Below are 56,305 nucleotides of genomic sequence, written 5' to 3' on the forward strand. Positions count from 1 at the left end.
ACGGCCTCCGGCGGCACCGGGCCCTACACCTATGCGGTGACCGCAGGCGCCCTGCCCGACGGCCTGACCCTCGCCTCGAACGGCGCCCTCACCGGAACGCCCACTACGGCGGAGACCGCCAACTTCACCGTCACCGCGACCGATGCCAACAGCGACACCGGCAACGCCGCCTACTCGATCCAGGTCGATGCCGCGCCGGTGGTCATTGCGCTCACGCCGGCAGCCGGAAGCCTCACCAATGGCGAAGTCGGAACCGCCTACAGCCAGACGTTCTCTGCCTCCGGCGGCACGGGCCCCTACACCTATGCGGTGACCTCTGGCGCCCTGCCCGACGGCCTGACCCTCGCCTCGAACGGTGCTCTCACCGGCACGCCGACCACGGCGGAGACGGCCAACTTCACCGTCACCGCGACGGATGCCAACAGCGACACCGGCAATGCGGCCTATTCCATCCAGGTCGATGCCGCGCCGGTGGTCATTGCGCTCACACCGGCCGGAGGTGCGCTGCCGCAAGCAACTGCCGGCGAGGACTACACCACCTCGATCACCGCCAGCGGCGGCACGGCGCCGTATATCTACAGCGTCGCCTCGGGAAGTCTTCCCGATGGCCTGGTGCTCAACATCTCGACCGGCCAGCTGAACGGCCCGCTGGATCCCGATACCGAGGGCAATTACAGCTTCACGATCCAGGCGCGCGATGCCAACAACGTCATGGGTTCTGCAGCCTACACCTTGACCGTCGACGAACAGACCGTGACGGTGAGCGACAAGGACGTGACCGTGCCGCCGGGCTCGACGCCGCCGAACGTCAACCTGACGAGCGGCGCGACGGGTGGACCGTTCCAATCCGCGGCCATCGTCTCGGTCGAGCCGGCCAATGGCGGCACGGCCCAGATCGTCTATGGCGAGTTCGCACAGCTCGACAGCGCCCCCGCTCCGGTCGGCTTCTATCTGAAGTTCACGCCGAACCCGACCTATTCGGGCCAGGTGCGGGTGCGTTTCACCCTCACCAGTTCGCTCGGCACGTCCAATGTGGGCACGGTGGTCTACTCCCTGGGCTACGATCCGCAGGCCGTTGCCAACGAAGTCCACGGGCTGGTCCATGACTTCGTCCAGACGCGCCAGAACCTGCTGAGCTCCACGATCAAGATCCCGGGTCTGCGCGAGCGGCGGCAGATGAAATCGGCGCGCGATGTCATCAACATGCGGATGATGCCCTCCTCGCAGGGAGTGACGCTCGGGTTCGCGACCAGCCTGGCGCAGATGTCCGCGGCGAGCGACGCGATCGAACGCAGCCTCGGTGTCGATACCTCCGCCTTCAACGTGTGGGTCGATGGCACCTTCGCCGTTCACAATCGCAATGCGAACGACAGCCGCTGGGGCACCTTCGCGCTGTTCTCGGCCGGTGCGGACTATCTGCTGTCTGAGCGCGCCCTCATCGGCGTCTCCTTCCACTTCGACCGGATGAGCGATCCGACCCGCGACGATGCGCGGCTGACGGGCAACGGCTGGTTCGTCGGCCCCTATGCCTCGTTCGAACTCGGCCGCGGCGTGTTCTGGGATACCAGTCTGCTCTACGGCGGATCGTCGAACGATGTCGACACGCGGTTCTGGGACGGCAGGTTCGACACCAGCCGGTGGATGTTCGATACATCGCTGTCCGGCGTGTGGCAGCTCGACGAAGCGACGACGCTGGCGCCCAAGCTGCGGGCGGTCTACCTGTCGGAGAAGATCGACGACTACAGCGTCAGGAACGCGGCCGGCAACGTCGTGGGAATGGACGGCTTCACGGTCGAACAGCTGCGCGTCAGCCTGGGCGCCGAGCTTGCCCGGCAGTTTATCCTCGAAGACGGCATGGTCGTGACCCCGAGCGTCGCGCTGACGGGCGGCTTCGCAGGGCTCGGCGGATCCGGGGCCTTCGGCTCGCTCGGCGCCGGCGTGGAACTCACCAATGGCGGCATGTGGAGCCTCGATGGCGCACTGCTCTTCAACATCGAGGGAGATGGCCAGGCCTCGGCCGGCGGCAGAATGGGCCTTGCCGTCCGGTTCTGATCCGGCAGGCTCTATTTCCTGAAAAGGATGCGCAGGACGTCGTCGTCCGAATTCAGGAAGTCGCAATCCACGCGGAAGACCTCGCGGAGCAGATCGGGGGTAAGCACGTCGGCGGGCACGCCGCTGGCGACAACCTGTCCCCGGTGCAGCACCAGCAGCCGATCGCAGAACATCGCCGCATGGTTGAGATCGTGCAGCGCGACGATCGTCGTCAGCCCCAGCTGCGCGACGAGACGCAGCAGGTCGAGCTGGTGCTGGATGTCGAGGTGATTGGTCGGCTCGTCGAGGAACAGCTCGCGCGGTTGCTGGGCCAGTGCGCGGGCGATGTGGACACGCTGGCGCTCGCCGCCCGACAGGCTCTGCCAGGCCTCGCGGCGAAACCCGGTCATACCGACCTGTTCCAGAGCGGTGTCCACGGCCTCGGTATCGGCCGGCTTCCAGGCCGCAAGCGGGCCGCGATGCGGCGTGCGGCCAAGGCGCACCACATCCTCCACCGTCACGTTCACATCGGTCGCGGCGTGCTGCTGAACCAGCGCCACGCGCCGCGCCAGCTCCCGGCGGCCGGTGCGCGCGATATCCGTTTCGTCGAGCAGCACGCGCCCGGACGCCGGGCGCCGCAGCCCGGCGAGCAGGCGCAGCAGCGACGACTTTCCCGAGCCGTTCGGCCCCAGCAACCCGAGCACCTTGCCAGGCTCGACATCGAACGACACGTCGTCGACGATCGTCTTGCGCCCGACGCGCCACACCAGATTTTCGGCACGCACGCTCATGTCGCAGGCCTCGCGCGGTACAGGATCAGCGCAAAACACGGCACGCCCACCAGCGCCGTGACGATGCCGATGGGCAGGGTCTGCTGCTCCATGATGCTCCGCGAGACGATATCGGCCAGCACCATGAACACGGCGCCGACCAGCAGGCAGGCCGGCAGCAGGCGCATGTGACCGGGCCCGATGAGGAAGCGCACCGCATGCGGGACGACGAGGCCGATGAAGCCGATGGACCCGACCATGCTGACGATGGTCGCCGTCATCACCGCGGTGACAGTGAAGAGGATAATGCGGACCCGCTCCACGGGTATGCCCATGGAGGCGGCGGCATCATCGCCGAATGTGAAGGCATCGAGCGCGCGTGCATACCAGATGCACATGCCAAGACCGAGCGCGATCACCACGGCAAGCAACTGGAACTCCGGCCAGCGCACGCCGCCGAGGCTCCCCAGCAGCCAGAACATCACGTCGCGCGCCTGCTGCGCATTGCCCGAGGTGGTGACGACATAGGCGGTGAGCGCATTGAAAAGCTGGGCGGCCGCGACGCCGGACAGGATGGTACGGTCGGCCCCGCCCCGCCCGCCGCCGGACAGGACCGCCACGAAGACGAAGGCCGCCAGCGCCCCGGCAAAGGCGCCCATCGAGAGCGTGACCGCGCCGGCGCCGACACCGAGGATAATGACCGCGACGGCCCCCGTGGAGGCGCCGGCCGAGATGCCGAGCACATAGGGCTCGGCCAGCGCATTGCGCAGCAACGACTGGAGGATAGCACCGCACATAGCCAGGCCCGCGCCGCAAAGGGCGGCGACGAGCGCACGGCTGAGCCGCAGGTCCCAGATGACGCTGGCCTGGATGCGGCTGATCTCCGCGGAGGTCCAGCCGAACTGGTTGGTCACGGCGAGCACGACGGTTCGCAGCGGGATATGCATCTCGCCTATCCCCACGGCCGTGGCGATCGCCAGCATCAGGATTGCCAGCGACCCCACGAGCAATACCGCGAACCGCAGGCTCGCCCTGGACGGGGATATCCTCACTTCAGCAGCCCGAGCGCCTCGAGCTGGACCGCGATTTCCTCCGCGCCATCGATGGTACGGATGGTCGGGTTCATCGCCGCCCCGTTCATGGTGACGATATAGCCGTTCTTCACGGCCTCCATCTGGCTGACCGTCGGATCGCTCTTCAGGAAGGCGATCTTGTTTTCCACCTTGTCGAGATCCCAGCGATCACGGTCGAGGGAGGCAGCAACGATCACCGTCGGATTGGCGGCGATGATGCCTTCCCAGCCCACGGTGGGCCATTCGGTCTCGGTGGTGATGGCGTTGCGACCGCCCAGCACATCGGCGATGAAGCCGGAGGCGCCGTTCTTGCCGCCGAGATAGGCATTGTCAGCCACCGACGGGCTGGAGAACCAGAACAGGAAGGTCAGGTCCGGGTTGTTCCCGAAACGGGCACGCAGGTCCGCCTCGCGCTTCTTGAACTCGGCGATCAGCTGCTCGCCGCGGTCGGCAACGTCGAAGATCCGCGCAAGCTCTTCGATCTCCTGGTACAGGAGGTCCATGTTCCAAAGCTGCTGGCGGCTGCCATAGAAGTCGCCGGTGTCCTTGCGCGTGTTGCAGATGCCCGGAGCCAGGTAACTCGGGATCCCGAGCGTATCGAAATCCTCGCGCTTGGACACCTTGCTGTCGGGCCCGAGCAGCAACGGCAGCTGGGCGGCAATGAAGTCCGGCTCCTGTGCCAGGATCGACTCCAGCGTCGGCAGTTCCACGGTGAGCAGCTTCACCTTCTCGTTCGCCTCGGCGAGCTCCGGCAGCACCTTGGTCGGCCAGAAGGCGGAGGCAACGAGACGGTCTTGAAGTCCCAGCAGCAGCAGGATTTCCGCGCTGTTCTGGCCGAGTGCAACCGCCCGCTGCGGCGCCTTCTCGATCGTGACCTCCACACCGCAATTGGTGATCGTCAGCGGATAGCTGGTCGGCCCGGCCTGGGCCGGCGAGAGGGCGAGAGAGGCCAGAGCGAGCGTGGCGGCGGCAAGGGGAAGTCTGAAAGACATGAGGATTAGTCCGCGCATCTGAGGGGGATGCGCGAGAGCTACTCCGACGGGAGAGCTAATTCAAGAGTATTTCACTCATGTTTTTATCCCCTTCCCCAACTGGCCTTCAGGCCAGATGGATATAGCTGCCGGGAGCCGGTTCGAGCGGGGGTAACCCCTTGTCCGGCGCGCCGATGGCCGGAGGTATCCCCTCTCCGCTGCTGCGGGCAAGAAGCCAGGAAGACCATTCCGGCCACCAGGAGCCGGGACGCGGCCGGTGCTGCTCCTGCCAGCCGTCGGGGCCGGAATAATGGGCGCCGGCCGGGCGATGCGACAGGCGATAGTGCCGGCGGGGATGGCCCGGCTCGCTCAGTATGCCGCCATTGTGCCCGCCCTTTGTCAGCACGAAGGTCAGGTCGTTGTTGGTGAAAAGCTGGGTCTTGTAGACGGATTTCCACGGGGCGATGTGATCGGTCTCGGTGGCGACGACGAACATCGGCGCCGAGATGTCCTTCAGGGCGATGACGCGTCCCTCGACAGCAAAACGGCCGGCGGTGAGCCGGTTTTCAAGGAACAGACCGCGCAGATACTGCGAGTGCATGCGCGCCGGCATCCGCGTCGTATCCCCGTTCCAGACGCCGATGTCGGTGGGAAGATCGTCCTGGCCAAGCAGATAGCGCCGCACGGCGCGGGTATAGATCAGGTCCTCGGCGCGGATCGCGGCGAAGGTGCGCGCCATTTGCGGGCGGTCCAGGTAACCCTGGTCCCACATCATATCCTCCAGGAACGCCACCTGGCTCTCGTCGAGAAAGAGCAGTAATTCCCCGGCTTCGACGAAATCCACCTGCGCGGCCATCAGCGTGATCGAGGCAAGGCGCTCGTCGCAGTCGCGCGCCATCGTGGCCGCGGCAATCGCCAGCATCGTGCCGCCGAGACAATAGCCGACGGCATGGATGCGGCGCTCCGGAACGATGGTCGAAATGGCGTCCAGCGCGGCCATGACGCCGCGCGTGCGGTAGTCCTCCAGCGACAGGTCCGCCTGTTCGGCGGTGGGGTTCACCCAGGAGATCATGAAGACCGTGAAGCCCTGCTCGACGAGGTATTTCACCATTGAGCTGCGCGGCGACAGGTCGAGGATGTAGTACTTCATGATCCAGGCCGGAACGATCAGGATCGGCTCGGCCTGCACCGTCCCGGTCGCCGGCGCATACTGGATAAGCTCAATGATATCATTGCGGTAAACGACCGTTCCGGGCGTGCACGCAAGGTCGGTGCCCAGTCTGTAGCCCTCGGGCGGCGGGTCGTGGCGCTGGGTCAGCGTCTTGACCATGTCCTGCGAGAAATGCGTCGCCCCTTCCACGAAATTGCGCCCGCCCTGCCGGACGGTCGTCTCGATGATCTCCGGATTGGTCAAGGGGAAGTTGGAGGGCGAGACGAGGTCGAGCATCTGCCGCGCCATGAAGCGGGTGCGGTTGGCATCCTGCTCCTCCAGCCCGCGCAGGCGGTCGGTCGCGTGGTCCCACCAGTCCTGAACCGCAAGAAAGCCCTGTTTCCAGACGCGGAACGGCATCTGCTCCCAGCCGGGATGCTCGAAACGGTGGTCGAAATCCTTCGGGACAAAGGGCGCGCTCGCCTCGCCCTCGGCACCCGGCATGCAGGCCGCCGCCAGTTTCAGCGCGTTTTCCTGTGCTCGTTCAAGCAGCTCCAGCTGGCGCCCGGGCGCCCGGCTCATGTGCAGCGCCCAGTCGCTCCAGGCCTCCATGAAGGCGTGCGGCGAAAGCCCGCCGGTCACCCGCGCAACGGCGGCGCGCACGCTGCGATCCATCGTTTCGTGCAGATGGCGGGCAGGCTCCTGCGGGCCCCGCACCGCCGCCGGCGGCACGGTCGGCGGAGTGCCGACCGCGGCAAGGGCGGTCCCGGCAAGGAGTTCCGTTTTCTTTTGCGCAGGCTTGGTCACGGCGGCCTCGAAAAACGCTGGGCGTGGGACGGTGCGGTCCGCAGACCGAAGCTTGATCCTGACAGATGCCGGGCGGCGCGCCTTGATCTGTGTCAGCCCCGCCTGGAGAAAGCGCTATGCTCCCCGCCAGTCACCCGGAGCTCAGGTGCTGGGCATCTTACGACATTCTCGAACGAAATTCAGATTCAAGAATACCCGGCAAGATCATGTTTCCATTTCGATTTTCGAACCTGCCCCCGCTCCGGACGCACGGCGCGTGCGAGGCGTCTTTCACCTTCAACAAGTTAGCGGCAATAGGGCGAACGACGCGGCTTGGTGTCGAGATGGAAGTGATCGTTGTGATAGGCGTCCGAGCCGGGCCCGAGCACGGTGGTGAAGGGTCCGCATGCCGCAGCACGCAGCGCTTTCTGGAGCTTCGTCGCAGCGCGCGCATCGCCGCCGGTCTGGCGCGGGGCGACGGCGAACTCCCGCCCGTCCTCCAGAATGAGCCCGCGGATATCGATGGCCCGGCCGAAGGAATGCTCGCTCAGCCGCGCTCCGGCGATGCGGTTGCGCCCCCGGCAATGATAGGAGGCCGCGACGCGGATCTGGGCCACGTCCGAACCGAGGGTGGAGCTGGCCAGCGGGGCGATGACCTGCGCGGCGAAACGTGCGGCAACGGCCGCCGTTTCGCAGGAGAGCACGGCTTCGGGAACCAGCGCCATGCCTCCGACCGCCGAGACGGAGACCGCATCCTCGATGCCGCAGGCGCCCGCCCCCGGGACGGGCGGCACCCGCTCGAAGGTGGCGCCGACGCGGCGCAGGGCCTCGATGCACCCGGTGACGGCCTCGCTGTCCGGCGCAGGCTTGTCCCCGCCCGTGGGTGCGGAGGCGAAGTGGCTGTTCCCGGCATCGCCCGCCGGGCCGGCGGACGCAAAACCGGGGACAAGCGGCTTGGGGCGCGGCAGGGCCGCGCTGTCTGCGGCACCGGCGACTGTCGGTTTGTGCGCCGGGATATCCTCTGCCTGTCCCCGCCCGTCCTGCGCGGGGACGGCCTGGTAGGGTCTTGGCTGCGGCAACGGCGCCTTGGCGCCGGCCCCGGAGGCCGTCATGGCGAGCAGCAGAGCGGCGGCAAATGCAATCCCCCCTCGCCTCGCCCTGCAACAAGCGTATAGGCTTGCGGGCAACGAGGTCGGCGCCGCCTGCCCGAAAAACGGATGATCCACGGGAGACGTCGTGTTCAAGAGCCTTTCCCTGCTTCGGTTGCAGCGCATGGTTAGGGGCTTCCTTTTCGTGCCGGCCGTCCTGGCATTATGCGGCCTGCTGCTGGCCGGTCTTGCGGTCTCCATCGACCGCACGGATATCGTCGATCCCGTCTTCGAGGCGCTGCCCTTCCTCAACATCTCCGCGAGCGGCGCCCGGTCCGTCCTGGGCACCATCGCCGGGGCGATGATGACGGTGATCAGTCTGGTCTATTCCCTCACCCTGGTCGTTTTCACGCTGGCGGCAGGTAATATCGGACCACGGCTGCTGGAAACCTTTACCGCCAATCGTGTCAATCAATCGACCATCGGCCTGCTCGGCGCCACTTTCCTCTATTCCCTCTTTGTCCTCTATGTGGTGGGCGACGAGGAAGTGCCTCGCCTGTCCGTCGCGATCGCCATCGCCCTCGCCACCACCAGCTTCTTCTGGGTCGTGTATTTCGTGCATGACACGGCCCGCCGGGTGATGGTGGATAACGAGATCGCCCGCACCCAGCGCTCGCTGCGCTCGGCCATCGACCGGCTGCTCGCCGACGAGCCGAAGGAGGAACCGGACGACCGCAACGCCATTCCGCAAGGCGAGGGAGAGCCGGTCCTGGCGCGCTCGTCCGGCTATGTCACCGCCGTTCAGGCGGAGGCCCTGTTGCGGCATGCGGTGGAGGAAGACGGCTTCGTGCAGGTGGTGGCGCGGCCCGGCCATTTCATCATTGCCGGCACGCCGATTGCGATCCTCCACCGGGTCGACGGCAAGGAAAAGGCGCTGGCGGAGGCGGTGCACCGCTCGGTGCTGCTGGCCGATGCCCGCTCCGCCGACGGGGACATCCTCTTCAACGTCCACCTCAATGTCGAGATCGCGCTGCGGGCGCTGTCGCCGGGCATCAACGATTCCTATACGGCAATCAGTGCCTTGGACCAGCTGTCTGCCTCGCTGGCGATCATCCTGCAACGCGGCGCGCCGTCCTCGCTGATCTGCGACAAGGAGGGCAAGCCGCGGGTGTGGTTGGAGCTGATCGAGGTGAAGGAGATCGTCGGCACGGCGCTGCATCCGATGCGGCGCGCCTCCAGCGGCAATGTCATGGTGGCGCTGCGCCTCATCCAGGCCATCGGCCGCATGGCCCAGGTCTCGCGCGGCGACCACGCCGCAATCCTGCGCACGCATCTGCGCCTCATCGCAGCCGACACCAACATGGCGGTGCGCAACCGCGACGACCGGGCGGAAGTGGCGCACGAGCTCTACAAGGCGCATCGCAACCTGACGGCCGCGGACGGGCGGTACTGACATCGCCCCGCCCGCACCGACGAGACGGGGACAAGCCCTTCAAAAGCGAATGCCCGGACGGTGGTCCCGCCCGGGCATATCCGGCCTGAAATGCCTTGAGACGAATTTTGCGAAATTCCGTATCGAAATCGCCGAATTTCGAGAATGGCGTCTCAAGATCACTCGTATTCGATCGGCACCGTAAAGGCCCAGCTCTTGCGGCGAGCCTCCGGCGGGATGTTGGGGAACGGCTGAGCCCGCTGCACCGTCTTCAACGCCGCCTTGTCGATGATCTCGTTGCCCGAACTCTGTATCAGGCGCACGCCGGCGAGCCCGCCATTGCTGGCAACGACGAAAGATACCACCGCTTTTCCACGCATCCGGCCGACCCTGCCACGACGCCTTGCACGCTCGATCCGGCTGTGTATCGCATCCTGATACCTGGAGGCATCGGCGTTGCCGAACTCCTTCGACTTGCCGATACGCTGTGCGCCGCCCTTGTTGGCCGTAGCGCTCGAGTTGCCGCCATGGCCGCTGGTGGTCTTCTTCGAGCGGACGCTTGCGGCCTTCTCCTTCTGACGCTTGACGGTATCGGCCTTGCGGGCCGGCGCTTCGCGTCGGACCTCGGCGATCTTCAGGTCCTTCGGCCGGGCCTGCGGCATGGGCACGGCGGCGGCCGCCTCGAGCCGCTCGGTCGAGGGCGCGGGCTGCGCCTCGACCGGCGAGACGCTCGCCTGGACGGGGGCGGCCTCGGGAACCTCGGTCGCGGTCTCGACGGCGGTGGGCACGGCCGTTGCGACAATGCCGGGAGCAAGGGCCGCCATCTCCATCGGCTTCGCCTCGGCGGTTTCGCTCACCTGCGGCGTGGGCTCGGCCTGCGGCTGGACCGCCTCGACCACCTCTTCCGGCGGCACGGCCTCGCTGTGCGGGACCTCCGGCGCGGTCGCCTCCTCGCTCAAGGATTCCTCCAGCGCCGTGGCGTGCTCCACCGGCTTTTCGCCTTCCGGCGCGTCGATGGGGGTCACCACCTCCGAGGTCTCGCTGTTGACCTCGGTGTGCTCGCCGTCGGCGCCGGCCTGCAGCGCGTCGACGAAGGCATCGCCGAGTTCGGCCGACAGGACGGTGCCGCCGCCCTCGATCTGGACCCCGGAACTCTCGTGCATGATGACGGCGACCGCCGAAGCGTGAACCGCCGTCGAGATCATGAGAGCCGCTGCCACATGATGCGGTCTCAGCTTCATCACTCAGCTCCCCTGGTTACGAGCGATACCTTGCCGGCGCCGGCCCGGTACAACTGGTCTGCGATCTCCAGCATGCGCGCGGCATCGAGATCGCGGTCGACGGCCAGCAGCACGTTGGGGCCGCCATTGCCGGCATCCTCGCCGGGCGCAGTCACGCCCTCGGCCGTGAGGGGCGCTTGCGCCTCCCCCATGGCCCCAAGCGCCGCGAGATAAGCGGGGATATCGACCGGCTGACCGCGATGGGACAGGCGCCCCTCGCTGTCGGCGAACAACGCATCGGGCGGGGCCAGCGGCGGCGCCTCACTCGTCTCGACAAGCGTCACGTCCGGGTCGACCGGCGGGGCGAGCTGGCCGGCGATGAGGAAGAAGATCAGCATCAGGAAGACGATGTTGATCAGCGAGATGGTGCTTTCCGCCTGGCGCTTGGGCGGCTTCTGGCGAACCTTGATCATTTCGGCCTCGCCACGATCACCTTGAGCTCGCCGCCGCCGCGCAGCAGCTCGAGCGCGCTCACCAGATCCTGGGCGCGGGCGCCCTCGCGCGGGACGAGAAGCGCGGTCTTCGCCCCCGCCTCAACCAGCGAGGAGACGGCCGTGCCCGGTGCTTCAGGATCGACAAGGGTGCCGTTCACGGTGAGGCCGTTCGCATCGACGGTCGCGAAGATGTCCGGCCGGGTGACGGCCCCGCCCGTACCGCCGCCGGGAGCCGCCAGATCGACCTGCGCGAAGCGCGTGAAGGTCGAGGACAGCATGAAGAACAGCAGCAAGAGGAAGATCACGTCGATCAGCGATGTCAGCGACAGCCGGCGCCGGCGCGGACTGGCGAAGTCAATGCGCATTGGCCACCTGTTCGTAGCCCCCCGCCTCGACCTCCTCGAACGTCGCACGGGCACCGCCGCGCGCCTGCTCCAGCAGCACGGCGGAGGCAAGCGTCTCGATGGCGACCTTCTCGTTCTCGATCTGGCCTTCCAGATAGGTGACGACGAGCGAGACCGGCATGGCGACGGCAAGGCCGACGGCGGTGGTCAGCAGAGCCACCCAGATGCCGCCGGCAAGCAGCGACGGATCGACCGCATTGCCCGCCGACTGGAGCTTCTGGAACGCCTCGATCATGCCGAGCACGGTGCCGAACAGGCCGAGCAGCGGCGCGATCTGGGCGATGGCGTCGAGCGCCTTCATGCCGGCATTGTAGCGGTGCAGGCGGCGGGTCGCGGCGCGGGCGATGTCTTCCTCCACCAGCGCCTTGTCGACGGCAGCGCCGCCCTCGCCCGACTGCATGGCGATGGCGACGGCCTCCTCCGAGGCGCTGCGGATGTCGCCGAGCGCCTGCCATGCCTCGCGGCGGCGACCATGGCCCCACAGGCGCACGGCCGCCTCGGCCCGGCCGGGACGGCCGACCCGCTGCGTCCAGAACTGCACGAGCTTCAGAATCACCACAGTCAGGGCGATCACGGACAGGCCGGCGAGCACGGCGACGACGGGGCCGCCGAGCTCCAGGAAGCCCGAGATCGAGGCGAGAATGTCGGCGAAAGACATGGGTGCGTTCCTAACAGCTCATGAAGTTCCGGGGCCGTTCGGCCCGTGTAGTTCTCTTGGCCTGAGGCCGATCGGGTTTCAGCCTAGCGGCCGAGAGGTATTTCGGCCCGGCTGGCGAGCGACAGCTGCGCCTGGCAATGGGCAGCAGCACCGCCCTCGCCGCACTGGGCCGGACCGTTGACGAGGATGCGGCCAAGCTTGCCGCAGGCGACGCCCGCCAGATCGAACTGGCGAACCGAGGTCTTTTCCGGCGCGAGCGCACCGAAGTCAAAGGTGGTCAGCCGGTCGACGAGCCCGTCGCTGTCGAAGAGCACAAACTCGAATCGCGGCTGCGGCACCTCGCCGCCCGTCGCATTGCGCACAACGAAGGTCAGGCGGCACCCGCCGCCGCCATTGTCCGCAACCCGGTTCAGCTCGATGTGAAGGCCGGACACGGAAGCCGCCTCGGGCGAAGCCTCCTCCGCCGCCCGCGCCTGACCGGCCCACAGGGCCGCGGCGGTCAAAGCCGCCGCAGCCACGATTTCAAGTCTGCGTCCCATTCGTTTCTCCCATGCGCCTTACCATCCAAGGGTCTTGGCCAGAGTCAACTTGAACGTGCGTCCCTTACCGTCATCGCCGGCGAGGTTGTTGCGATACTGCTTGTCGAAAAGGTTCTCCACGGCACCGCGGACCTCGAAACCGGCCATCATGCCCTCGTCCGGCTTCCAGTCGGCGAACAGGTCATGCACCGCATAGCCGCCGAAGCCGCCCGCCCGCGCAGTGGCGCCGGTGCCGATGGAGCCGGCGAACAGGCCGCGCCAGCCGAAGGACAGGTCGTAATCCGGCAGGCGACCGCCGAGCGTCACGGCCAGCGTATCGGCCGGAATGGTGGTCAGCGTGGCGCCGGTCGACTTGTCCTCGCCGTGGATGTGGCTGAAGGCCAGGCTGCCGAAGAAGAACTCGGAGTCGTACGAGGCCTCGACCTCGACGCCCATGATCTCGGCGGCGTTGATGTTGACGTAGTACGAGACCGGGGTCGCCTGGCCGCGTGCCGGGTTCGGCGCGATCATGTCCTTCAGATCGTTGTAGAAACCGGTGGTCTTGACCTGCAGGCCGTCGCCGGAGGTGAACAGGTCGAACGCCTGCATGGTGAAGCCGATCTCGACCGCGTTCGAGCTTTCCTTGGTCAGGTTCGGGCTGACCGTCCGTCCGCCCGGATAGCTGGTGTCCGGCACGTTGGTCGAATAGAGCTCGTCCAGCGTCGGCACGCGCTCGGTATGGGCGAGCGAGCCGAACAGCGAGAACGTGTCGTTCAGCTTGTACATGACCGCGAGCTTGGGCGAGAACGCCGTCTCGTGCCGCTGGCTGCCGCCGATGACGCTGCTGGAAGGATCCAGATTGACGAAGTCGACGCGCACGCCCGGAATGAGGGTCAGCCGGTCGTTCCAGATGAACTCGTTCTGCGCGAAGAAGCCGGCCTTGGTGTCCGTGCCCTCGGGGTGGAACGAGACCTTGCCGAACACGGTGTCGCCGACACGCTCCTGGTAGCTGAGCTGCGTGCCGAAGGTGAAGTAGTTGCGGATGTTCTCGCCTTCGTAGTCGAAGGTGTTCTCCAGCCGGCCCGACCAGGTGCGGTAGCCGTATTCGCTGTCGAAGAACAACGGCGAGGGAATCGGCGCCGAGGCGTTGCTCTGGTTCACCTTGGTGTCCGAGAAGGACAGGTTCAGCTTGAGATCGAGCCAGGGATTGTCGCTGGCCGGGTTCTCGTAGGCGAAGACGACGGTCTGGTCGAGGATCTCGCGGTCGATGGTGCCGAAGGGCAGCGTGCCGGTCTGCGAGTAGGCCGTGTCGTCCGCATCGCTCTGCCAGCGCTCGTAGGACAGGCGGACCGACTGCTCGTTGTTGTCGCCGAAGCGGTGGACGATCTTGGCAAGGCCGGAGAAGGACTCGAAGTCCGAGCCGGGGATCGGCTGGCCGAGGCCGTTCTCGTACTCGCCGGAGCGGCGGAAGTTGCCGTTGAGCAGCATCGAGGTCTGTTCGGAGAAGGCATAGGCCGCGGTGACGGACGCCATGGCGCCGTCCTTGTTGGAATCGTACATCGTCTTGAGACGTACGGCGGCGGTCTGGCCCGGCTTGATGAAGTCTTCCGGATCCTTGGTCTGGAAGTTGATCACGCCGCCGATGGCGCCTGCCCCGTAGAGCGTCGAGGACGCCGGGCCGCGCAGCACTTCGACCTGCTTGTAGAGCTCGGGATCGGAGAAGAACGAGCCCATGCGGTACTGCTCGTAGAACTTCACCGCGCCGTCGACCGCGACGATGATCTTCGATTCGTCCGACGAGCCGAGATCGCCAATGCCGCGGATGTTGAAGGACTGGCCGCCGATACGGTCACTGCCGACGATGGTGACGCCCGGCACCTGGCGGAACAGCTCGCCGATGGTCGTCGCCTGCTCGGCGTCGATGCTTTCCTGATCGAGGACGGTCACCGCCTGCGGCGTGTCGATCGCCACCTTCTCGGCGCCGGCGCCGACGACGACGCGCTGCAGCATGGTCGCGCGACCGGTGTCGCCCTCCGCCGCAACGTCCTGCGCCAAGGCGCCCGAAACACCGCTCAGCGCGCAAAATGCCACGCCGCTCATCAGGACAGCGGCCCTGCCCGCCACCGTCCTTTCAGTCCTGTACGAGCCTGCCAGCCCCATTTGACATCTCCAATCGTGCTCGATCGCTCGCTGGCATGCGCTTGCTTGCTCGTCGAATGTTGATAAAACTTGAGAAACTTGCTCAGGTATTGATGTCGTTACAAAACATGAGTAATTGAGTCAAGTATGAGATCGGCAATCCGATCACAGGCAACCCGTTCGGCACCTTAGCCAGCACAGCCTTTCCACCGGAAAACCGCGGTGGCGCGCAGAGCCGCGCCGGACCCGGAGCCTTCCGGGAAAGGTGCAAGCCCAGGTCGAACACGACCGGCCCGTATGGGCGCGAGACCGCCAGGCGCGGATCGCGGCACGGCCGCTTGCAACAAGGTGACCCCATGACTCGCGAAACTACCGACTTCGAACACGTCCGCCGCATGCGCGCCGAGAACCCCAAGATGCGCGAGCGCGACCTCGCCCGCATGCTGGAGCTGAGCGAGGCGGAATTCGTCTCCGCCTTCTGCGGGCTGGGCGTCAGCCGCATCGAGATCCGCTTCGACGAGATCTTCAAGGGTCTGGGCGGCGTCGGCGAAGTCATGGCGCTGACCCGCAACGAGAGCGCGGTGCACGAGAAGATCGGCGTCTACGACCGCTTCGTGCCCGGCAAGCGCGCGGCGATGATGCTGGGCGCGGACATCGACACGCGCATGTTCCCGACCGTGTGGGTGCACGGCTTTGCCGTCGCCAAGACCGGCGAGGACGGCGTGGAGCGGCACAGCCTGCAGTTCTTCGACGCCCATGGCGATGCGGTGCACAAGGTGCATACGCGCCCTGGCACCGACATGGCGGCCTGGAACGCGCTGGTGGAGAGCCTGCTGGCCGACGATCAGGAGCCGGGTCTTCTGACCGAGGTGACACCGGCCGAGATCTCCGCGCGGCCCGCGCTGGAGCGCGACAAGGAAGACGCGCTGCGCGAGCGCTGGCAGGCGCTGACCGACACGCACCAGTTCCACGGAATGCTGCGCGACCTCGACCTGCACCGGCTGAACGCGCTGAATCTTGCCGGCGACGACTATGCCTGGCCGCTGGCCGAGGGCGCGGTGCCGGAAATGATGCAGGCGGCGGCCGACAGCGGCCAGCCGATCATGTGCTTCGTCGGCAATCGCGGCTGCATCCAGATCCATTCCGGACCCATCGCCAAGATCGCGCCGATGGGGCCCTGGATCAACGTGATGGATCCCGGTTTCCACCTGCACCTGCGCACCGACCACATCAGCGAGGCCTGGGCCGTGCGCAAGCCGACCAGCGACGGCCATGTGACCTCCATCGAGGCCTATGACGCCGACGGCACGCTGATCATCCAGTTCTTCGGCGTGCGCAAGGAAGGCAAGGTCGAGCGCACCGACTGGCGCGAGCTGGTCGAGGGGCTGGCGCGCCCTGAGACCGTCGCCGCCGAGTGAAACACGACAAGCCTGGACGGATCATGACCCTTCTTTCCCAACGGCCGCTCGGCCGCGCGCTTCGCCGCATCGCGCTTGCGGCGGTGCTCACCCTGCCCGCCTCCCCGGCCTTTGCCGAAGAGGCCGCGGACATCTCGGGCGCGCAGCGCATCGTCTCCATCGGCGGCTCGGTCACCGAGATCGTCTATGCGCTCGGCGAGGAAGGCCGGTTGGTGGCGCGCGATTCCACCAGCGGCTTCCCGGACGCGGCCACCGAGCTGCCCGATGTCGGCTACATGCGCGCGCTTTCGCCCGAGGGCGTGCTGTCCGTGCGGCCCGACGCCATCCTGATGCTGGAAGGCAGCGGCCCGCCGGAGGCGCTGGCCGTGCTGCGCGAGGCCGGCGTGCCCTACATCGCAGTGCCCGAGACCTTCGACCGCGCCGGCATCCTCGGCAAGATCGAGAAGGTGGGCGAGGCGATCGGCGCGGGCGACAAGGCGGCGAAACTTGCCGAGCAGGTGGGCGCGGAACTGGACGCGGCGGTGGCTGAAGCGAAGGCGCGCGGGCGCGATGCGCGCGTGCTCTTCATCCTGTCGATGAACGGCGGGCGGATCCTCGCTTCCGGAACGGGCACGGCCGCCAACGGCATCATCGAGATGGCCGGCGCGACCAACGCCATGGGCGTGTTCGAGGGCTACAAGCAGATCAACGATGAAGCGCTGATCGCCGCTGCCCCTGACGTGATCCTGATGATCAGCCGCGGCGAAGGCCACACCGCCTCCGCCGAGCAGGTGTTCGCCAATGCCGCGCTGGCCCAGACGCCGGCCGGGCAGAACAAGCGGCTGATCCAGATGGACGGCCTCTACCTGATCGGTTTCGGCCCGCGCACCGGCGCTGCCGTGCGCGACCTGTCGGCGGAACTGGCCGACATGGGCCTGTAGAAGGAGGCGCCCCCCGTGAGCCTGACCACCTCGTCCCTGTCCGAACGGCTGCTGCCCGAGCGGGTGGCCGCCCGGGCGCGCCTTGGCGACCGCGAGCCGCTGGCACGGCTGGTGATCGCCGGCCTCGCCGTGCTGCTCGTCGCGGTGATGCTGTTCTCGCTGACCACCGGCGCGCTGCAGATCAGCCTGTCGGCCGTCGTCAACGGGCTGTTCGGCCAGGGCGAGGCGGCCAGTCCTTCGGAGCTGCGCGACCGGATCGTGCTTATGGATGTGCGGCTGCCGCGCGTCCTGCTCGGCGCGCTGATCGGCGCGGCGCTGGCGGTTTCGGGCGCGGTGATGCAGGGCTTGTTCCGCAACCCGCTCGCCGATCCCGGTATCGTCGGCGTGTCGGCCGGCGCAGGGCTGGGCGCGGCATCGATGATCGTGCTCGGCACCACGACGCTCGCGCCGGTGGTTGCCGTGCTCGGCATCTACGCGCTGCCGCTGGCGGCCTTTCTCGGCGGTCTCGTCACCACCTTCGTGCTCTACCGGATCGGCACGCGCGGCGGCATGACCTCCATCGCGACGATGCTGCTGGCGGGCATCGCGCTGGCGGCGCTGGCGGGGGCTGCCACGGGCCTTCTGGTCTTCGTCGCCGACGACCAGCAGCTGCGCGATCTCAACTTCTGGGGGCTCGGCTCGCTGGCCGGCGCCAACTGGGAAAAGATCCTGGCGGCGGGGCCGATCATCGCCGTGGTGCTGATCGGCGTGCCGTTCCTGGCAAGCGGGCTCAACGCCCTGGTGCTGGGCGAGGCAGCGGCCGGGCATCTGGGCATTCGCGTGCAGCGGCTGAAGCGGGTCGCCATCGTCGCGGTGGCGGCGGCGACCGGTGCCTCGGTCGCGGTCAGCGGCGGCATCGGCTTCGTCGGCATCGTCGTGCCGCATCTGTTGCGGCTGACCATCGGCCCGGACCACCGCTTCCTGCTGCCGGCCTGCGCCCTGCTCGGCGGCAGCCTCCTGATCCTCGCCGACACGGTGAGCCGCACCATCGTCGCCCCGGCGGAGCTGCCCATCGGCATTCTCACCGCGCTCGCCGGCGCGCCGTTCTTCCTGTGGATCCTGCTGCGGCGGAAAGGGCTGATCACCTCATGACCACGCCTGCGAACGACACTCTCGAGATCGAGGCGCTGCACGTGTCGCTGGGCGGCACGCCCATCGTCCGCGATGTCTCCTTCGCGGCCAAGGCCGGCCAGGTGACGGTGATCGTCGGGCCGAACGGCTCGGGCAAGAGCACGACGCTGAAGGCGGTGACCGGCGAGCTGCCCCATACCGGACGGGTGCGGCTCAACGGCGTTGAGGTCGACGACCTGCCGCCGGAGGCGCTGGCGGGCCTGCGCGCGGTGCTGCCGCAGCATGCCAGCCTGACCTTTCCGCTGACCGTCGCCGAAGTGGTACGGCTCGGCATCCGCCGCGGCGTGCTCCCTGCCGGCTCGCCGCACCGACGCATCGCCGAGGCGCTGGAGCGGGTCGATCTCGACGGTTTCGCCGCGCGCGAGTATCACTCGCTGTCGGGTGGCGAGCAGCAGCGGGTGCAGCTCGCCCGAGTGCTGTGCCAGGTGTGGGAGCCGTGCCCGGACGGGGTGCCGCGCTGGCTGTTCCTCGACGAGCCGATCTCCAGCCTCGATATCCGCCATCAGATCCTGATCATGGATGTTGCGGCCGACTATGCGCGGGCCGGCGGCGGCGTCGTCGCGGTGCTGCACGACCTCAACCTGACGGCGCTCTATGCCGACCATATCCTGGTGATGAAAAGCGGCCGGCTGCTGTCGCAGGGAACGCCGAAGCAAGTGATCACCGACCGGCTGGTGTCGGAGGCGTTCGACCACCCGTTGCGGGTGTCGGCGGTGCCGGCGGGCGAGATTCCCTTCATCCTGCCGCAGGCGGCGGGACCGGCCGCGGCGGTGCGCTGAGGCCCCGCCTCAGGCAGCAGCCAGACAGTCGTGCCTGTCTCAGGCAGCAGCCAGACAGTCTTGCCTGTCTTAGGCAGCAGCCAGACAGGTTGCGCAGGTACCGCGCAGTTCCACCGTCGACTTGCGCACGACGAACCCGTCCTTGCCGGCAAGATCGCGCAGGTGGTGGGCAAGATGCGCGTCGTTGAGCTCGCGGACCTGTCCGCAGGTCTCGCAGATGGCGAAGGCGGCGGTCTCGTGGCCCTCGCAGTCGGGATGGCGGCAGGCGACGAAGGCGTTGAGGCTTTCCAGCCGGTGCACGGCGCCCATTTCCACCAGCTTGTCGAGCGCGCGATAGACCTGCGGCGGAGCGCGGAAGCCCTCCTCGCGCAGCTGGTCGAGAATGGTATAGGCGCTCAAGGGCGCGCCGGCGCGCTCCAGCGCCGACAGGACGAGCGTCTGGTTGCGGGTCAGGCCGGACAGGGTTTCTCCGCTCATCGACTGGTCCTCATCACTTGGCTTCCCCCGGGGGCGAGCCCTTTTCATCCCGGCCGAACAGCTTCGGCAGCTTCTCGGCGAAGGGCGACAGGCTGGCGAGAAACAGCACCAGCGCCGCAACGACGATGGACGGCCCAGACGGCGTATCCCACTCCAGCGAGGCGAACAAGCCGCCGACCACCGCAATAGCCCCGACAAGGGCCGCGATGACGGCCATCTGCTCCGGCCCGCCGGACAGGCGGCGCGCGGTGGCCGCCGGAATGATCAGCATCGCCGTGATCAGCAGAACGCCGACGATCTTCATCGAGATGGCGATGACGGTCGCCAGCAGGATCATGAATATCAGGTTGGCCCGGTCGGGGCGCAAGCCCTCTGCCTCGGCCAGCTCGCGGCTGATCGTCGCCGCAAAGAGCGGCGTCCAGATCGTCACCAGCACGGCCAGCACCGCGGCGCCGCCGACATAGACGGCGAGAATGTCGAACTTCGAAACGGCGAGAATGTCGCCGAAGAGGAAGCCCATCAGGTCGATGCGCACCCAGCTCATGAAGGCGAGCGCGACGAGGCCGAGCGCTAGCGAGGAATGGGCGAGCAGGCCGAGCAACGCATCGGACGACAGCGAAGCCCGCCGCTGCAGGCCGAGCAGCGCCAGCGAGACCATCACCGAAACAGTGAAGACCGACAGCGTGATGTTGACCTGCATCAGGAAGGCGAGCGCCACGCCGAGGAGCGCGGCATGCGAAAGCGTGTCGCCGAAATAGGCGAGCCGCCGCCACACGACGAAGCAGCCGAGCGGCCCGGCAACGAGGGCGACGCCGACGCCGGCGATCAGGGCGCGCAGGAAAAAGTCGTCAAGCATGGCGCCCTCCGGCCGGGAATGCGGCAGCGCCCCCTGCCCCGTGATCATGGTCGTGATCATGATCGTGGTGGTGATGATCGTGGTCGTGGTCGTGATCGTGATGGTGGTGACCGTCGTCCGGATGGCAATGCGTGGTGATGCTGCCGTCGGCATGCAGCACCCGCCCGTCCTCCAGATGGGTGTGGTCGTGATTGTGCTCGTAGACGGCGAGCGTCGCATCGGCGCGAGCGCCGAACAACTGCTTGTAGGCCTCGCTGGAGGCGACCGCCGTCGGCGCGCCCTGGCAGCAGACATGGCCGTTGAGGCAGACGACATGGTCGGTCGCCGCCATCACCACATGCAGGTCGTGCGAGATCAGCAGGATGCCGCAGCCGATGTCGTCGCGGATGCGGCGGATGAGATCGTAAAGGGCGACCTCGCCGGAAAAGTCGACGCCCTGCACCGGCTCGTCGAGGACGAGAAGGTCGGGCTTGCGGGCCATGGCGCGGGCCAGCAGCGCGCGCTGGAATTCTCCGCCGGAGAGATTGCGCATCTCGGCGCGGCCTAGATGCGGAATGCCGGTCGCCTCCAGCACGCGGTCGGTCTCGCGCGAGGAAATGCGGCCGGTGAGCGAGAGGAACCGCTCGACGGTGAGCGGCAGCGTCCAGTCGATGCTGAGCTTCTGCGGCACATAGCCGACGGCAAGGCCGGGGCAGCGCTCCGCCTTGCCCTCGCTCGGCGTGACGATGCCAAGCGCGGTCTTGGCCGTGGTGGATTTGCCCGAGCCGTTCGGCCCGATCAAGGTGACGATCTCGCCCCGGCGCACGGCAAGATCGACGCCGCGCACGAGCCAGCGCCCGTCGCGGTACACGCCGGCACCTGTGAGGCGGACGAGATCCTCGCCGGCGGGCCTCGTTGTGGTCGTCAACATGAAGCTGGATCCTGATTCACGCAGCCATCCTCCAACGCCCCCGCGCGGTGGGCAAGTCCGCCCTGTATCGCAATGCGGGAGATTTTTCGGCAGAGGTCCAACAGGGGGCTTGCCCGCCTGTATCTCACACGTTATAGCGTAACGCAACAATGTAATCTTATAACATGTCAGCCGATACGGAGACGATCATGACGCTTGCCCGCACACTGCTGCTGTCCGCCTCGCTGCTGGTTGCGACGAGTGCCGCAGGGCATGCCGCACCAAAGGTGGTGGCCTCGATCAAGCCGGTCCATTCGCTCGTGGCCTCGGTGATGCAGGGCATCGGCGAACCGCAGCTGATCATCGAGGGCGCCGGATCGCCGCACACCTACAGCCTGCGCCCCTCGCAGGCGCGGGCGCTGCAGGATGCCGACCTGATCTTCTGGATCGGCCACGAGCTGGAAGCCTTCCTGGAAAAGCCGGTCGAGACCATCGGCACCGGCGCGAAGTCGGTCGAGCTAATCGATGCGCACGGCCTCGTCAAGCTCCCCTTCCGCGAGGGCGGCGCGTTCGAGGCGCATGATCATGGGGACCATGGGGGCGAACATGGGCATGCCGACCATGACGAGGACAAGCACGACGACCATGCCGGCCACGATCATGACGAGAAGCACGAGACGGCCGAGGCGCATGGTCACGACCATGGAGACGCTGACGGCCACGGGCACGCGCACGGAGCCTTCGACGCGCATATCTGGCTCGACCCGGAAAACGCCAAGGCCATGGTGAACGAGATCGCCGAGGCCCTGTCGGAAGCCGACCCGGACAACGCCGCCGCCTATGAGGCCAATGCGGCAAAGACCGTCGAGCGCATCGAGACGATGCGCGCCGACATCGACGCCCGCCTGACGCCGCTGCGCGGCAAGGGCTTCATCGTCTTCCACGACGGCTACCAGTATTTCGAGAAGCGTTTCGACGTGACCGCCTCGGGCTCGATCACCGTCAGCCCGGAAGTGATGCCGGGTGCGGAGCGGGTCGCAGAGATCAAGGCCCGCATCGGCGAGCTGGGCGCGACCTGCGTCTTCGCCGAGCCGCAGTTCGAACCGAAGCTGATCCAGGTGGTGACCGAGGGCACCGCTGCCCGCTCGGGCGTTCTCGATCCGCTGGGCGCGGAACTCGCCGACGGGCCGGACCTCTATTTCGGCCTGATCGACGGACTGGCCAGCTCGATGGAACAGTGCCTTGGCGGCAACGGCTGAGGCGGGAGCGCATCGCTATCTTCCACGGCTGTCACGCCTGCGCAGGCAGGCATCCAGTATCCGCCGGGATGGGCAGGTTTGCGCAAGCAGTTCCCCAGCCTCGACGAGGGGCGCTCGCGGCGACGTCACGGCTCGGGCCGCACGTCCTGGGGTTACTGGATCCCGGTCTTCGGCTGCGCCGAAACAGGGACGACAGGCGGGGCGTGGGCGCGCGTCGGCGTGTCCTCGCCGCCGCTCTGGCAACCAACAGGCCCCGGCGCGCGCTTCGCGTGGCCGGGGGAACGGCCGAGAGATTAAATAATCGTGGCGGTTCCGGCCGCCTTTCTTTCGGTCAAACATTGTTATGTGATAACATCATAGCTCAGGAGCTTTCGCGATGGACAATCGCCTGCCCGTTACTGTGCTGTCCGGCTTTCTCGGCGCCGGCAAGACCACCCTGCTCAACCACATCCTCAACAATCGCGAGGGGCTGCGGGTCGCCGTCATCGTCAACGACATGAGCGAGGTGAACATCGACGCCAGCCTGGTGCGCGAGGGTGGCGGCAACGTCTCGCGAACCCAGGAGCGGCTGGTGGAGATGACCAATGGCTGCATCTGCTGCACGCTGCGCGAGGATCTGTTGCGCGAGGTGCAGGCGCTGGCCCGGGAGGGCCGCTTCGACCATCTGGTGATCGAATCCACCGGCATTTCCGAGCCGCTGCCGGTCGCCTCGACCTTCGAATTCCGCGACGAGAACGGCGAGAGCCTGAGCGATGTGGCGCGGCTCGATTCGATGGTGACGGTCGTGGACGCGGCAAATCTGCTGAAGGACTACGGCTCCACCGACTTCCTGACCGAGCGGGGAGAATCGCTCGGCGAGGACGACGAGCGCACCCTGGTCGATCTGCTCGTCGACCAGATCGAGTTTGCCGATACGATCATCCTCAACAAGGTGAGCGATGCCCGGCCGCTGGATCTCGAAGCCGCGCGCCAGATCGTGCGCGCCCTCAACCCGGATGCGGTGATCATGGAGACCGACCGCTCTGCGGTTCCCTTGCGCGACGTGCTGGGCACCGGGCGCTTCGACTTCGACAAGGCGCACGAGCATCCGCTGTGGTTCAAGGAGCTGAACGGCTTTGCCGACCATGTGCCGGAAACGGAGGAATACGGCATCCGCTCCTTCGTCTACCGGGCGCGCCGCCCCTTCGCCCCGCGCGCGCTGAGCCGCTTCGTCAACAAGAGCTGGCCGGGCGTGATCCGCGCCAAGGGCTTCTTCTGGCTGGCGACGCGGCCGCGTTTCGTCGGCGAGATCAGCCAGGCCGGCGCCTTCGTTACCACCGAAAAGCGCGGGCTGTGGTGGTCGGCGGTGCCGCGCCAACACTGGCCCGAGTCGCCCGAATGGCAGCGGGCGATGGAGCCCTACCTGCATCCCGTGTGGGGCGACCGGCGGCAGGAAATCGTCTTCATCGGCACGAGCGGCATGGACGAGGCGGCGATCCGCGCCGAACTCGACGCGGCGCTGGTCGCCGATACGGGCTTTCATCCGGAGCGCTGGACCGGGCTCGACGACCCCTTCCCCGCCTGGGGCAGCGCCGCGGCGTGAGACGGCGGCGATGGCTTTGGGCGATTGGTCTTGATGCGGTCCCCGTCATCTGCCAGTTTGGCGGCGATGGTTGCCGACGGCCGAACCGCCAGAGGCATGAAAAGGGAACACGGTGAGGCGTACCCATCAGGGGCCGAGACCGTGGCTGCCCCCGCAACTGTAAGCGGCCGGGGCCGACGTCCTTTACCGGACGAATGGCCCAGGTCCAGCCGCACGATGCCACTGCCCGAAGCCGGGCGGGAAGGCGCGGCCGGACCGGACCCGCGAGCCAGGAGACCTGCCATCTCCCGCAACGACGACCGGACGGGGTGTTCCGGGAAGGTAGCCATGACACGCAACGAGTCCATCTTCCGCCCATCCAGGGCCTTTATCCGCAGCTTGCCGAACCTTGCGGGCGAACGCGCGGGGCATCGCCATGGCGCATGACCTGGCGCTCGGCGAACGCCGCATGGACGCAGCTCCCGATACGCGCCGGCACCGCATCACCGTGTGCACCACCTGCCGCGATCCGCAAACGCGCGAACAGCCGGGCAAGGACCTGATCGAGGCCCTGAGCGCCGCACTTGCCGAGGGCGGCCTGGCGCATGTGAGCGTGGCGGGTGCGGCCTGCATGGCCGGCTGCTCGCACCCCTGCACGGTCGCCTATCAGGCCGACGGCAAGGCGAGCTATCTGTTCGGCGACATCGAGCCGGAACGCGACGTGGAGACGCTGGTCGCCTTCGCCCGGCAATATGGCGAACTCGAAGACGGCTGGTGCTCCTCGCTGCAGCGCCCCGACGGGCTGAAGGGCAAGACGCTGGCGCGCATGCCCGCCCTGCCCGCTTTCGACCCCGGATCGCCGGGCCGGGAGAACGGCGCATGAGCCATCACAGCGGAACCCCGGTGGTGCTGGAGCTGCGCGAGGTCGCCTACCGGCCGCGCGGCGCGGACGCGCTCCTCTCCGACCTGACGCTGCATGTGCATGACGGCGAGATCCTCGTCATTGCCGGGCCGAACGGCGCGGGCAAGTCGACACTGATCCGGCTGATCGCCGGGCTGAGCGAGCCGACCGGCGGCGAGATGCTGCTCGGCGGCAGGCCGTATCGCAATGTGCCGATCACCGAGCGCGCCCGCGTCATCGCCTATGTCGGCCAGAGCGAGGAGAGCGACGACCGGCTGACCGTCTCGCAATATGTCTCCCTCGGCCAGCTGCCGCATCACCGCACCGGCGGACGCGAGGCGAGCGCCAGGGCAACGCAGGAGGCGCTGACGCTGGCCGACCTGACGCGCTTTTCCGACCGGCGCATGAGCGAGATTTCCGGCGGCGAGCGCCAGCGGGCGAAGATCGCCCGCGCCATCTGCCAGCGCCCGCGCATCCTGGTCCTGGACGAACCGACGAACCATCTCGATCCGCTGGCGCGCGGCGAGCTGCTCAGCCTCGTCTCGGGCCTCGGCATCACAGTGGTCGCGGCCTTGCACGACCTGACCCTGATCGAGGCCTTCGCCAGCCATGTGGCGCTGATCCAGGGCGGCCGGCTGGTCGCGCACGGCCATCCGGTCGAGGTGCTGTCGAGCGAGCGGGTGCGCGCGGTCTTCAGCGTCGACATGCACCGGATGCAGCATCCGGTGGAGGCCCGCCAGATCAGCGTGCTGGACATCCCCATCGAGGGGCGGTTCGGCACCGGCATTGCCGGCGAGCTTTCAGGGTCAGAGCTTTCAGGACCCGAGCGTCCCGCGCCCGGCGCGCCGCATCTGCGTGCGGTGGCGACGCGCGGCTGAGCCGCGCCCTCGCCTTTTCCCAGCGTTCCACGGTTTTTCATCCTCACGAGGAGTCTGTCCCCCATGAAGAAGTCCGGCCTCAAGCGCCTTTCCCTGTTCACCGCTGCGATGGCCCTTGCCGCACCGGCCCTCGCCTTTCCCGTCACCGTCGACAATTGCGGGACGCCGCTGACCTTCGAGGCTGCGCCCGAGCGCATCGTGGTGCAGGACATCAACATGAGCGAGATGGCCTTCGCGCTCGGCCTGCAAGACCGGATGGTCGGCGTCAGCGGCATCAGCGGCTGGTACAAGACCAGCGAGGAGTTCGAGCGCAAGCGCGGCGACATCCCCGAGATCGCGCCGAAATATCCGACGCTGGAAAATCTCGTCGCGGCCGATCCGGACCTGTTCTTCGCCGGCTGGTACTACGGCATGAAGCCGGGCGGCGACGTCACCCCGGACACGCTGGCGCCGCACGGCATCAAGACGCTGATCCTCACCGAGAGCTGCATCCATCTGGACAAGGCGCGACCCGCCGCCTCGCTCGACCTGCTCTATGGCGACATGCTGCGGCTGGGCACCATCTTCGGCAAGGAGGCCGAGGCCCAGGCGCTGGTCGACGGCTGGAAGGCACGGATGGCGGAGCTGACCGAGCGCATCGGCGAGAACCGCGAGCTGAAGGTGTTCCTCTACGATTCCGGCGAGGACAAGCCGTTTACCGCAGGCCGCTTCGCCATGCCGACGGCGATGATCGAGGCGGCCGGCGGGCGCAACGTCACCGCCGACATGGAGACCAGCTGGGGCACCACCTCGTGGGAGGCGGTGGCGGCAGCCGACCCGCAGTTCATCATCCTGCTCGACTACCAGGACGGCGGCGGGGCGGACAAGCTGCGCGCCTTCCTGGAAGCCCATCCGGTGATGAGCCAGACCGAAGCTGTGAAGAACGCCCGCTATCTGCCTCTGCGCTATGAGGAACTGACGCCGGGACCGGCGAATGTCGAGGGCATCGAGCGGCTCGCCCGGGCCATGCATCCGGAGGCGTTCTGAGCCATGCGGCTGGCGCTGGTCCTGGCGGTTAGCCTGCTGGCGGTCATCGCGCTGCTGGTGGCCGCCGTTGCCATCGGCTCGACGCCGCTGCCCGTGCGCGCGGTAATCGACGCACTCGCCGGCGGCGACGGGCCGACGGCGCGCATCGTCATGGACCTGCGCCTGCCGCGCGCGCTGCTGGCGCTGCTGGTCGGGGCCGGGCTCGGCACGGTCGGCTGCCTGTTGCAGACGACGACGCGCAACGACCTGGCCGATCCGTTCCTGTTCGGCCTGTCCTCGGGCGCGGCCGCCGGAGCGGTGCTGGTGATCACCGTCACCGGCGACCTGCTCGGCCTGTGGACGCTGCCGCTCGCCGCCTTTGCCGGTGGCATGGCCGCCTCGGTGATCGTGCTGGCGCTGATCGCCCGGCTCGGCGACCGGGGACCGGCGCGGCTCGTGCTGGCGGGGCTTGCGGTCTCGTTCCTGTTCATGGCGCTGACCAACTATCTGGTCTTTGCCGGCGACCAGCGGGCCGCCCATTCCGTATTGTTCTGGACGCTGGGGGGCCTTGGCCTCGCCCGCTGGGACCTGTTGCCGATCGCGGCGGTCGGCCTTGCCGCGATCCTTGCCTTCGCCTTCGTCCGCCACCGCAATTTCGACGCGCTGCTGGCCGGCGAGGACACCGCTCGCACGCTCGGCGTCGACGTGGTGGCGCTGCGCCGCACGACGTTTCTGGTGTGCGCCTTCGCGACCGCCGCCTTCGTATCGATCAGCGGCGTGATCGGCTTCGTCGGGCTGATGGTGCCGCATATCGCGCGTGCGCTCGCCGGGCCGATGCACGGGCGCTTCGTGCCGGTGGCGGCGCTCACCGGCGCCGGGCTGCTCCTGATCAGCGACATTGCCGCGCGCACCCTGCTGGCGCCGCAGGAACTGCCCATCGGCATCGTCACCACATCGCTGGGGGCGGTCTTCGTGCTCGCCCTGCTGACCCGCGAGCCGCGAGGCTGAGCTGCCCCGCCCGCCTCAGCGCCGGAACACTCAACCGGGCACGCAGGAGGTCACCTTCTTCAGGCAGCGCAGCGAGAAGCTGGACTTGGAGTGGCGCAGGCCCGGGATCGGGAACAGCCGCTCGCGCAGGAACTCTTCAACGCCCTTGGTGCCGCTCGCCGCGACCTTGACGAAATAATCGCAGTCGCCGGCCATCAGGTAGACCTCCAGCACCTCCGGGATCTCCGCCATCGCCTTGCCGAAGCCCTCCAGCGCTTCCGGGTCGTGGCGGTCGAGCGAGACCTCGATCATCACCGTCTCGCCGACGCCGAGCGCCTCGTGATCGAGCACCGCCGTGTAGCCGGAGATCACCCCCTCTTCCTCCAGCCGACGCACCCGCTGCCAGCACGGGCTCGGGGACAGGCCGACCTCGCGCGCCAGTTCGGTGTTGGACAAACGCCCGTTTGCGACCAGCGCCTTGAGGATGCGACGGTCGATGTCATCAAGCTGTCGCGGCACAACACGTTCCTCCTTCATATCGCATCATCGCAGAAGGATATTTCACACACCGGCAAAATCGAAGCAAATTCAGCATGAAATTTCACTCATAGCGGGCAATAGTATTGGAAACACCCGAGACCTGACCGCCCGACACCCCCGGTGCACGGGCCCGCATCTCATGCCATCGTCAGGGACCGGGCATATTTCAGGCGAGGAGGCGCCGTACATGGATTTTGCGCTGTCCGAGGAACAGACCCTCATCTTCGACATGGCCCGCGACTTCGGCCGGGAGGCCATCGCGCCGCATGCCTATGCCTGGGAAAAGGCCGGCACCATTCCCCGCGACGTGCTGCGCCAGGCGGGCGAACTCGGCTTCGGCGCGCTCTACGTGCCGGAAGAGTACGGCGGCACCGGCCTGACCCGGCTGGACGCGACGCTGGTCTTCGAGGCGTTGTCCGAGGCCTGCCCCTCCGTTGCGGCCTTCATCTCGATCCACAACATGTGCGCCGGCATGATCGCCAATTACGGCAGCGAGGAACTGCGCGAACGCTTCCTCGCCCCGCTCGCGAGCATGGAAAGCATCGCCTCCTACTGCCTGACCGAGCCGGGCTCGGGCTCGGACGCGGCGGCCCTGCGCACCCGCGCGGCCCGCAGCAACGAAGGCTATGTGCTGAACGGCAGCAAGGCGTTCATCTCCGGCGGCGGCTATTCCGACGTCTATGTGGTGATGTGCCGGACCGGCGAGGACGGCCCCAAGGGCATCTCGACGCTGGTGGTCGAGGACGGCAGCGCCGGGCTTTCCTTCGGCGCGGCGGAACACAAGATGGGCTGGAAGGCGCAGCCGACCGCCCAGGTGCAGTTCGACGACTGCACGGTGCCGGCGGCGAACCTGCTCGGCGAGGAAGGCAAGGGCTTTGCCTATGCCATGAAGGGCCTCGACGGCGGACGGCTCAACATCGCCGCCTGTGCGCTCGGCGGCGCGCAGGGCGCGCTCACCGCGGCGACCCGCTACATGGGCGAGCGCAAGGCCTTCGGCAAGACGATCGACCAGTTCCAGGGGCTGCAGTTCCGGCTCGCCGACATGGAGATCGAGCTGCAGGCATCGCGCGCGTTCCTGCGCCAGGCCGCATGGAAGCTCGACCAGGGCGCAAGCGACGCGACCAAGCATTGCGCCATGGCCAAGCGCTTCGTCACCGATACCGCGTTCCGCGTCGCCAACGACGCGCTGCAGATGCTGGGCGGCTACGGCTATCTCGAGGATTACGGGATCGAGAAGATTGTCCGCGACCTGCGCGTGCACCAGATCCTGGAAGGCACCAACGAGATCATGCGTGTGATCGTCGCCCGTGCCATGCTGGCCGAGCGCGACCGTTCCTGATTGCCCCGCCGCGGTGCGCGGACCGCGCGCCGAACGGAATTGCACACTGTCGACGAAGGAGTTTTCATGACCGCTCCACGACCGCTTTCCCTTCATGTTCCGGAACCCGGCTGCCGGCCGGGCGACACGCCGGACTTCTCCGATTTCGAGATCCCGCGCGCCGGCGCGGTGCGCCGGCCGGCCATCGACGAGGCGCCGGAAGACATGCGCGACATGGCCTTTTCGGTCGTGCGCGTGCTGAACAAGGCCGGAGAGGCGGTCGGTCCCTGGGCCGGGCTGCTGGACGCCGAGGCGCTGCGCACGGGCCTGCGCCACATGCTGACCCTGCGCCAGTTCGACGAGCGCATGCTGAAGGCGCAGCGCCAGGGCAAGACCAGCTTCTACATGCAGCATCTGGGCGAGGAAGCGGTGTCCTGCGCCTTCCACATGGCGCTGCAGGACGGCGACATGCACTTCCCCACCTACCGGCAGGCCGGGCTGCTCATCGCCAGCGGTTATCCCATGACCGACATGATGAACCAGATCTACTCCAACGCCGCCGACCCGCTGAAAGGCCGCCAGCTGCCGGTGATGTATTCGGCGCGCGACCACGGCTTTTTCACCATCTCCGGCAACCTGGGCACGCAGTTCATCCAGGCGGTGGGCTGGGCGATGGCCTCGGCGATCTCCAACGACACGAAGATCGCCGCCGGCTGGATCGGCGACGGCTCGACCTCGGAGAGTGACTTCCACGCCGCGATGGTCTTCGCCTCCAGCTACAAGGCGCCGGTGATCCTCAACATCGTCAACAACCAGTGGGCGATCTCGACGTTCCAGGGCGTGGCGCGGGGCGGTGCCGTCACCTTCGCCGCGCGCGGCCACGGCTTCGGCATCCCCTCGATCCGTGTCGACGGCAACGACTATCTCGCCGTCCATGCGGTGGCGAGCTGGGCGGCCGAGCGGGCCCGCTCGGGCCTCGGCCCGACCCTGATCGAGCACGTCACCTACCGCGCCGGCGGGCACTCGACCTCGGACGATCCGTCCGCCTACCGCTCGAAGGAGGAGTTCAGCGCCTGGCCGCTCGGCGAGCCCATCGACCGGCTGAAGCGGCACCTCATCACCATCGGCGAGTGGTCCGAGGAGCGCCACACCCAGGCCCTGGCCGAGATCACCGACGAGGTGCGCGCCTGCCAGAAGAAGGCGGAGGCCAACGGCACCCTGATTTCCGGGCCGAAGCCCTCGCCGCGGTCGATGTTCGACGATGTCTACGCTGAGATGCCGCCGCATCTCCAGCGCCAGCGCCAGGAAGCGGGGTTCTGACATGGCACGCATGACCATGATCGAGGCGATCCGCAACGCCCATGACCTTGCCATGGACCGGGAAAAGCAGGTCGTCGTGTTCGGCGAGGATGTCGGCTATTTCGGCGGCGTGTTCCGCTGCACCGCCGGCCTGCAGAAGAAATACGGCAGCAACCGCTGCTTCGACGCGCCGATCAGCGAGAACGGCATCGTCGGCGCCGCCGTCGGCATGTGCGCCTATGGCCTGAAGCCGGTCGTCGAGATCCAGTTCGCCGACTACATGTACCCGGCCTACGACCAGATCGTCAGCGAGGCGGCGCGCATGCGCCACCGCTCCGCCGGCCAGTTCACCTGCCCGATGGTGATCCGCATGCCGACCGGCGGCGGCATCTTCGGCGGCCAGACCCACAGCCAGAGCCCGGAGGCGCTGTTCACGCATGTCGCCGGCCTGAAGGTGGTGGTGCCGTCCAACCCGCGCGATGCCAAGGGCCTGCTGCTCGCCTCCATCGAGGACCCGGATCCGGTGATCTTCCTGGAACCCAAGCGGCTCTACAACGGTCCCTTCGACGGCCATCACGACCGGCCGGTCGTCTCGTGGAAGAACCACGAGCTCGGCGATGTCAGCGAGGACTACTTCACCGTGCCGCTGGGCAAGGCGAAGATCCGCCGCGAGGGCTCGGCGCTGACCGTGCTGGCCTACGGCACCATGGTCTATGTCGCCCAGGCGGCGGCCGAGGAAGCGGGCGTCGATGCGGAAATCATCGACCTGCGCACGCTGCTGCCGCTGGACCTGGAGACCATCGAGGCCTCGGTGCGCAAGACCGGGCGCTGCGTCGTCATCCACGAGGCGACCAAGACCTCCGGCTTCGGCGCCGAGCTTTGCGCCGCCGTGCAGGAGAGCTGCTTCTATCACCTGGAAGCGCCGATCGTCCGCGTGACGGGCTGGGACACGCCCTACCCGCATGCGCAGGAGTGGACCTATTTCCCGGGTCCCGAGCGGATCAAGCGCGCCTTCGCGCAGGTTCTGGAGGGCTGAGTCCATGGGTATCTTCACCATCACCCTTCCCGATATCGGCGAAGGCATCGCCGAGGCCGAGCTTACCGAGTGGAACGTCGCCATCGGCGACGAGGTCCAGGACGAGGACGTGCTCGGCACCGTGATGACCGACAAGGCCGCGGTCGAGATCCCCTCGACCGTTGCCGGCAAGGTCGTCTGGCTGTGCGGCGAACCGGGCGACGTGATCGCCATCGGCGCGAAATTCATCCAGATCGAGGTCGAGGGCGAAGGCAACGACTCCGCCGCAGCCGACGCCCCCGCCCCCAAGGCAGACGCAAAGGACAAGACCGACGACACGGCAGAGGCCGCAGGCGAAAAGCCGGCCGCGCCCGCCCCGGAGAAGTCGGCAGAAAAGTCTCCGGCCAAGCCCGAAGCCAAGTCTCAGCCCGCTTCCCAGTCCCAGGCGGCGCGGCCCGCGGCCGCGCATCGTCCGCTGGCGGCCGGTGAGAAGCCGCTCGCCTCTCCGGCCGTGCGCCGGCGCGCGCAGGAGGCCGGCATCGACCTGCGCCGGGTCGGCGGATCGGGCCCGGCGGGCCGCATCCTGCACGAGGACCTCGACGCCTATATCGAGCATGGGCCGCCGACGTCGCGCCAGAGCGGGCGCATGCCCGCGCTCGGCACCCGCGACGTCAAGGTGGTGGGCATGCGCCGGCGCATCGCCGAGAAGATGGCCCTGTCCAAGTCGCGCATCCCGCACATCACCATCGTCGAGGAAGTCGACGTTACCGCGGTGGAGGAGCTGCGCGGCCAGCTGAACGCGGCGCATGCGGCGAACCGCGGCAAGCTGACCCTGCTGCCCTTCGTCATGCGCGCCATCGTCATGGCGGTGCGCGAACAGCCCGAGATGAACGCGCTCTACGACGACGAGGGCGGCGTGGTGCGCCAGTACGATGCCGTGCATATCGGCATCGCCACCCAGACCCCCGCAGGGCTGACCGTGCCGGTCGCCCGCCACACGGAAGCGCGCTCGGTCTGGGATTGTGCGGCCGAGGTGGTGCGCCTGGCCGAAGCCGCCCGCGAGGGCAAGGCGAGCCGCGAGGAGCTGTCCGGCTCGACCATCACCATCACCTCGCTCGGGCCGCTCGGCGCCATTGCGACGACGCCGATCATCAACCACCCGGAGGTGGCGATCGTCGGCATCAACAAGATGGCCGTGCGTCCCTTGTGGGACGGCAAGGAGTTCCAGCCGCGCAAGGTGATGAACATCTCCTGCTCCTTCGATCACCGCGTGATCGACGGCTGGGATGCCGCCGTCTTCGTCCAGAAGCTGAAATCGCTGCTGGAAACCCCTGCCCTGATGTTCGTCGAGGACTGAGCCCATGAGCGACATGACCTGCAAGCTGCTGATCATCGGCGCCGGTCCCGGCGGCTATGTCTGCGGCATCCGCGCCGGCCAGCTCGGCATCGACACGATCATCGTCGACGAGCAGAAGCCCGGCGGCACCTGCCTCAATGTCGGCTGCATCCCCTCCAAGGCGCTGATCCACGCGGCCGAGGAGTTCCACAAGCTGTCGCATTTCAACGGCAGCTCGCCGCTCGGCATCACCGCCGCCTCGCCGCAGATCGACCTGTCCGCCACCGTCGACTGGAAGAACGGCATCGTCACCCGGCTGAATGCCGGCGTGGCGGGCCTCTTGAAAAAGTCCGGCGTGCGGCTGATCGCCGGCAAGGCGACCTTCCAGGACGGCAAGACCGTCAAGGTGACGACCGGCGACACCTCGGTGCAGATCCGCGCCGAACAGGTGGTGATCGCCACCGGCTCGGCGCCGGTCGAACTGCCGTTCCTGCCGTTCGGCGACACGGTGATCAGCTCCAGCGAGGCGCTGTCGCTGCGCTCCGTCCCGGAAAAGCTGTGCGTCGTCGGCGGCGGCTATATCGGCCTGGAGATCGGCACGGCCTTCGCCAAGCTCGGCGCCAGGGTGACCGTGGTCGAGGCGGCCGAGCGGATCCTGCCGCAATACGACAGCGCCCTCACCCGTCCCGTCCTCAAGTCGCTGCAGGCGCTCGGCATCGAGGTGATGCTGTCGACCAAGGCGAAGGGGCTCGGCGACAAGGGCCTCAAGGTGGAGACCGCCGAGGGCAGCGAGCGCGAGATCGCCGCCGACAAGGTGCTGGTCACCGTCGGCCGCCGTCCGCGCTCCGACAGCGCCAATATCGCCAGCCTGGGACTGGCCACCGACGGGCCGTTCCTGCGCATCGACGACCGCTGCCGGACGTCGATGCAGGGCGTCTTCGCCATCGGCGACGTGACCGGGGAGCCGATGCTCGCCCACCGCGCCATGGCGCAAGGCGAGATGGTGGCCGAGATCATCGCCGGCCACAAGCGCAGCTGGGACAAGCGCTGCATCCCGGCGGTGTGCTTCACCGATCCGGAGATCGTCACCTGCGGCCTGTCGCCGGACGAGGCGAAGAAACAGGGCGGTGCGGTGACTACCGGCCAGTTCCCCTTCGCCGCCAATGGCCGCGCCATGACGATGGAGGCCGAGGACGGCTTCGTGCGCGTCGTCGCGCGCAAGGAGGACGGGCTGATCCTCGGACTTCAGGCGGTCGGCCGCGGCGTTTCGGAGCTGTCGGCGGCGTTCTCCATCGCCATCGAGATGGGCGCCCGGATCGACGACATCGGTGCGGTGATCCATGCCCACCCGACCCAGAGCGAGGGCCTGCAGGAAGCCTGCCTTGCCGCGCTCGGCCACGCGCTGCACATCTGACGAGACGGCGGGGCAGCCTCGCCGGTCTCTTTCATGCGGAAAAGAAAATGGCCCGCGCCCCTCTCGGGACGCGGGCCTTTGTTGCGGCGGGACGGGCGGAGCGGTGGGAAACTGCGGCGCGGTTCCGTGACGCCCCTCCCGGCTCGTCGCGATCCGCCGGATCGCATCTTGGCGAGACCGGCGGGGGAGCTCTCGTGTCTTGTCTGTCCACGGCCTGCTAGATGCCGGCCGACAGGAACCCTCCATCGACCACCAGAACCTCGCCAGTGACGAAGCTGGCGGCCGGCGACAGCATGAAGCCGATGGCCTCGGCCACCTCTTCGGGCGCGCCGTAGCGGCGCTGCGGGATGCGGCTGATCCAGGCGTTGCGGGCGGCATCGCTGTGCAGCCCGTCGAGCAGCGGCGTGCTGATCGGCCCCGGCGCGACCGCATTGACGCGCACCCCCATCGGAGCCAGCTCGCTGGCCATCACCTTGGTCATGGTCACCACCGCGCCCTTGGAGGCGCCATAGGCGGTGCGCAGCGAGTTGCCGATCAGGCCGGACACCGAGGCGATGTTGACGACGGCGGCATCCGGCTCCCGCTCGGCCGCGACGAAGGCGCGCACGGCGAGGAAGGTGCCGACCACGTTGACATCGAGCACGGTGCGCATCAGCTCCGCATCGGTCTCGCGGAACGGCACCGCACGGGCGATACCGGCGGAATTGACCAGCCCCGCAAGCGGCCGGCCGAAGCGCTCCTGGATTCCCTCGAAGGCAAGCTGCAGGCTGCCCTCGTCGCGAATGTCGGCGCGGGCGCCGAACAGGCGGTCGGACGCGCCCTCGAACTCGGCCGAGAGGTCGGCGATCGCCTTGTCGAGCGCCTCGCGCGACATGTCGAGCAGCGCCACGTCGGCGCCGCGGGCGAGCAGCCAGCGTGCGGTGGCAAGGCCGATGCCCGACGCCCCGCCGGTGACGATATGGCAGCGCTCCTCGAGCGTGCGGTTGAGAGCGGTCATGCGCGTGCACCTCCCATTGCATCGGTGACCGGAGCGCCCCGTGCTCCGGCAAGTGTGCCGGCCGGCACCGCATCCGGCAGCCATTCCTCCAGCACGATCTCGAAGGTCACGCAGACCGGGTTCTGCCCGGGCAGGAAACGGCCGCCGCTGATCGTGCCGTTCGGCTCGGCAAGCACGCCGTGCAGCATAGCGACCGGATTGCCGGCCTCGTCCGCCTCGACCATGCCGCTCATGCCGATCACCTCCACCGCCGGGCCGCGCACCACCTTGATGCTGCCGGAGGAGAAGGCGACGCAGGCGTCGGTCAGGCTGCCGAGCCCGGCGCGCAGAAAGCACTGCTCCAGCCCTTCGCGCAGGCAGATCTTCTCCACCGCCTGGACGAGATCCTCGTTGGGATGGACGCGGGCATAGACGGTGCGGCCGGTGCGGCCGCTGACAAGCTTCACCTCTTCGCTCATTGCACCCCTCCTGAACGGTCCAGAGGCCGGAAGACGGTATGGTTGGTCTCCGCATCGGGCAGCTGCCGGATGTCGAAGCTGTCGAACACCATCATGCGGACCCGCAAGCCCTCGCCACCGACGCGGCTGGCGAAGGTATCGAGATGGCCGCCGAACACCCGCCCCTCGTGCGGTTCGGCGAACCAGGCGTGGCAATGCAGCAGCGGCGCGCCGTCGGCGCCGATCCCCAGCGTTGCCGAGCCGCCGAAAGCGCGCACGGCGCCGGCATTCGTCATCGGCGTATAGGTCACCACCCGCTCGCCGCCGGGATCGGGTGCTGCGAGGCAGTAGATGCAGGGCTCGAACCCGCCCGACAGGATCTCGAAGGCGGCGGGCCGCCACTCGCCGCCGGTCGCCGCGCGCATCGCCGCGCCGAAGGCCTCCACCAGCGGCGTGCCGGGGACGAGCCGCACCAGGCCCGAGCGCACGTCCTCGCAGATATCCATGCCGAGGGTGATCCGGTCGCGGGCGACCGGGCCGGGCTGACGCAGCAGCCGCGAGGCGGCTGGCAGGCCGCCAGGGCCCCTCACCTCGCCCCCTCCAGTACCGGCGCTTCGGCAAGGCGGCTTTCCAGCAGCTCGCGTACCGCCTTCTTGGTGATCTTGCCGTAGCCCGAGCGCGGCAGCTCGTCGAAGACAACGAAACGCTTGGGGATCTTGTAGCCGGCGATGCGCGAGGCGAGGTCCGCCTTCAGCTGCTCCGGCGTGATCTCGGCGCCCGGCTGCAGGACGATGGCGGCAACGCCGATCTCGCCCCATTTCTCGTCCGGCATGCCGACAACGCAGGCCTCGGCCACCGCCGGATGGGCAACGATCTTCTCCTCCACCTCCAGCGGATAGATGTTGGAGCCGCCGGAGATGAACATGTCCGAGGCACGCCCGGTGATGAACAGGAAGCCGTTCTCGTCGAAATGGCCGATATCGCCGGTGCGGAACCAGCCGCCCCGGAAGGATTCGGCATTGGCCTTCTCGTTGCGGTAATAGCCGTTGAACACCGCCGGGCCGATGACGCAGATCTCGCCGTTTTCCCCCGGCGGCAGCGGGTTGCCTTCGCCGTCCTGGATCTCGATCTGCATGCCGGTGCGGGCGTAGCCGCAGGTGCCGACGCGCACGCCCGGCCCGTCCTCCGGATCGTGCAGATGCGGCGGCAGCACTGTGATGTTGCCCGTCACCTCGCCGAGGCCGAAATACTGCACCAGACAGCGGCCGAGCTTGCGCAGCGCCGTCTTCTGGTGCTCGCGCAGCATCGGCGCGCCGGCATAGATGACGTGGCGCAGCGAGGAATGGTCGTAGCGGTCCACCGCCGGATCGCTGACCAGCGCGGTCAGAATGCTCGGCACGGTGAACATGTTGGAGACACGGTGACGCTCGATCAGGCGGAACGCCTCGTCGGCATCGAGGCTGCGCGAGACCGTCAGCACGGTGGTAACGCAGCGCGCCACCTGGATCAGCTGGTGGATGCCCGCCCCGTGCGACAGCGGCGCGACGACCAGCGAGGCATCGTCAGAGGTGGTGCCCGGCATCAGGTCGGCGAGATGATTGGTGATGACGAAGGCCATCTGCCCGTGGCTGAGCACGGCCGCCTTCGGCTTGCCGGTGCTGCCGGAGGTAAAGAAGAACCAGCAGGGGTCGTCCCGCTCGACGGGGGCGGCCCGGAAGGGCTTGCCGAACTCCGCCGCCACCAGATCGGCGTGGACATGCTCGCCTGCGCGCGCTTCGCCGATGCAGATGACGATCTGCGCCCCTGCATCGCGCGCCGCATCGGCATGGGCGGCGAATTCCGGCTCGTAGATGATGGCTTTCGCCTGCGAGGAACTGGCGACATGCGAGACGTCGTCCGGCAGGATGCGGAAATTGGTCGGCACCCAGACGGCGCCGAGCTTGTAGACCGCGAACATGGTCTCGAACATCTCGACCGAGTTGCGCGACTGGACGATCACCTTGTCGCCCGGCCCGATGCCGAGGCCGGCCATCGCATGGGCAAAGGCGTCCACGCGGGCGTTCATCTCGGCCCAGCTGACAATCCGTTCGCCATGCACGACGGCGGGCCGGTCCGGATGGCGGCGGGCGGCATCGGTGAGCAGGTCACCGAGATTCATCACCCGGTTGGACATGCGCTCGGCGCCTTCCACCCTCATTTCAGCCGCTCCAGGATCGAGACGTAGTTGGCGACCGCCGCCCCGCCCATGTTGAACACGCCGGCAAGCTCGGCCCGGGGCAGCTGCATGTCGCCGGCATCGCCGCACAGCTGCATCGCCGCCATCACATGCTGCGAGACGCCGGTGGCGCCGATGGGATGGCCCTTGGACTTCAGACCGCCGGACGGGTTCACCGGCAGGCGGCCGCCGAAGGCCGAGACGCCCTCGTCGATGATGCGGTGCCCCTCGCCCTCACGGGCAAGGCCCATGGCCTCGTATTCCAGCAGCTCGGCGATGGTGAAGCAGTCGTGGGTCTCGACGAAGGAGAGATCGGCGACGCCGACCTTTGCCCGCTCATAGGCCGAATTCCAAGCCCTTGCAGCGCCTTCGAAGGAAGTCTTCGAGCGACGGCTGAGCGGCAGGAAGTCGTTCACATGCTCGGCGGCACGGAAATAGACCGCGCGCGGCGCGGTGGTCAGCGCGGTGTCGGTGTCGGCGATCACCATCGCCGCTGCCCCGTCGGAGATCAGCGAGCAGTCGGTGCGGCGCAGCGGGCCGGCGACGATCGGGTTCTTCTCCGAGACCTCGTTGCAGAAATCGAAATCGAACGCCTTGCGCATATGCGCATACGGATTGGCCATGCCGTTGGCGTGGTTCTTGGCGGCGATCCGCGCCAGGCTCTCGCGCCGGTCGCCATAGGCCTGGAAATAGGCCTGAGCGATGTTGGCGAAGACGCCAGCGAACCCGCCGTCGACCTCGGCTTCCTCCTTGCGGTAGGAGGCGCCAAGCAGGATGTCGCCGACCTCCGGCGTCGGGGTCGCGGTCATCTTCTCCACGCCGACGACCAGCACGCGGCGGGCGCGCCCGCTCTCGATCTGGCGGATGCCCGCATGGATCGCGGCCGAGCCGGTGGCGCAGGCATTCTCGACGCGCGTTGCCGGGGTGAAGCGCAGCTCGGGCACCGCAAGGGCGACCAGAGAGGCCTGGAAATCCTGTTTGGAAAACCCGTTGTTGAAGGAGCCGAGGAAGATCGCGTCGATCTCCTGCGGACCGACATCGGCATGTCTGAGGCTGTCGCCGACCACTTCGGCAATGAGCTCCTCCGCTCCTGCCGCTTCCGATTTGCCGAACCTGGAATGGGCCCAGCCGATCATGCAGGCTCCCATCGCGTTCCTCCCTGCGACTTACACCATCAGCGCCGTCACTATAGAGCCGGCAATCCGGCTAATCTTGTCTTTTCGAGGCGTCCGAATAGACTAGCGCGCATGAAACCAGCGCGCCAGCGCGTAGACGGAGCTGAAACATGCAGCCACTCGACGAAACCGACCTGAAGATCCTGCGCGTCCTGCAACAGGACGGTTCCCTCTCCGTCACCGAGGTGGCGGAGCGAGTCGGCCTGTCGCAATCGCCCTGCTCGCGCCGCATCAACCGGATGATCGAGGACAAGGTGATCCTCGGCCGCTCGATCATCCTCGACCGCCGCAAGCTCGGCTTCGACGCGACGATCCTGGTGCGCATCAAGCTGTCGGGCCACGGGCGCCAGTCGATCTCGGTATTCCAGGAAGCAGCCCTGAAGATCCCCGAGATCCAGGTGGTGCAGCTGATGCTCGGCGAATTCGACTTCAACCTGCGCGTCGTCGTGCGGGACATGGATCACTTCCAGACCCTCTTGCGCGAGAAGCTGGTGATGCTGCCGGGCCTGCACGAAATCCAGAGCACAGTCATTCTGGAAGAGACCAAGTACACCACACACCTTCCAATATAAATTCCTATCCTCGACCGATCGAGGCGCGAATTACCATTTTTTATATTATATATATTGATATCATTATTATAATTGATCGCATGACAGCGAGGTCATAAGATCTTTTTACAGGAAAGACGGAGCGAGATGCGCTCCGAACACCCTGCGGCCTCGTGGCGGAATGGCTACGCAAGGGATTGCAACTCCCTTAATCCTGGTTCGACTCCAGGCGAGGCCTCCATTCCCTCCCCTTTTCGGCAACGGTTCGGCGCGACGGCAAGCAGACGAGGCTCGCCGCCTTTTGCGCCCCCTCCCCGAGGGCGTGCGCCCTCAGGCAGGCTGCGCCATTGCCTCCTGCTGCCGGCGCAGGGCCTGGCGGTCGATCTTGCCGGTGGAAGTGCGCGGCAGGGTATCGACCGGCACGAAGCGCTCGGGCACCATGTAGTTGGGCAGGAAGGCAAGGCAGTGCCGCTTCAGCGTGCGTGCGTCCGGCACCTCACGGTGCGCGATGAAGCAGGCGGCCAGCGTGCGGTTGCCGTCGGCGTCGAGCTCGTCGATCACCGCCACCTCGCTGATGGCGTCGTGGCGCAGCAACGCCTCCTCGACCTCGCCGATATTGACGCGGAAGCCGCGGATCTTCACCTGGGCGTCGCGCCTTCCGACATAGTGCAGCTTGCCGCCCTCGCCGATGCGCACCAGATCGCCGGTGCGATAAAGCGGATCCGGGTAGAGATCGTGGCGCGGGTCCTGGACGAACTTCGCCGCCGTCATCGCGGGATCGCCCCAGTAGCCCCTGGCCAGCGTCGGCCCGCGGGCGCACAGCTCGCCGACCGTGCCTTGCGCCGACAGCACCTCGCCCTCCTCGCCCAGCACCAGGACCTCCATATGCGCGCAGGGCACACCGATGGGCAGCGGCCCGTCATCCGGCAGCCCGGTCAGTGTGTGGCAGGTAACGTCGTTGATCTCCGTCGCGCCGTAGATGTTGTGGTAGCGCGCATTCGGCAGGCGGCTCATCAGCTCGCGCAGCTCCGCCGGCGGATAGGGCTCGCCGGCAAAGAAGATCAGCCGCAGCTGGTCGTATTCCGGACCCGGATCGCCGAGCTGGCGGGTAATCATCCGCAGCACGGAAGGCACGGACTGCCACACCGTCACGCGGCTTTCGGCGATGAAGCGCACCAGGTCCGTCGCCATGAAGGAAATGCCCTGCGGCACTAGGTGCACACAGGCCCCGTGCGCCAGCGTCGTCCACACATCGAACAGCGACAGGTCGAAATGCAGCGGCGAATGCGAGGCGACCCGGTCCTGCGCGTGAAGCGCGAAATACTCGCCCGCCCAGTCTGAGAAGGCGACGATGGCCCGGTGGCTGATCATCACGCCCTTGGGCTTTCCGGTCGAGCCGGAGGTGTAGAGGATATAGGCGAGGTCCTCGTCGATCACCTGCGAGGGCGGCGGCGCGGCCGCTTCACCCCTCGCCTTATCCTTCGTCTCATCCTGGGGCTCCAGCATCACCGGGGCGATGCCGCGCGCCTCCGCCGACAGCGCCAGCGGCACGCCGCCCGTCACCAGCACCGGCGGCAGCTCGCACCCCTCGGCCGCCAGCGCCTCCAGCCGCTTCGCCTTGTTGGCGGAGGAGACGAGCATCGACGGCTCGCAATCCTTCAGGATGGCGGCAAGGCGCGGCGCCGGGCCGGTCGGATCGAGCGGCACGCAGATCGCGTCCGCCATCATCACGCCGAGCAGCGTGCCGACCGCCTCCGGCGACTTGTCGAGATAGACGGCCACCCGGTCGTCGCGGCGCACGCCGCCGGCGCGCAGGGCGCCGGCAACGCGGGCGGCGAAGTCCTGCAGCTCCGCCCGCGTCCATGTCGTGCCCTCGAAGGCGATGGCGGCAGCCTCCGGCGCCTGCCGTGCCAGAGCCTGAAGCATTCGCGGAATGATGCGCGCCATCGTCGTCTCCCGATTTTCTAAATGTCGTACCGGCCCATCAGCCAGGCGAAATACTGGAAGCGGTTGCCGAGGAAGCGCTCGGCCTTGCCCCACATCTCGTCGTCGGTGATGTCGCTGGGATACTTGCGCCCGACCGCGCTGCGCTCGAACAGCGGCCGCAGCAGGGTCAGCGCCAGGATGTAGAAGAGGTCGTGGTCCATCTTGTAGGACTTGCGCCGGTCCCCGTCCCAGCCGCCGAGAATGTCGTCGCGGTGCTTGGTCAACAGCGCCAGATGCGGGATGAAGTAGCCCCACAGGCGGCGGGAGATGGCGCGGATCTCGGCCTCCGGCACGTCCGGGAAATAGCCGGCGATCTTCGCCGCGATCGGGTCGAACTCCATCAGGTTGTCGATGGTGTACTTGCCGAGCGCGGTCGGGTAGCCGAGCTTTCCGACCATCCGGTAGATGGCGCTGGCCAGGTCGCGCCAGGACTGCATCGCCTTCGCCGTCGGCGGCAGGTTGTTGATGTCCTGCACGGAATCGAGGTCGATCAGGAAGAGCCGCTTGCTCTCGACCGAGTAGACGAAATTGCCCCAGTCGCCGGAGTAGCGGTAGAGCTCGGCCAGCGAGAAGTCGTGCAGCAGCTTGCCGGCCTCGCGGGCGAGCTTGCAGATCACCGTCAGGCGGACGCGCTCGTCGTCCGGGTCGCCCTCGACGCCGAGCGCCTCGCGGATGCCGTCGTAATGGGCGTCGAAGGCGGGATCGCTGCCACGCGCCATGCCGGCGCCGAACAGGATCTCCGAGATGCGGTAGGAGGCGGAGCCGGGCGAGAGCGTCAGCACCGCGCCCATCGGCTGGCCCTGGAAGGACAGGTTGCCGCCATACTCGATCACCGCCAGCGGCGCGATGGTCGGCACGCCGTGGCGCACCAGCCGCTCGGCCGACCAGAACTCGCGATGGGCGCGCTCGTGGACGATGCCGCCGATGGGGCTCGGCGAGCTGTAGGCGTACTTGTACTCGCCCTCGTTCGAGATGCCGAAATGCGGATAGGTGACGAGATATTCCAGGAGGTCCGTCAGCGGCGGCACGGGATCGTTGCCGGCATCGTCATGCAGCTTGTTGGAATATTCCGCGTCGCCCGGCAGGATCGGGTTCCACAGGCCGACGCCCTTGAGCTTGGCCGCATGGAAGGTGACGGAAGGGTCGTCCTTGAGCGCGATCGGCTCGTTCAGGCTTTCCCAGGAGCCGCGGCCGCGCCGGGTGAAGGTCGGCACATGGCCGTTCCAGCTGGCGATGTCGAGCAGGCGCTGGAACTCGCCGTCCGAAATGGTCAGGCCGTCGAACTGGTGGGTGATCCGGTAGTCCAGCTTCTGGTGAGCGTTGATGTTCATCGAGTAGCGTCCTGAATGAAAAGGAGAATGCGGTTCGGGCTGCGGTCAGGCATAGGTGCGGGTGCCGAAGATGGCCGAGCCGACGCGCACGCTGGTCGCGCCGTAGATCACCGCCTTCTCGTAGTCGCCGGACATGCCCATGGAGCGGCGGGCGAGCCCCGCCTTGTCGGCGAGCGCAGCCAGCAGCTCGAAATGCGGTGCGGGATCCTCGCCGGCCGGCGGGATGCACATCAGCCCCTCGATGGTCAGCCCGTGCACATCCCGGCAGCGCTCGACAAAGGCGATGGCCTCGTCCGGATCGATGCCGGCCTTCTGCGGCTCGCGCCCCGTATTCACCTGCACATAGAGGCGCGGGCTGCGGCCCTGGCGGGCGATCTCGCGGGAGATCTCGGCGGCGATCTTCTCCCGGTCGACGCTTTCGATGACGTCGAACAGGGCGACCGCGTCCCTCGCCTTGTTGGACTGCAGCGGCCCGAGCAGGCGCAGCTCGATGTCGGGATACTCGGCCTTCAGCGCCGGCCACTTCTCCTGCGCCTCCTGCACCTTGTTCTCGCCGAACACGCGGGCCCCTGCGGCGATCACCGGGCGGATCGCATCCGCGTCGAAGGTCTTGGAGACGGCGACCAGCGTCACCGGGCCGGGATTGCCCTCGCGCACCTCTTCCGCCGCCGCGATCTTCTGCAGGACTGCGGTCAGCCGCTCCACCGATTGATCCTTGGTCATGGTCTTCACTCTCTGTGTGACGTTGGTCGAAAAGGAAGCCGCCTACATGCCCACGCCGAACATGCGCGGCACCAGGAGGGTGATGGCCGGGAACAGCGCGCACAGCACCACGATCACCACATGGGCGAAGGCGAAGGGCAGCGACTCGCGCACCGCGCTTTCGTATGGGGCGTTGGCTATTCGCGCGGCGGTCATCAGGGTCAGGCCGACCGGCGGCGTGATGTTGCCGAGGTTGAGCGCCAGCAGCATCACCATGCCCGCATGCAGCGGATGGAAGCCGAGCTCGACCAGCGCCGGTGCCAGCACCGGCACGGCGATGATGATGGCCGGCAGCACGTCGATGAACATGCCGATGACGATGAGCAGCGCGGCGACCGCCAGGATCTGCACCACCGGATTGTCGCTCATGGTGGCGATGGTCTCGGCCGCATGACGGGCGATGCCGGAGCGGGTGACGAACCAGCCGAGCACGTTGGACGCGCCGAGCAGCAGGAACACCACGCCGCTGAAGCTGACCGTGGAGACCAGCGACTCCCACAGATCGTGCCGGCTGAGCCGGCGATAGGCGAAGCCGCCGAGCACCAGGGCATAGATGCAGGCGATCACGGAGGCCTCGGTCACCGTGGTCAGGCCGGTCAGCACACCGCCGAGAATGACCAGCGGAATGCCCATCGCCGCCAGCGCGCTGATGCCGGTGGAGACGATCACCGAGAGCATCACCCGCTGGTGGCCGGCATAGCCGCGCCGCCACGAGATGATGCCGCTGACCACCAGCATGGCGAGGCCCATCATAAGCCCCGGCACAATGCCGGCGGCGAACAGGCCGAGGATCGAGGTGTCCCGCAGGGTCGCCGCATAGGCGATCATGATGATGCTGGGCGGGATGATCGGCCCGACGATGGCCGAACAGGCTGTAACGGCAGCGCAATAAGCCGCGCTGTAGCCCTCCTTGCGCATAGAGGGGATCAGCGTGCGCCCGATGGCCGCCGTCTCGGTCACCGCCGCGCCGGTCAGCCCGGCGAACAGCAGGCAGGTGGTGACATTGACATGCGACAGCGCCCCGGGCACCCGGCCGAACAGCGAGCTGGCAAAGGCGATCAGCCGCTCTGTCAGCCCGGCGCGGTTCATGATCTCGGCGGTGATGATGAAATAGGGCACGGCGATCAGCACGTAGCCCGAGACGCCGGAGTAGAAGCGGTCGGCGAGAATGCCGAGGAAATCCGCCCCGCCGATGGAATAGGCGCCGACCATGCCGGCGGCCGTCAGCACCAGGCCGAGCGGCAGGCCGATGAACATCAGCACGATGAAGGCGACGGAGGCGCTCATCCCGCGACCTCCGCAATGCGCCGCGCGGTCGCCGTGCCGGCCTCGCGCGCGCCGGCGTCGTCCGGCTCGCCCGCACCGGTCGGCGGTCCGTCGCCGAACTCCAGCTCCGCCTCCGCCGCCTCGACCTCCTCGGCCGCCGCACTGATCGCGCCGCGCTCTTCCAGCAGCGCCATTCCGTCGACGAGGTGCAGGCACAGGATCGCGCCCGCCACCGGCACGGAGGCCGCCGTCCAGTGATGCGTCACCTGCAGGCTGGGCGAGATGATGTAGAGGTTGCTGGCCTCGCGGAAGAAGCCGAACCCGTACCACACCAGCGCCAGGGCGAAGAGGCCGATGGCGGCCAGGTTCACCGCCTGCGCCAGCCGCGCGGCCCAGCGGGGCAGCCGCCGCGCCACGGCAAGAATGGCGATATGCTCGCCATACTTGAACGCGACGGTGATGCTGAGCATGCCGAGCCAGGGCAGGAACAGGCGGAACAGCGAGGGACGGGTGTTGGCATAGGCGAAGGCCAGCGGCCCGCTGTCGAACAGGTCCGCCCGGTCGAAGCGCCCCGCCAGCGCCAGACCGAGCTCCAGCATGATGCCGGCCGCCGAGACGAGCAGCATCACGGCAAGCAGAACCGCGCAGACGAGGATGGTGGCGCGGTTGACCATGTCGCTGGCCCGGCGCAGGGCGTCAAGAAGCGCTCCCGGCCCAATGGTGGAAGTCATGCTCATCGGTTCGGTCCCGGTCGGCGGAGGCGATGTCCAGAGCGGCGCTTGCGCGTCCGCGAAAGGCAGGCGGCGGCCGGACACGCCCCGTCGCCGCCTGCCAGCCGCGTCAGTCGAGATAAAGCTCGACGGCGGAACGGTTCAGCTCGTTATGGATGCGCGAGACTTCGGCGCGCAGATCGTCGTAGAGCGAGGCCTTCTCCCCGAACTCCTTCACCAGCCACTCGCGATAGAGAGGCTGCGAGATGTCGCGCATTCGCTGCTTCTCGGCATCGGAGAGGATGTGGCACTGCTCGAACTTCTTGCAGGAGTTCACCCAGCCGATGACGGTGATCTGCGCGGCGATGCCATGCGCCATCGCCACCGCCTCGCGGGCCGAGGTCACGATGATCTTCTTGTAGTCGTCGGGCAGCTGCGAGAACCAGGCCTCGCTGACGCTCCAGGTGATGGTGTTGTAGACATGGCCGCTCCAGGTGGTGAAGTCGGTCACGTCCGAGAACTTGAAGATGTCGTTGACGCCGGGCGCATGGAAATGGCCGTCGACGAGGCCGGTCGCCAGACCGGTCTGCAACTCGCCCCAGGGCAGCGTCGTCGGCGAGGCGCCGAGCGCGCTCATGATCGTCATGTGCGCCTGGTTTTCCTCGATGCGGATGCGCAGGCCCTTGAGGTCCTCGACCTTGGTGATCAGCCGCTTGTTGTTGGCGAAGGCGACGAAGCCGCCGCCATCGTCCAGCGTGCCGAGGTAGCGCAACCCGCTTTCCTGCACCATCGGCTTCATGAACCTGGCGAACCACGGGCTGTCGAAGAAGGTCCAGGCCGTCCGGTAGTCGGGGAACAGGAACGGCGAGGTGATCATCTCGTAATTGCGGAAGAAGGAGGCCTGCGTGCCGGAGCCCAGCATGACCGACTGGACGGTCTTGCCGGCGCGGGCCTGCTGGGCGGCCTCGACTTCGCCGCCGAGCGCGCCGTTGCCGAAGATCTGCACGTCGATATCGCCGCCCGTGGCGCTCTCGACCAGCTGTTCGAAATGCTTGAGCGCCGGCGCGGTCTCGTTGTTGGCAAGGTCGTCCGGATAGAGATGGGCAATCGTCATCGTGTAGCTGGCGGCCTTGGCCGGAGCCATCCAGCCCGGAGCGAGCCCCAGCGCCATGGCTCCGGCCAGGAGCAGCATGCGCCCTCGCCCCCGCCGGCCAGCGCCTGCAGCTCCTCTTGCCGCACGGACGGAAACCGCCGACCCCGCCGCCACGTTACTTGCATCAAGGAAGCAACAACAACACTCATCGGCCGACATAATTCCCCTCCTCAAGCGAATATTATTCTATTCGATTGTAAGATGAGGATATGAAGCGGGCCCGACCCGGTCTAATTCTATTTTTCTATTTCTTGTGACTGTTGAAACACGAAACCACAAGCCGGCAAAGCGAGCAGGCAAACGCCAGCGGCCGGGATCTTCCGACCCCGGCTGACACGTTGGCATCCTCGACCAGAGACGACTGGCCCGGTTGCCGGCCGCCCTGCCCTCCCCGTTCGCCTCCCCTTTGAAGTCGGGCGCAGGTGGCCCGGGTTGGCGGCTCGGCTCGGCGGCCCGTTTCAGATGTTCGTTTTGCGGCCCGGTTTGAGGGGCCGGTCTCATCGGTTCGGCCAGGTGGCCGGATTTCGGCGCAGCGCAGCCTTCGGCGCTCGCAAAAGGCACCAGCCGCAGCGCGGCTTGCGCGCAGCAGGCCGAGACCGCGAAGCCGGGCCGCGGGACCGGGCACCGATGCCCCGTCCTGACGCCCGGAAAGTCTGCCCGTCCAGCCTCCGGCACCATCCCCCCATCAACCGGAGGTGCGGATGCCGGACGGACAGCCTCCTAGAGCGGGCCGCGTTCCGGTCGGATCGTCATTCCGCTCTATCCGTTTTCGTTGCCGCCTTGGGCTGCGACGGGGCGGATCCGGTCCGCCCCGAAGCTTGCCGAGGCTCCGTCAGCCCGTCACCGCGCCCTTGTTGGCGGGCAGCGCGAGCTGGGCGAACTTGCCGAGAACGCCGTTGCGGTAGCGCGGCTCCGGCTGGCGCCAGTTGGCGCGGCGGCGGGCCAGTTCCTCGTCGTTCACCTCCAGCTGCAGCAACTGGCGCGAGGCGTCGATGGTGATCGTGTCGCCTTCCTCGACGAGCGCGATGGTGCCGCCCTCATAGGCCTCCGGCGTGACGTGGCCGACCAGCATGCCCCACGAGCCGCCCGAGAAGCGGCCGTCGGTGATCAGGCCGACATCGGCGCCAAGGCCGCGGCCGATGATCGCCGAGGTCGGGGCCAGCATCTCCGGCATGCCCGGTCCGCCGCGCGGGCCGAGATAGCGCAGCACCAGCACATCGCCGGGGCGGATGCGGTCGGAGAGGATCGCATCCATCGCCGACTGCTCGTCGTCGAAGACGCGCGCCGGGCCGGTGATTGAGGTCGACTTCAGGCCGGTGATCTTGGCCACCGCGCCGTCCTCGGCCAGGTTGCCGCGCAGGATCGCAAGGTGGCCTTCCGGATAGAGTGCACCCTCGATCGGCCGGATCACGTCCTGGTCGGCGGGCGGGGCATCCGGCACATGGGCCAGTTCCTCGGCCAGGGTCCGGCCGGTGATGGTCATGCAGTCGCCGTGCAGCAGGCCGGCATTCAGCAGGATCTTGAGGATCTGCGGCACGCCGCCCGCCTTGTGCAGGTCGACCGCCATGTACTTGCCGGACGGCTTGAGATCGCAGATCACCGGAACCTTGCGGCGGATCCGCTCGAAATCGTCGAGCGTCCACTCGACCTCGGCCGCGTGGCAGATGGCCAGGTAGTGCAGCACCGCGTTGGTGGAGCCGCCGGTCGCCATCACCAGAGTGATCGCGTTCTCGACGCTCTTGCGGGTGACGATGTCGCGCGGCTTCAGGCCCTTCTTCACCGCCTCGACGAGGACGCGGGCGGACTCGGCCGTGGAGTCGAACTTCTCCTGGTCGATATTGGCCATGGTCGAGGAGTAGAGCAGCGCCATGCCGAGCGCCTCGAAGGAGGAGCTCATGGTGTTGGCGGTGTACATGCCCCCGCATGCGCCGGTCGTCGGGCAGGCGTTGCGCTCGATGCCCTCGAAGTCCTCTTCGCTCATGCGGCCGGCCTTGATCGCGCCGACAGCCTCGAAGGCGGAGATGACCGACAGGTCCTGCCCCTTCCACTTGCCCGGCTTGATGGTGCCGCCATAAACGTAGATCGCCGGGACGTTGGCGCGGACGATGCCGATCATGCCGCCGGGCTTGTTCTTGTCGCAGCCGCCCAGCACCAGCACGCCGTCCATCCACTGGCCCTGCACCGTCATCTCGACGCAGTCGGCGATGACCTCGCGCGAGATCAGCGAGTACTTCATGCCTTCCGTGCCCATCGACATGCCGTCGGAAATGGTGGGCACGCCGAAGATCTGCGGGTTGGCGCCCGCCTCCTTGATCGCCTTCACCGCCACATCGGCGAGCGGCTGGAGGCCGGCGTTGCAGGGCGTGATCGTCGAATGCCCGTTGGCAATGCCGATCATCGGGTTGTCGAAATCTTCCTTGGTGTAGCCGAGGCCATAGAACATGGCCCTGTTCGGCGAACGCTCGACCCCTTGCGAAATCGTCTTCGAACGCTCGTTGTATGGCACCCGCAGTCCTCCCTGGAAACGCGCGCGGCGCCGGTCCGCCGCTTCTCCGGCCCGTCGTGCAGGCCGCCTCCCGATCCGGACGGACACGGCCGGCCTGTCCACGGCTCGCGGAGCAGGTCGAGAGAGCGGCGCAACCGCCTAAAATCCCTCGCTGTTTCGCGTCTGCGGAAGGTGTGCCCGTCAGCTTTCCGGCGACCGTATCGCCTCGCCTTTCATTTCAGAAATATATTTGTCATGCGGTATTAAGTCGTTTTTCGACCTAATCGCGGACGCGGGACGGCGCCCGGACATGCGCCCGAACGAGCGGGCCGGACAGTGGCGCCAGCCTCCCGAGCCGGCGCCAACCTTCGTGTTTGCGTTCGAGTGTGCGGGAGGGACGTTTCCCGTGTCAGTCCAGCCGGCCGGCGTGGCCGTGGCTGTTCAGGTCGTGGCGGGCATGCACCATCGCCGCCTCGGGCAGGCCGACGCCCGGCGCTCCTCCACCCAGCCCGTCGCCGCGGCCATTGCCCCGGCCCTCGCCCGCGCTGCCGTCGTCGTCGGACACGGGCTCGCCCAGGCTGCGGGCGATCTCCACCAGGCGCAGCACCGTCGGCGAGGGATCTTCCTTGCGCCAGACAAGGCCGGTCTCGATCGTCGGCGGCTTGCCTTCCAAGCCGACATACCGCACCCCCATGCGCCCCAGCCGGCGCAGCGAGCCGGGCACCAGCGCAAAGCCCATCCCAGCCGAGACCAGGCTGATGATGGTCTGCATCTGGATCGCTTCCTGGCCGATGACGGGCTCGATGCCGTTCGCGGCGAAATAGGTGGTGATGATGTCGTGGAAGGCCGGCGCCGAGCGCCGCGGGAACAGAACCAGGGGTTCCTCGGCAACGTCCTGGATCTTCAGCCGGCCGTTGACGATCTCCACGCGCCCTGCCCGCACCCACTCTTCCGGCACCGCCGCCACCAGCGGCTCATGCAGCAACGGCAGATAGGACAGCGAGGTGTGCAGGGTCTGGTGCAGCGGAATGATCAGCCCGGCATTGATGTCTCCCTGCATCAAGGCCTCGACCTGCAGGTCGCTGGTCATCTCCTTCAGCGTCACCTTCACCTCCGGAAAGGTGGCGCCGTAGTGGCTGATCAGCTCCGGCAGCAGATTGTAGTCCGCCGTCGTGACGAAACCGAGCTTGAGCGAGCCGATCTCGCCCCGGGAAAGCTGGCGCGCCAGCGCCGGCAGCGCCTCGACCTCCTGCAGCAGCTTGCTCACGTGGGACAGAAGGTGCTCGCCGACAGGCGTCAGCGCGACATTTCGTTTCGTCCGCTTGAACAGCGTGACGGACAGTTCCTCCTCCAATGCCAGAATGGCCTGACTGAGCGGAGGTTGCGTCATACAGAGGCGTTCGGCAGCCCTGCCGAAATGCAACTCTTCCGCAACCGTTACAAAGAACTTGAGCCTTCTCAGATTCATTGTTTGCCTTCTGCTCCCTAGGATTGGCCGATTTTTGCTGTCCCCAAAAATTCGAACGCAAACCTTTATATGGCAAAAATATATATTTCTCGACACGAACGGAAAGTTGTATTCTGGTTGTAATTAAAATTAGTTTCTCGTTTCAGGAGTCCATGCAATAAACAAAATCGGATTCCAATGCAGAGAACACGAAAACGGGAGGAAATTATGGCATATGTATTTCGTCTTAATGGCGAGAAGCATTCCGATCTGAGCCACATCAAAGAATAACCCTCTCCACAAGATCACTGTCACTATTATCAATGAAGTTTTCGCCATGGGGAAAAGTCGGCCCCAGGCAACGGCGGAGGCGTGCCTCCAACCCTGTCCGTAGGCCGTAACCCGCAAGGCGAAACCTGCCCCGCCATCCAACCACCTGCCGGACCTCCGCGCAAATGCCGAGACGGCACTCCGGCCGGGGACCAGACCTTCGGCGTGCATCCCCGCCCGCCAGATCCCAGTGGAACACGAGGAGCGCAGATGGACTTCAGCTTCACTCCCGAGCAGGAGGCCTTCAAGGAGAAGGTCGTCCGCTTCGCCAAGGACGAGCTCAACGAGGGCGACCTCAAGCAGCGCGATGCCGAGTGCATCCTGTCCCGCGACCTGTGGCGCAAGATCGCCGGCTTCGGCATCCTCGGCCTTCCCTTCGAGAAGGCCTATGGCGGCGCCGAACAGGACATCATCACCACGGTGCTGGCCATGGAGGCGCTCGGCTACGGCTGCCGCGACAACGGCCTGCTGTTCAGCATGAACGGCCAGATGTGGACCGTGCAGATGCCGATCGCCCAGTTCGGCACGCCGGAGCAGAAGGACAAGTACCTGCGCGGGCTGATTGCCGGCGACCTGATCGGCGCCCACGGCATCACCGAGGCCGAGGCCGGCTCCGACGTGATGAGCCTCGGCACCACCGCCACCCGCGACGGCGACCACTACGTGCTCAACGGCGCCAAGGTGTTCTGCACCAACGGCCCCGTCGCGGATGTCTTCGTCATCTTCGCCACGGTCGACAAGAGCGCCGGCTCGCTCGGCCTCACCGGCTTCATCGTCGACCGCGACACGCCGGGCCTGACCATCAGCGCGAACCGCCGCAAGATGGGCCTGCGCACCTCGCCGATGGCCTGGCTGACACTGGAGGACTGCCGCGTGCCGGTCACCGCGCGCATCGGCAAGGAGGGCCAGGGCGGGCGCATCTTCAACAACTCGATGGAGTGGGAGCGCAGTTCGATCCTGGCCAACCTGGTCGGCGCCATGGAACACCAGGTGGAGCAGTGCGTCGCCCACGCCAACAAGCGCACCCAGTTCCGCAAGCCCATCGGCAAGTTCCAGTCGGTGTCCAACCGCATCGTCGACATGAAGCTGCGGCACGAGACCTCGCGGCTGCTGCTCTACAAGGTCGCCTGGCTGAAGAAGACCAAGGGCAGCTGCCCGATGGAGGCCGCGCTTGCCAAGCTCTATCTCAGCGAGGCCTGGGTCGCCTCGTGCCAGAACTCGGTCGTGATCCATGGCGGCTACGGCTACATGGCCGACTACGAGGTGGAGCGCGACTTCCGCGACGCGGTCGGCAGCCTGCTCTATTCCGGCACGTCCGACATCCAGCGCACCATCGCCGCACGCGCCCTCGGTCTGTAGCGCCTGCGCCCGGCCTTGCTTGCGTCCGGCGCCCCGCCGGACGCATCCCGATAACAGACTCTGATATTTCTACGAATACCTCTGCGTAAAATACATATCAATCGATAGATATTCAGTCAGACAGGCGATATTGACTTGCCGTAATTGGGCAATAAGCTGTTTAAATTGGATAAATTTCCAACAACAACAAAAATATACACTCATTCACCGTGCGAATGACAGGGAGCGAGAGGGACTCCCTCAGCGCCCGAACGGACTGCAACGGTCCGGCGTCCCCATGCGGGGAGCCGCGACAGCCTGATGGAGGAGAAGGCCCGTGACTGCACCCGACCTGATGAGCGTACAGAAGAACCTGCTCGCCTACCTGATGGAAAACTCCGGCGTGAACGTTTCGGGCGGCATCGACCCGGAAGAGAACCTGCTGGACAGCGGCATTCTAGACTCCCTCGGCATCGCCGAGGTCACCGAATACATGGAAAAGGAATTCGGCATCGCCATCGACGAGGACGAGATCACCTCGCAGAACTACAAGACGCTGAACGCGCTCTCCGGTTTCTGTCACAGCAAGATCACGTCAGCGGCGGCGTAAGGGCCCAGCCCTTCGTCCGTCCTGGTACCCGAGGGATGGCGATACCATGACACGCATCAAGGCCGACCTGATCCTGGTCCACGCACCGGCGATCTTCGACTTCCGCAACCGGGACGACTTCGTTCTCGGCTGGTATTCCAGCCAGGAGAGCAGCAACGTCACCCCGATCTTCGAGATGCACCCGCTCGGCTTCCTGTCGATCAAGAGCTTCCTTGCCGAGCGCGGGCTGGACGTGAAGATCGTCAACCTGGCGTCGCTGATGCTCAAGCACCCCACGCTCGACGTGGAGAAGCTGTTCCAGTATCTCGACGCCCCCGCCTTCGGCATCGACCTGCACTGGCTGCCCCACTGCCAGGGCTCCATCGAGGTCGCCGGGGTGCTGAAGAAGGTGCACCCGGAGAGCTTCGTCGTCTTCGGCGGCATCGTCTCCACCTACTATGCCCGCGAGATGATGCAGTACCCGCAGATCGACGGCGTCATCCGCGGCTACGACACGCTGGAGCCGCTGGCCGATCTCGTCGGGCAGCTCAAGCGCGGCGTACGCGGGCGCCTCGACGTCCAGAACATGGTCTACAAGGACAAGGGGGAAGTCGTCGACAACGGCCATACCTACACGCCCGACGTGCTCAACGACGTGGCGATCGACTGGTCGAAGATGTTCCCCAAGACCGACAACCTGCTGAACATGCCGAACCTGATGGTGCTGCCGAACACCGGCTGCCAGCAGAGCTGCGGCTGGTGCTCGGGCTCGCGCTGGGCCTATCAGCGGATGATGAACGTGGAGAAGAAGACCGTCTTCCACCGCCGCTCGGAGCAGCTGGCGCGGGAGATCACCACCTTCCCCAAGACCGAGTCCCCGCTCAGCGTCTACACGCTGCAGGCCTACTCGGAATCCGCCCCGCGCCTGCTCTCCTACCTGGAGGCGGTCAACGACAGCGGCGTCGTCAGTTCGGTGTCCTTCGAGCAGTTCCGCCTGACCAAGCCATCCGTGCTCAAGCAGATGGCCGAGGTCGCGCCCAACCTCGACATCTACATCAACCTGTCGCCGCAATCGCACGACGTGGAGATCAGCCGGCTCAGCGGGCGCGGCACCTATACCAACGAGGAGATGGAGGACTGGATCGCCGCCGCGCTCGATGTCGGCATCAAGGGCTTCTACCTCTGGTACACGATCGGCATGCCGAAGCAGACCCATGCCTCGGTGATGGAGACGGTCGCCTATTCGCGCCGGCTGATGCAGCGCTTCCCGAACGACAAGGTGATCCCGACGATCTTCGGCATGGTGCCGTTCCTCGATCCGGGCTGCCAGTGGTTCGAGCAGCCGGAGGAGCACGGCTACACGGTGTTCCACCGCGATCTTGAGTCCCATCGCAAGTCGCTCACCCAGCCGCGCTGGCGCGATGCGATGAACTACGAGACCAAGTGGATGAAGCGCGACGAGTTCCTGCCCAGCATGTACGAGGCCATGCAGGTCATGGCCAACGACAAGGCGGAGTTCGGCCGCATCACCAAGCGCTCGATCAAGATCGTCAACGACCGCATCGACCACCTGCGCTACCTCACGGGCTCCGTCGACCGGGCCTATGAGCTCGACGGCGGGCTGTCCGCCTCGCTGCGCCAGGAGATCGGCCGGCACAACGACGAGATCCTCTCCTACGCGGCCGATGTCGCGCTGGTGAAGAAGCCTCTGTCGGGCCGCTGGTACGACGACCACACGGTGCCGGCGGACATCATCGAGGCCTGCACCGGGGCGGCCCGCGCCGCCTGAGCGGCGCACTTTCGAAGGGCCGCCTGAGCGGCTCGGCACCCCACTGGTTCGCCCTCGCCCTGCTTGAGCTTGCCCGCTGGCCGTCACGGCTGGCGGGCGAGCAGGCAGGCCGGGCGGCGCGCACCCTTCTCCCAGCCAGGAGCCCGATCCCATGACCCGCGAAAGCGCCAGAGACAGCGTTACGGAACCCGTCGGCCTGCTTGCGGCCGCCCATTACCTGCCCGAGCGCACCAACACGCTCGACGAGATCATTGCCCGCGAGACGGGCCCGGTCGATGTCACCGCCGCCGCGCGGCTCGGCGTCGACAGCGTTCATGTCTTCGATGGCGAAAGCCCCACCGACATGGCCGTTGCGGTATCGCGCAAGGTGCTGGAGACCGCCGGCCTTACCCCGCTCGACCTCGATGCCATCATCGACTTCTCGATGATGCCGCAGCGCTATGTCGAGCCGGCCTGGTCGATGAGCAACGAGCTGCAGGCCGAACTCGGCGCCAAGCGCGCCTTCACCCTCGGCTATAGCGGCGGCCATTCGTCGAACCTGCATGCGGCGATCAAGTTCGCCCGCGCGCTGATCCTCGCCAACGACGATGTGCACCGGGTGCTGCTGGTGGCCTCCGACCAGGCGATATCCGGCAACCGGGTGATCGCCGGCAAGGACGCCCCGCTCACCGTGCTGGGGGATGGGGCCAGCGCCGTCATCGTCGCGCGCGGCGCGGGCCGCGCCCGGATCCTGGGCACCGCCATGCGCTCGACCGGCGCACTGCACGACGTCCTCAACATTCCCGGCGGCGGCATGAAGCACCCCACCCGGCTCGACCTCTACCGGCTGACGCTGGACGCGGCCAAGCACGCGCGCAGCGATCGCACCAATGAGCTCAAGGGGCTGGTCGACAAACTACTCGCCCGGCACGGGCTGTCGGGGAGCGACATCGGCCGCACCATCACCGCCAACATCTCCGCCTCGGACGCACAGGCGGTCGGCGACAGC

51 protein-coding genes, 1 tRNA gene and 1 riboswitch (1 of these 53 cut by a window edge) are annotated in these 56,305 nt (G+C 67.2%); of the genes, 23 read left to right on the top strand and 29 right to left on the bottom strand.

Features of this window, described 5'->3' with window-relative positions; all coding sequences use genetic code 11:
- On the top strand, positions 1-2,052 hold a 2,052-nt coding region (locus ACVJ6E_RS00005), incomplete at its 5' end, for a putative Ig domain-containing protein (RefSeq protein WP_491676374.1).
- A gap of 11 nt (positions 2,053-2,063) precedes the next feature.
- Here ACVJ6E_RS00005 and ACVJ6E_RS00010 read toward each other — a convergent pair.
- The 5 genes from ACVJ6E_RS00010 to ACVJ6E_RS00030 form a co-directional block, all read right to left on the bottom strand.
- The gene (locus ACVJ6E_RS00010) at positions 2,064-2,822 is read right to left on the bottom strand and encodes an ABC transporter ATP-binding protein (RefSeq protein ID WP_120268143.1); all 759 of its coding nucleotides are present in this window, start codon (positions 2,820-2,822) and stop codon (positions 2,064-2,066) included.
- Positions 2,819-3,853 carry a FecCD family ABC transporter permease gene (locus ACVJ6E_RS00015; protein WP_491676375.1) on the bottom strand — a complete coding sequence of 345 codons (1,035 nt, stop codon included), beginning with the start codon at positions 3,851-3,853 and terminating at the stop codon, positions 2,819-2,821. The genes ACVJ6E_RS00010 and ACVJ6E_RS00015 overlap by 4 nt, the downstream gene beginning before the upstream one ends.
- Positions 3,850-4,866, bottom strand: a complete 1,017-nt coding sequence (locus ACVJ6E_RS00020; RefSeq protein ID WP_120268144.1) for an ABC transporter substrate-binding protein — start codon at positions 4,864-4,866, stop codon at positions 3,850-3,852. The genes ACVJ6E_RS00015 and ACVJ6E_RS00020 overlap by 4 nt, the downstream gene beginning before the upstream one ends.
- A gap of 106 nt (positions 4,867-4,972) precedes the next feature.
- On the bottom strand, positions 4,973-6,802 hold the full coding sequence (locus tag ACVJ6E_RS00025) for a PHA/PHB synthase family protein (protein ID WP_491676376.1): 1,830 nt from the start codon (positions 6,800-6,802) through the stop codon (positions 4,973-4,975).
- Positions 6,803-7,086: 284 nt separating this feature from the next.
- Entirely contained in the window at positions 7,087-7,893 is an 807-nt protein-coding gene (locus ACVJ6E_RS00030) for an extensin family protein (RefSeq protein WP_158592649.1), read from the bottom strand.
- 124 nt (positions 7,894-8,017) lie between these two features.
- Here ACVJ6E_RS00030 and ACVJ6E_RS00035 point away from each other — a divergent pair, with 124 nt between their 5' ends.
- A complete protein-coding gene (locus ACVJ6E_RS00035; RefSeq protein WP_208996652.1) occupies positions 8,018-9,322 on the top strand; it encodes a DUF2254 domain-containing protein in 1,305 nt (434 codons plus the stop codon).
- 158 nt (positions 9,323-9,480) lie between these two features.
- Here the strand turns inward: ACVJ6E_RS00035 and ACVJ6E_RS00040 are convergent, their stop codons facing one another.
- The 6 genes from ACVJ6E_RS00040 to ACVJ6E_RS00065 all read right to left on the bottom strand — a co-directional run bounded on the left by ACVJ6E_RS00040 (position 9,481) and on the right by ACVJ6E_RS00065 (position 14,695).
- Positions 9,481-10,542, bottom strand: a complete 1,062-nt coding sequence (locus ACVJ6E_RS00040) for a TonB family protein (RefSeq protein ID WP_120268147.1) — start codon at positions 10,540-10,542, stop codon at positions 9,481-9,483.
- Positions 10,542-10,994 (bottom strand): ExbD/TolR family protein, encoded by a 453-nt coding sequence (locus tag ACVJ6E_RS00045; RefSeq protein ID WP_120268148.1) that lies wholly within the window; start codon positions 10,992-10,994, stop codon positions 10,542-10,544. Before ACVJ6E_RS00045 ends, ACVJ6E_RS00040 begins: the two co-directional genes overlap by 1 nt.
- Complete coding sequence (locus tag ACVJ6E_RS00050) at positions 10,991-11,380, bottom strand: biopolymer transporter ExbD (RefSeq protein ID WP_120268149.1); 390 nt, start codon at positions 11,378-11,380, stop codon at positions 10,991-10,993. Before ACVJ6E_RS00050 ends, ACVJ6E_RS00045 begins: the two co-directional genes overlap by 4 nt.
- A complete protein-coding gene (locus tag ACVJ6E_RS00055; protein WP_120268150.1) occupies positions 11,370-12,077 on the bottom strand; it encodes a MotA/TolQ/ExbB proton channel family protein in 708 nt (235 codons plus the stop codon). The genes ACVJ6E_RS00050 and ACVJ6E_RS00055 overlap by 11 nt, the downstream gene beginning before the upstream one ends.
- Before the next feature lie 83 nt (positions 12,078-12,160).
- On the bottom strand, positions 12,161-12,616 hold the full coding sequence (locus ACVJ6E_RS00060) for a hypothetical protein (RefSeq protein ID WP_120268151.1): 456 nt from the start codon (positions 12,614-12,616) through the stop codon (positions 12,161-12,163).
- Between the two features lie 18 nt (positions 12,617-12,634).
- Entirely contained in the window at positions 12,635-14,695 is a 2,061-nt protein-coding gene (locus tag ACVJ6E_RS00065; protein ID WP_120268152.1) for a TonB-dependent receptor domain-containing protein, read from the bottom strand.
- Between the two features lie 395 nt (positions 14,696-15,090).
- Between ACVJ6E_RS00065 and ACVJ6E_RS00070 the strand changes: the two genes are divergently transcribed.
- Genes ACVJ6E_RS00070 through ACVJ6E_RS00085 form a run of 4 tightly spaced genes read left to right on the top strand, consistent with a single transcriptional unit; the run spans position 15,091 to position 19,021 of the window.
- Positions 15,091-16,152, top strand: a complete 1,062-nt coding sequence (locus ACVJ6E_RS00070) for a ChuX/HutX family heme-like substrate-binding protein (protein WP_199681046.1) — start codon at positions 15,091-15,093, stop codon at positions 16,150-16,152.
- Positions 16,153-16,175: 23 nt separating this feature from the next.
- Positions 16,176-17,072, top strand: a complete 897-nt coding sequence (locus ACVJ6E_RS00075; protein WP_120268153.1) for an ABC transporter substrate-binding protein — start codon at positions 16,176-16,178, stop codon at positions 17,070-17,072.
- 36 nt (positions 17,073-17,108) lie between these two features.
- Positions 17,109-18,203: a FecCD family ABC transporter permease gene (locus tag ACVJ6E_RS00080; RefSeq protein ID WP_491676404.1), complete on the top strand. Its 1,095-nt coding sequence runs from the start codon at positions 17,109-17,111 to the stop codon at positions 18,201-18,203.
- Entirely contained in the window at positions 18,200-19,021 is an 822-nt protein-coding gene (locus ACVJ6E_RS00085) for a heme ABC transporter ATP-binding protein (RefSeq protein ID WP_120268154.1), read from the top strand. Before ACVJ6E_RS00080 ends, ACVJ6E_RS00085 begins: the two co-directional genes overlap by 4 nt.
- On the opposite strand, the gene ACVJ6E_RS00090 is transcribed toward ACVJ6E_RS00085, so the two are convergent.
- Genes ACVJ6E_RS00090 through ACVJ6E_RS00105 form a run of 4 tightly spaced genes read right to left on the bottom strand, consistent with a single transcriptional unit; the run spans position 18,978 to position 21,264 of the window.
- Positions 18,978-19,118, bottom strand: a complete 141-nt coding sequence (locus tag ACVJ6E_RS00090; protein WP_120268400.1) for a pentapeptide repeat-containing protein — start codon at positions 19,116-19,118, stop codon at positions 18,978-18,980. The two genes, ACVJ6E_RS00085 and ACVJ6E_RS00090, sit on opposite strands and share 44 nt — an antisense overlap.
- A complete protein-coding gene (locus ACVJ6E_RS00095) occupies positions 19,091-19,498 on the bottom strand; it encodes a Fur family transcriptional regulator (RefSeq protein ID WP_067222566.1) in 408 nt (135 codons plus the stop codon). Before ACVJ6E_RS00095 ends, ACVJ6E_RS00090 begins: the two co-directional genes overlap by 28 nt.
- A gap of 13 nt (positions 19,499-19,511) precedes the next feature.
- Positions 19,512-20,354: a metal ABC transporter permease gene (locus tag ACVJ6E_RS00100; protein ID WP_120268401.1), complete on the bottom strand. Its 843-nt coding sequence runs from the start codon at positions 20,352-20,354 to the stop codon at positions 19,512-19,514.
- Positions 20,347-21,264, bottom strand: coding sequence for a metal ABC transporter ATP-binding protein (locus ACVJ6E_RS00105; protein WP_120268155.1), 918 nt, complete (start codon positions 21,262-21,264; stop codon positions 20,347-20,349). Before ACVJ6E_RS00105 ends, ACVJ6E_RS00100 begins: the two co-directional genes overlap by 8 nt.
- A 188-nt stretch (positions 21,265-21,452) precedes the next feature.
- Here ACVJ6E_RS00105 and znuA point away from each other — a divergent pair, with 188 nt between their 5' ends.
- From znuA to ACVJ6E_RS00135, 6 genes are all read left to right on the top strand, one after another.
- Positions 21,453-22,502, top strand: coding sequence for a zinc ABC transporter substrate-binding protein ZnuA (gene znuA, locus ACVJ6E_RS00110; protein WP_120268156.1), 1,050 nt, complete (start codon positions 21,453-21,455; stop codon positions 22,500-22,502).
- A gap of 376 nt (positions 22,503-22,878) precedes the next feature.
- Positions 22,879-24,084 (top strand): zinc metallochaperone GTPase ZigA, encoded by a 1,206-nt coding sequence (gene zigA / locus ACVJ6E_RS00115; RefSeq protein ID WP_120268157.1) that lies wholly within the window; start codon positions 22,879-22,881, stop codon positions 24,082-24,084.
- 50 nt (positions 24,085-24,134) lie between these two features.
- Positions 24,135-24,383: riboswitch (cobalamin riboswitch) on the top strand.
- Between the two features lie 116 nt (positions 24,384-24,499).
- Positions 24,500-24,946 carry a DUF1636 family protein gene (locus tag ACVJ6E_RS00120; protein WP_491676377.1) on the top strand — a complete coding sequence of 149 codons (447 nt, stop codon included), beginning with the start codon at positions 24,500-24,502 and terminating at the stop codon, positions 24,944-24,946.
- Positions 24,943-25,842: an ABC transporter ATP-binding protein gene (locus ACVJ6E_RS00125; RefSeq protein ID WP_120268158.1), complete on the top strand. Its 900-nt coding sequence runs from the start codon at positions 24,943-24,945 to the stop codon at positions 25,840-25,842. Before ACVJ6E_RS00120 ends, ACVJ6E_RS00125 begins: the two co-directional genes overlap by 4 nt.
- Positions 25,843-25,905: 63 nt before the next feature.
- The gene (locus ACVJ6E_RS00130; protein WP_120268159.1) at positions 25,906-26,868 is read left to right on the top strand and encodes an ABC transporter substrate-binding protein; all 963 of its coding nucleotides are present in this window, start codon (positions 25,906-25,908) and stop codon (positions 26,866-26,868) included.
- 3 nt (positions 26,869-26,871) lie between these two features.
- Positions 26,872-27,855, top strand: a complete 984-nt coding sequence (locus ACVJ6E_RS00135; RefSeq protein WP_120268160.1) for a FecCD family ABC transporter permease — start codon at positions 26,872-26,874, stop codon at positions 27,853-27,855.
- A gap of 30 nt (positions 27,856-27,885) precedes the next feature.
- Here ACVJ6E_RS00135 and ACVJ6E_RS00140 read toward each other — a convergent pair whose 3' ends face one another.
- Positions 27,886-28,353 carry an Lrp/AsnC family transcriptional regulator gene (locus tag ACVJ6E_RS00140; RefSeq protein WP_120268403.1) on the bottom strand — a complete coding sequence of 156 codons (468 nt, stop codon included), beginning with the start codon at positions 28,351-28,353 and terminating at the stop codon, positions 27,886-27,888.
- A gap of 208 nt (positions 28,354-28,561) precedes the next feature.
- Here ACVJ6E_RS00140 and ACVJ6E_RS00145 point away from each other — a divergent pair, with 208 nt between their 5' ends.
- The 5 genes from ACVJ6E_RS00145 (at position 28,562) to lpdA (ending at position 34,756) form a co-directional block, all read left to right on the top strand.
- On the top strand, positions 28,562-29,713 hold the full coding sequence (locus tag ACVJ6E_RS00145) for an acyl-CoA dehydrogenase family protein (protein WP_120268161.1): 1,152 nt from the start codon (positions 28,562-28,564) through the stop codon (positions 29,711-29,713).
- Between the two features lie 66 nt (positions 29,714-29,779).
- Entirely contained in the window at positions 29,780-31,012 is a 1,233-nt protein-coding gene (locus tag ACVJ6E_RS00150) for a 3-methyl-2-oxobutanoate dehydrogenase (2-methylpropanoyl-transferring) subunit alpha (RefSeq protein ID WP_067222544.1), read from the top strand.
- A 1-nt stretch (position 31,013) separates the two neighbouring features.
- The gene (locus ACVJ6E_RS00155) at positions 31,014-32,027 is read left to right on the top strand and encodes an alpha-ketoacid dehydrogenase subunit beta (RefSeq protein WP_067222541.1); all 1,014 of its coding nucleotides are present in this window, start codon (positions 31,014-31,016) and stop codon (positions 32,025-32,027) included.
- A 4-nt stretch (positions 32,028-32,031) separates the two neighbouring features.
- Positions 32,032-33,363 carry a dihydrolipoamide acetyltransferase family protein gene (locus tag ACVJ6E_RS00160; protein WP_120268162.1) on the top strand — a complete coding sequence of 444 codons (1,332 nt, stop codon included), beginning with the start codon at positions 32,032-32,034 and terminating at the stop codon, positions 33,361-33,363.
- A 4-nt stretch (positions 33,364-33,367) separates the two neighbouring features.
- Entirely contained in the window at positions 33,368-34,756 is a 1,389-nt protein-coding gene (gene lpdA / locus ACVJ6E_RS00165; RefSeq protein ID WP_120268163.1) for a dihydrolipoyl dehydrogenase, read from the top strand.
- A 217-nt stretch (positions 34,757-34,973) separates the two neighbouring features.
- On the opposite strand, the gene ACVJ6E_RS00170 is transcribed toward lpdA, so the two are convergent.
- From ACVJ6E_RS00170 to ACVJ6E_RS00190, 5 genes are read right to left on the bottom strand one after another with little or no spacing between them, the layout of a single operon-like run.
- Positions 34,974-35,753 carry an SDR family NAD(P)-dependent oxidoreductase gene (locus ACVJ6E_RS00170; RefSeq protein WP_120268164.1) on the bottom strand — a complete coding sequence of 260 codons (780 nt, stop codon included), beginning with the start codon at positions 35,751-35,753 and terminating at the stop codon, positions 34,974-34,976.
- Positions 35,750-36,211 (bottom strand): PPC domain-containing DNA-binding protein, encoded by a 462-nt coding sequence (locus ACVJ6E_RS00175; RefSeq protein WP_120268165.1) that lies wholly within the window; start codon positions 36,209-36,211, stop codon positions 35,750-35,752. The genes ACVJ6E_RS00170 and ACVJ6E_RS00175 overlap by 4 nt, the downstream gene beginning before the upstream one ends.
- Positions 36,208-36,780: a PPC domain-containing DNA-binding protein gene (locus ACVJ6E_RS00180; protein ID WP_147421838.1), complete on the bottom strand. Its 573-nt coding sequence runs from the start codon at positions 36,778-36,780 to the stop codon at positions 36,208-36,210. The genes ACVJ6E_RS00175 and ACVJ6E_RS00180 overlap by 4 nt, the downstream gene beginning before the upstream one ends.
- A complete protein-coding gene (locus tag ACVJ6E_RS00185; protein WP_120268167.1) occupies positions 36,777-38,387 on the bottom strand; it encodes an acyl-CoA synthetase in 1,611 nt (536 codons plus the stop codon). The genes ACVJ6E_RS00180 and ACVJ6E_RS00185 overlap by 4 nt, the downstream gene beginning before the upstream one ends.
- A complete protein-coding gene (locus tag ACVJ6E_RS00190) occupies positions 38,384-39,541 on the bottom strand; it encodes an acetyl-CoA acetyltransferase (RefSeq protein ID WP_491676378.1) in 1,158 nt (385 codons plus the stop codon). The genes ACVJ6E_RS00185 and ACVJ6E_RS00190 overlap by 4 nt, the downstream gene beginning before the upstream one ends.
- A 149-nt stretch (positions 39,542-39,690) precedes the next feature.
- Between ACVJ6E_RS00190 and ACVJ6E_RS00195 the strand changes: the two genes are divergently transcribed.
- Together ACVJ6E_RS00195 and ACVJ6E_RS00200 are read left to right on the top strand one after the other, a co-directional pair.
- Entirely contained in the window at positions 39,691-40,152 is a 462-nt protein-coding gene (locus tag ACVJ6E_RS00195; protein WP_067222522.1) for an Lrp/AsnC family transcriptional regulator, read from the top strand.
- A gap of 146 nt (positions 40,153-40,298) precedes the next feature.
- Positions 40,299-40,372: transfer RNA gene (locus ACVJ6E_RS00200), tRNA-Cys, on the top strand.
- Between the two features lie 89 nt (positions 40,373-40,461).
- Here the strand turns inward: ACVJ6E_RS00200 and ACVJ6E_RS00205 are convergent.
- The 8 genes from ACVJ6E_RS00205 to ACVJ6E_RS00240 form a co-directional block, all read right to left on the bottom strand.
- Positions 40,462-42,078, bottom strand: coding sequence for an amino acid adenylation domain-containing protein (locus ACVJ6E_RS00205; RefSeq protein ID WP_120268169.1), 1,617 nt, complete (start codon positions 42,076-42,078; stop codon positions 40,462-40,464).
- Between the two features lie 17 nt (positions 42,079-42,095).
- Complete coding sequence (locus ACVJ6E_RS00210; protein ID WP_120268170.1) at positions 42,096-43,448, bottom strand: SET domain-containing protein; 1,353 nt, start codon at positions 43,446-43,448, stop codon at positions 42,096-42,098.
- A 45-nt stretch (positions 43,449-43,493) separates the two neighbouring features.
- Entirely contained in the window at positions 43,494-44,171 is a 678-nt protein-coding gene (locus tag ACVJ6E_RS00215; protein ID WP_120268171.1) for a YggS family pyridoxal phosphate-dependent enzyme, read from the bottom strand.
- Between the two features lie 42 nt (positions 44,172-44,213).
- Positions 44,214-45,497 carry a TRAP transporter large permease gene (locus ACVJ6E_RS00220; protein ID WP_120268172.1) on the bottom strand — a complete coding sequence of 428 codons (1,284 nt, stop codon included), beginning with the start codon at positions 45,495-45,497 and terminating at the stop codon, positions 44,214-44,216.
- Positions 45,494-46,213, bottom strand: a complete 720-nt coding sequence (locus ACVJ6E_RS00225; protein ID WP_120268173.1) for a TRAP transporter small permease — start codon at positions 46,211-46,213, stop codon at positions 45,494-45,496. The genes ACVJ6E_RS00220 and ACVJ6E_RS00225 overlap by 4 nt, the downstream gene beginning before the upstream one ends.
- A gap of 103 nt (positions 46,214-46,316) precedes the next feature.
- Positions 46,317-47,378 (bottom strand): TRAP transporter substrate-binding protein DctP, encoded by a 1,062-nt coding sequence (dctP, locus tag ACVJ6E_RS00230; RefSeq protein ID WP_120268174.1) that lies wholly within the window; start codon positions 47,376-47,378, stop codon positions 46,317-46,319.
- Between the two features lie 793 nt (positions 47,379-48,171).
- Positions 48,172-49,845, bottom strand: a complete 1,674-nt coding sequence (ilvD, locus tag ACVJ6E_RS00235; RefSeq protein ID WP_120268175.1) for a dihydroxy-acid dehydratase — start codon at positions 49,843-49,845, stop codon at positions 48,172-48,174.
- A gap of 388 nt (positions 49,846-50,233) precedes the next feature.
- On the bottom strand, positions 50,234-51,292 hold the full coding sequence (locus ACVJ6E_RS00240; RefSeq protein WP_120268176.1) for a LysR family transcriptional regulator: 1,059 nt from the start codon (positions 51,290-51,292) through the stop codon (positions 50,234-50,236).
- Positions 51,293-51,811: 519 nt separating this feature from the next.
- On the opposite strand from ACVJ6E_RS00240, the gene ACVJ6E_RS00245 reads away from it, so the two are divergent.
- The 4 genes from ACVJ6E_RS00245 to ACVJ6E_RS00260 all read left to right on the top strand — a co-directional run.
- Positions 51,812-52,960 carry an acyl-CoA dehydrogenase family protein gene (locus ACVJ6E_RS00245; protein ID WP_120268177.1) on the top strand — a complete coding sequence of 383 codons (1,149 nt, stop codon included), beginning with the start codon at positions 51,812-51,814 and terminating at the stop codon, positions 52,958-52,960.
- 316 nt (positions 52,961-53,276) lie between these two features.
- Positions 53,277-53,549, top strand: a complete 273-nt coding sequence (locus ACVJ6E_RS00250) for an acyl carrier protein (protein WP_147421839.1) — start codon at positions 53,277-53,279, stop codon at positions 53,547-53,549.
- A 46-nt stretch (positions 53,550-53,595) separates the two neighbouring features.
- Positions 53,596-55,317, top strand: coding sequence for a cobalamin-dependent protein (locus tag ACVJ6E_RS00255; protein WP_120268178.1), 1,722 nt, complete (start codon positions 53,596-53,598; stop codon positions 55,315-55,317).
- A gap of 151 nt (positions 55,318-55,468) precedes the next feature.
- Positions 55,469-56,305, top strand: partial view of a 3-oxoacyl-[acyl-carrier-protein] synthase III C-terminal domain-containing protein gene (locus tag ACVJ6E_RS00260; RefSeq protein ID WP_120268179.1) — the 5' portion only. The gene runs 180 nt beyond the window's last position; only the first 837 of its 1,017 coding nucleotides appear in the window; it begins with the start codon at positions 55,469-55,471; its stop codon lies beyond the right edge, outside the window.

The organism is Stappia sp. G46H5W (genome assembly GCF_058448995.1).

Bases quoted from the DNA above. Each gene is read 5' to 3' on its own strand.
- ACVJ6E_RS00065 (WP_120268152.1), bottom strand. From the start codon at position 14,695: ATGAGCGGCGTGGCATTTTGCGCGCTGAGCGGTGTTTCGGGCGCCTTG.
- ACVJ6E_RS00240 (WP_120268176.1), bottom strand. From the start codon at position 51,292: ATGAATCTGAGAAGGCTCAAGTTCTTTGTAACGGTTGCGGAAGAGTTG.
- ACVJ6E_RS00215 (WP_120268171.1), bottom strand. From the start codon at position 44,171: ATGACCAAGGATCAATCGGTGGAGCGGCTGACCGCAGTCCTGCAGAAG.
- ACVJ6E_RS00195 (WP_067222522.1), top strand. From the start codon at position 39,691: ATGCAGCCACTCGACGAAACCGACCTGAAGATCCTGCGCGTCCTGCAA.
- ACVJ6E_RS00020 (WP_120268144.1), bottom strand. From the start codon at position 4,866: ATGTCTTTCAGACTTCCCCTTGCCGCCGCCACGCTCGCTCTGGCCTCT.
- ACVJ6E_RS00150 (WP_067222544.1), top strand. From the start codon at position 29,780: ATGACCGCTCCACGACCGCTTTCCCTTCATGTTCCGGAACCCGGCTGC.
- dctP (WP_120268174.1), bottom strand. From the start codon at position 47,378: ATGCTGCTCCTGGCCGGAGCCATGGCGCTGGGGCTCGCTCCGGGCTGG.
- ACVJ6E_RS00220 (WP_120268172.1), bottom strand. From the start codon at position 45,497: ATGAGCGCCTCCGTCGCCTTCATCGTGCTGATGTTCATCGGCCTGCCG.
- ACVJ6E_RS00100 (WP_120268401.1), bottom strand. From the start codon at position 20,354: ATGCTTGACGACTTTTTCCTGCGCGCCCTGATCGCCGGCGTCGGCGTC.
- zigA (WP_120268157.1), top strand. From the start codon at position 22,879: ATGGACAATCGCCTGCCCGTTACTGTGCTGTCCGGCTTTCTCGGCGCC.
- ACVJ6E_RS00170 (WP_120268164.1), bottom strand. From the start codon at position 35,753: ATGACCGCTCTCAACCGCACGCTCGAGGAGCGCTGCCATATCGTCACC.
- ACVJ6E_RS00210 (WP_120268170.1), bottom strand. From the start codon at position 43,448: ATGAACATCAACGCTCACCAGAAGCTGGACTACCGGATCACCCACCAG.
- lpdA (WP_120268163.1), top strand. From the start codon at position 33,368: ATGAGCGACATGACCTGCAAGCTGCTGATCATCGGCGCCGGTCCCGGC.
- ACVJ6E_RS00190 (WP_491676378.1), bottom strand. From the start codon at position 39,541: ATGATCGGCTGGGCCCATTCCAGGTTCGGCAAATCGGAAGCGGCAGGA.
- ACVJ6E_RS00045 (WP_120268148.1), bottom strand. From the start codon at position 10,994: ATGATCAAGGTTCGCCAGAAGCCGCCCAAGCGCCAGGCGGAAAGCACC.
- ACVJ6E_RS00120 (WP_491676377.1), top strand. From the start codon at position 24,500: ATGGCGCATGACCTGGCGCTCGGCGAACGCCGCATGGACGCAGCTCCC.
- znuA (WP_120268156.1), top strand. From the start codon at position 21,453: ATGACGCTTGCCCGCACACTGCTGCTGTCCGCCTCGCTGCTGGTTGCG.
- ACVJ6E_RS00185 (WP_120268167.1), bottom strand. From the start codon at position 38,387: ATGAGGGTGGAAGGCGCCGAGCGCATGTCCAACCGGGTGATGAATCTC.
- ACVJ6E_RS00095 (WP_067222566.1), bottom strand. From the start codon at position 19,498: ATGAGCGGAGAAACCCTGTCCGGCCTGACCCGCAACCAGACGCTCGTC.
- ACVJ6E_RS00030 (WP_158592649.1), bottom strand. From the start codon at position 7,893: ATGACGGCCTCCGGGGCCGGCGCCAAGGCGCCGTTGCCGCAGCCAAGA.
- ACVJ6E_RS00155 (WP_067222541.1), top strand. From the start codon at position 31,014: ATGGCACGCATGACCATGATCGAGGCGATCCGCAACGCCCATGACCTT.
- ACVJ6E_RS00060 (WP_120268151.1), bottom strand. From the start codon at position 12,616: ATGGGACGCAGACTTGAAATCGTGGCTGCGGCGGCTTTGACCGCCGCG.
- ACVJ6E_RS00160 (WP_120268162.1), top strand. From the start codon at position 32,032: ATGGGTATCTTCACCATCACCCTTCCCGATATCGGCGAAGGCATCGCC.
- ACVJ6E_RS00050 (WP_120268149.1), bottom strand. From the start codon at position 11,380: ATGCGCATTGACTTCGCCAGTCCGCGCCGGCGCCGGCTGTCGCTGACA.
- ACVJ6E_RS00130 (WP_120268159.1), top strand. From the start codon at position 25,906: ATGAAGAAGTCCGGCCTCAAGCGCCTTTCCCTGTTCACCGCTGCGATG.
- ACVJ6E_RS00010 (WP_120268143.1), bottom strand. From the start codon at position 2,822: ATGAGCGTGCGTGCCGAAAATCTGGTGTGGCGCGTCGGGCGCAAGACG.
- ACVJ6E_RS00075 (WP_120268153.1), top strand. From the start codon at position 16,176: ATGACCCTTCTTTCCCAACGGCCGCTCGGCCGCGCGCTTCGCCGCATC.
- ACVJ6E_RS00245 (WP_120268177.1), top strand. From the start codon at position 51,812: ATGGACTTCAGCTTCACTCCCGAGCAGGAGGCCTTCAAGGAGAAGGTC.
- ACVJ6E_RS00225 (WP_120268173.1), bottom strand. From the start codon at position 46,213: ATGAGCATGACTTCCACCATTGGGCCGGGAGCGCTTCTTGACGCCCTG.
- ACVJ6E_RS00125 (WP_120268158.1), top strand. From the start codon at position 24,943: ATGAGCCATCACAGCGGAACCCCGGTGGTGCTGGAGCTGCGCGAGGTC.
- ACVJ6E_RS00135 (WP_120268160.1), top strand. From the start codon at position 26,872: ATGCGGCTGGCGCTGGTCCTGGCGGTTAGCCTGCTGGCGGTCATCGCG.
- ACVJ6E_RS00085 (WP_120268154.1), top strand. From the start codon at position 18,200: ATGACCACGCCTGCGAACGACACTCTCGAGATCGAGGCGCTGCACGTG.
- ACVJ6E_RS00145 (WP_120268161.1), top strand. From the start codon at position 28,562: ATGGATTTTGCGCTGTCCGAGGAACAGACCCTCATCTTCGACATGGCC.
- ACVJ6E_RS00205 (WP_120268169.1), bottom strand. From the start codon at position 42,078: ATGGCGCGCATCATTCCGCGAATGCTTCAGGCTCTGGCACGGCAGGCG.
- ACVJ6E_RS00055 (WP_120268150.1), bottom strand. From the start codon at position 12,077: ATGTCTTTCGCCGACATTCTCGCCTCGATCTCGGGCTTCCTGGAGCTC.
- ACVJ6E_RS00070 (WP_199681046.1), top strand. From the start codon at position 15,091: ATGACTCGCGAAACTACCGACTTCGAACACGTCCGCCGCATGCGCGCC.
- ACVJ6E_RS00175 (WP_120268165.1), bottom strand. From the start codon at position 36,211: ATGAGCGAAGAGGTGAAGCTTGTCAGCGGCCGCACCGGCCGCACCGTC.
- ACVJ6E_RS00040 (WP_120268147.1), bottom strand. From the start codon at position 10,542: ATGAAGCTGAGACCGCATCATGTGGCAGCGGCTCTCATGATCTCGACG.
- ACVJ6E_RS00105 (WP_120268155.1), bottom strand. From the start codon at position 21,264: ATGTTGACGACCACAACGAGGCCCGCCGGCGAGGATCTCGTCCGCCTC.
- ACVJ6E_RS00255 (WP_120268178.1), top strand. From the start codon at position 53,596: ATGACACGCATCAAGGCCGACCTGATCCTGGTCCACGCACCGGCGATC.